At 68.6% G+C, this 57225-nt stretch carries 51 protein-coding genes and 1 pseudogene (1 of these 52 only partly in view); 39 read left to right on the top strand and 13 right to left on the bottom strand.

Going from position 1 to position 57225, the window contains the following annotated elements; translation table 11 throughout:
* On the bottom strand, positions 1–419 hold the 5' portion of the coding sequence (locus DB30_RS18695) for a trypsin-like serine peptidase (protein WP_165703835.1). It extends 517 nt beyond the left edge of the window; the window shows 419 of its 936 coding nt (coding positions 1–419); it begins with the start codon at positions 417–419; the stop codon falls past the left edge of the window.
* A 74-nt stretch (positions 420–493) separates the two neighbouring features.
* Here DB30_RS18695 and DB30_RS18690 point away from each other — a divergent pair, with 74 nt between their 5' ends.
* The 3 genes from DB30_RS18690 to DB30_RS18680 all read left to right on the top strand — a co-directional run bounded on the left by DB30_RS18690 (position 494) and on the right by DB30_RS18680 (position 2891).
* A complete protein-coding gene (locus DB30_RS18690; RefSeq protein WP_052550837.1) occupies positions 494–1789 on the top strand; it encodes a lycopene cyclase family protein in 1296 nt (431 codons plus the stop codon).
* 78 nt (positions 1790–1867) lie between these two features.
* Positions 1868–2200, top strand: coding sequence for a hypothetical protein (locus DB30_RS18685; protein WP_052550834.1), 333 nt, complete (start codon positions 1868–1870; stop codon positions 2198–2200).
* A 34-nt stretch (positions 2201–2234) separates the two neighbouring features.
* Positions 2235–2891 carry a hypothetical protein gene (locus DB30_RS18680; RefSeq protein ID WP_052550832.1) on the top strand — a complete coding sequence of 219 codons (657 nt, stop codon included), beginning with the start codon at positions 2235–2237 and terminating at the stop codon, positions 2889–2891.
* Here DB30_RS18680 and DB30_RS18675 read toward each other — a convergent pair.
* A complete protein-coding gene (locus DB30_RS18675) occupies positions 2877–4043 on the bottom strand; it encodes a ribonuclease D (RefSeq protein WP_165703834.1) in 1167 nt (388 codons plus the stop codon). The two genes, DB30_RS18680 and DB30_RS18675, sit on opposite strands and share 15 nt — an antisense overlap.
* Positions 4044–4191: 148 nt before the next feature.
* On the opposite strand from DB30_RS18675, the gene DB30_RS18670 reads away from it, so the two are divergent.
* The gene (locus tag DB30_RS18670; protein WP_052550827.1) at positions 4192–4755 is read left to right on the top strand and encodes a GNAT family N-acetyltransferase; all 564 of its coding nucleotides are present in this window, start codon (positions 4192–4194) and stop codon (positions 4753–4755) included.
* 7 nt (positions 4756–4762) lie between these two features.
* Here the strand turns inward: DB30_RS18670 and gor are convergent, their stop codons facing one another.
* A complete protein-coding gene (gene gor / locus DB30_RS18665) occupies positions 4763–6124 on the bottom strand; it encodes a glutathione-disulfide reductase (protein WP_052550825.1) in 1362 nt (453 codons plus the stop codon).
* A gap of 62 nt (positions 6125–6186) precedes the next feature.
* On the opposite strand from gor, the gene DB30_RS18660 reads away from it, so the two are divergent.
* The 5 genes and pseudogenes from DB30_RS18660 to DB30_RS18640 all read left to right on the top strand — a co-directional run.
* Positions 6187–6474 (top strand): hypothetical protein, encoded by a 288-nt coding sequence (locus DB30_RS18660; RefSeq protein ID WP_146659534.1) that lies wholly within the window; start codon positions 6187–6189, stop codon positions 6472–6474.
* A gap of 93 nt (positions 6475–6567) precedes the next feature.
* Entirely contained in the window at positions 6568–8247 is a 1680-nt protein-coding gene (locus DB30_RS18655; RefSeq protein WP_146659532.1) for a serine/threonine protein kinase, read from the top strand.
* Complete coding sequence (locus DB30_RS18650; protein WP_052550819.1) at positions 8244–9230, top strand: bestrophin family protein; 987 nt, start codon at positions 8244–8246, stop codon at positions 9228–9230. The genes DB30_RS18655 and DB30_RS18650 overlap by 4 nt, the downstream gene beginning before the upstream one ends.
* Before the next feature lie 2 nt (positions 9231–9232).
* Entirely contained in the window at positions 9233–9505 is a 273-nt protein-coding gene (locus DB30_RS18645) for a redoxin domain-containing protein (RefSeq protein WP_146659530.1), read from the top strand.
* A gap of 12 nt (positions 9506–9517) precedes the next feature.
* Positions 9518–9868 (top strand): annotated as a pseudogene (locus DB30_RS18640) (peroxiredoxin family protein); the annotation flags it as partial.
* Here the strand turns inward: DB30_RS18640 and DB30_RS18635 are convergent.
* Positions 9854–10894: an alpha/beta hydrolase gene (locus tag DB30_RS18635; protein ID WP_052550813.1), complete on the bottom strand. Its 1041-nt coding sequence runs from the start codon at positions 10892–10894 to the stop codon at positions 9854–9856. The pseudogene DB30_RS18640 and the gene DB30_RS18635 sit on opposite strands and share 15 nt — an antisense overlap.
* 180 nt (positions 10895–11074) lie before the next feature.
* Between DB30_RS18635 and DB30_RS18630 the strand changes: the two genes are divergently transcribed.
* On the top strand, positions 11075–12706 hold the full coding sequence (locus DB30_RS18630; RefSeq protein ID WP_165703833.1) for a serine/threonine-protein kinase: 1632 nt from the start codon (positions 11075–11077) through the stop codon (positions 12704–12706).
* A 32-nt stretch (positions 12707–12738) separates the two neighbouring features.
* Here DB30_RS18630 and tsaB read toward each other — a convergent pair whose 3' ends face one another.
* Together tsaB and rseP are read right to left on the bottom strand one after the other, a co-directional pair.
* Entirely contained in the window at positions 12739–13473 is a 735-nt protein-coding gene (gene tsaB / locus DB30_RS18625; RefSeq protein ID WP_052550809.1) for a tRNA (adenosine(37)-N6)-threonylcarbamoyltransferase complex dimerization subunit type 1 TsaB, read from the bottom strand.
* 23 nt (positions 13474–13496) lie between these two features.
* Complete coding sequence (gene rseP / locus DB30_RS18620; protein WP_052550807.1) at positions 13497–15161, bottom strand: RIP metalloprotease RseP; 1665 nt, start codon at positions 15159–15161, stop codon at positions 13497–13499.
* Between the two features lie 223 nt (positions 15162–15384).
* On the opposite strand from rseP, the gene DB30_RS18615 reads away from it, so the two are divergent.
* Complete coding sequence (locus tag DB30_RS18615; RefSeq protein WP_146659520.1) at positions 15385–16137, top strand: MXAN_5187 C-terminal domain-containing protein; 753 nt, start codon at positions 15385–15387, stop codon at positions 16135–16137.
* A gap of 104 nt (positions 16138–16241) precedes the next feature.
* Entirely contained in the window at positions 16242–16958 is a 717-nt protein-coding gene (locus DB30_RS18610) for a PA14 domain-containing protein (RefSeq protein ID WP_165703832.1), read from the top strand.
* On the opposite strand, the gene DB30_RS18605 is transcribed toward DB30_RS18610, so the two are convergent.
* From DB30_RS18605 to DB30_RS18595, 3 genes are read right to left on the bottom strand one after another with little or no spacing between them, the layout of a single operon-like run.
* A complete protein-coding gene (locus DB30_RS18605; RefSeq protein ID WP_052550801.1) occupies positions 16959–18260 on the bottom strand; it encodes a hypothetical protein in 1302 nt (433 codons plus the stop codon).
* Positions 18257–19612: an adenosylmethionine--8-amino-7-oxononanoate transaminase gene (bioA, locus tag DB30_RS18600; RefSeq protein ID WP_052550799.1), complete on the bottom strand. Its 1356-nt coding sequence runs from the start codon at positions 19610–19612 to the stop codon at positions 18257–18259. The genes DB30_RS18605 and bioA overlap by 4 nt, the downstream gene beginning before the upstream one ends.
* Positions 19609–22311, bottom strand: a complete 2703-nt coding sequence (locus tag DB30_RS18595) for a protein kinase domain-containing protein (protein WP_052550797.1) — start codon at positions 22309–22311, stop codon at positions 19609–19611. The genes bioA and DB30_RS18595 overlap by 4 nt, the downstream gene beginning before the upstream one ends.
* Before the next feature lie 228 nt (positions 22312–22539).
* Here DB30_RS18595 and DB30_RS18590 point away from each other — a divergent pair, with 228 nt between their 5' ends.
* From DB30_RS18590 to DB30_RS18540, 11 genes are all read left to right on the top strand, one after another.
* On the top strand, positions 22540–23097 hold the full coding sequence (locus DB30_RS18590) for a hypothetical protein (protein WP_146659516.1): 558 nt from the start codon (positions 22540–22542) through the stop codon (positions 23095–23097).
* Between the two features lie 107 nt (positions 23098–23204).
* Positions 23205–23720 carry a hypothetical protein gene (locus DB30_RS18585; RefSeq protein ID WP_052550793.1) on the top strand — a complete coding sequence of 172 codons (516 nt, stop codon included), beginning with the start codon at positions 23205–23207 and terminating at the stop codon, positions 23718–23720.
* Positions 23721–23882: 162 nt separating this feature from the next.
* The gene (locus DB30_RS18580) at positions 23883–24320 is read left to right on the top strand and encodes a hypothetical protein (RefSeq protein ID WP_146659514.1); all 438 of its coding nucleotides are present in this window, start codon (positions 23883–23885) and stop codon (positions 24318–24320) included.
* 3 nt (positions 24321–24323) lie between these two features.
* Positions 24324–26042: a sigma-54-dependent transcriptional regulator gene (locus DB30_RS18575; protein ID WP_052550790.1), complete on the top strand. Its 1719-nt coding sequence runs from the start codon at positions 24324–24326 to the stop codon at positions 26040–26042.
* Positions 26043–26081: 39 nt separating this feature from the next.
* Positions 26082–29093: a tetratricopeptide repeat protein gene (locus tag DB30_RS18570; RefSeq protein WP_052550788.1), complete on the top strand. Its 3012-nt coding sequence runs from the start codon at positions 26082–26084 to the stop codon at positions 29091–29093.
* Positions 29094–29095: 2 nt separating this feature from the next.
* Positions 29096–29572, top strand: a complete 477-nt coding sequence (locus tag DB30_RS18565; protein WP_052550786.1) for a response regulator — start codon at positions 29096–29098, stop codon at positions 29570–29572.
* A gap of 55 nt (positions 29573–29627) precedes the next feature.
* A complete protein-coding gene (locus DB30_RS18560) occupies positions 29628–30023 on the top strand; it encodes an acyl-CoA thioesterase (RefSeq protein ID WP_052550784.1) in 396 nt (131 codons plus the stop codon).
* 51 nt (positions 30024–30074) lie between these two features.
* Positions 30075–30254, top strand: a complete 180-nt coding sequence (locus tag DB30_RS18555) for a hypothetical protein (RefSeq protein ID WP_052550781.1) — start codon at positions 30075–30077, stop codon at positions 30252–30254.
* 6 nt (positions 30255–30260) lie between these two features.
* Positions 30261–31190, top strand: coding sequence for a hypothetical protein (locus tag DB30_RS18550; RefSeq protein WP_052550779.1), 930 nt, complete (start codon positions 30261–30263; stop codon positions 31188–31190).
* A 900-nt stretch (positions 31191–32090) separates the two neighbouring features.
* Positions 32091–32939, top strand: coding sequence for an acetylglutamate kinase (gene argB, locus DB30_RS18545; protein ID WP_052550777.1), 849 nt, complete (start codon positions 32091–32093; stop codon positions 32937–32939).
* A 184-nt stretch (positions 32940–33123) separates the two neighbouring features.
* On the top strand, positions 33124–34428 hold the full coding sequence (locus DB30_RS18540) for a hemolysin family protein (RefSeq protein WP_052550775.1): 1305 nt from the start codon (positions 33124–33126) through the stop codon (positions 34426–34428).
* Between the two features lie 28 nt (positions 34429–34456).
* Here DB30_RS18540 and DB30_RS18535 read toward each other — a convergent pair whose 3' ends face one another.
* From DB30_RS18535 to DB30_RS18520, 4 genes are all read right to left on the bottom strand, one after another.
* Positions 34457–34840, bottom strand: a complete 384-nt coding sequence (locus DB30_RS18535; protein ID WP_052550773.1) for a hypothetical protein — start codon at positions 34838–34840, stop codon at positions 34457–34459.
* Positions 34841–34916: 76 nt separating this feature from the next.
* A complete protein-coding gene (locus DB30_RS18530) occupies positions 34917–35906 on the bottom strand; it encodes an ammonia-dependent NAD(+) synthetase (protein WP_052550772.1) in 990 nt (329 codons plus the stop codon).
* Positions 35907–36017: 111 nt separating this feature from the next.
* Positions 36018–38063: an ATP-dependent helicase gene (locus tag DB30_RS18525; RefSeq protein WP_052550770.1), complete on the bottom strand. Its 2046-nt coding sequence runs from the start codon at positions 38061–38063 to the stop codon at positions 36018–36020.
* A 125-nt stretch (positions 38064–38188) separates the two neighbouring features.
* Entirely contained in the window at positions 38189–40618 is a 2430-nt protein-coding gene (locus DB30_RS18520; RefSeq protein WP_052550769.1) for a S9 family peptidase, read from the bottom strand.
* A 74-nt stretch (positions 40619–40692) separates the two neighbouring features.
* Here DB30_RS18520 and DB30_RS18515 point away from each other — a divergent pair, with 74 nt between their 5' ends.
* From DB30_RS18515 to DB30_RS18440, 16 genes are all read left to right on the top strand, one after another.
* Positions 40693–41148 (top strand): DUF6918 family protein, encoded by a 456-nt coding sequence (locus tag DB30_RS18515; protein ID WP_052550766.1) that lies wholly within the window; start codon positions 40693–40695, stop codon positions 41146–41148.
* A gap of 696 nt (positions 41149–41844) precedes the next feature.
* Positions 41845–42141, top strand: a complete 297-nt coding sequence (locus DB30_RS18510; RefSeq protein WP_052550764.1) for a phosphopantetheine-binding protein — start codon at positions 41845–41847, stop codon at positions 42139–42141.
* Positions 42138–42422, top strand: a complete 285-nt coding sequence (locus DB30_RS18505) for an acyl carrier protein (protein ID WP_052550763.1) — start codon at positions 42138–42140, stop codon at positions 42420–42422. The genes DB30_RS18510 and DB30_RS18505 overlap by 4 nt, the downstream gene beginning before the upstream one ends.
* A 22-nt stretch (positions 42423–42444) precedes the next feature.
* Complete coding sequence (locus tag DB30_RS18500) at positions 42445–44394, top strand: AMP-binding protein (protein ID WP_052550761.1); 1950 nt, start codon at positions 42445–42447, stop codon at positions 44392–44394.
* Position 44395: 1 nt separating this feature from the next.
* Complete coding sequence (locus DB30_RS18495) at positions 44396–45115, top strand: glycosyltransferase family 2 protein (protein ID WP_052550759.1); 720 nt, start codon at positions 44396–44398, stop codon at positions 45113–45115.
* Entirely contained in the window at positions 45112–47541 is a 2430-nt protein-coding gene (locus DB30_RS18490) for an MMPL family transporter (protein ID WP_052550757.1), read from the top strand. Before DB30_RS18495 ends, DB30_RS18490 begins: the two co-directional genes overlap by 4 nt.
* Entirely contained in the window at positions 47538–48263 is a 726-nt protein-coding gene (locus tag DB30_RS18485; RefSeq protein WP_146659507.1) for a DUF3261 domain-containing protein, read from the top strand. Before DB30_RS18490 ends, DB30_RS18485 begins: the two co-directional genes overlap by 4 nt.
* A gap of 135 nt (positions 48264–48398) precedes the next feature.
* Entirely contained in the window at positions 48399–49190 is a 792-nt protein-coding gene (locus DB30_RS18480) for a sensor histidine kinase (RefSeq protein WP_052550753.1), read from the top strand.
* Between the two features lie 7 nt (positions 49191–49197).
* Complete coding sequence (locus tag DB30_RS18475; protein WP_052550752.1) at positions 49198–49542, top strand: response regulator; 345 nt, start codon at positions 49198–49200, stop codon at positions 49540–49542.
* A gap of 212 nt (positions 49543–49754) precedes the next feature.
* On the top strand, positions 49755–50954 hold the full coding sequence (locus DB30_RS18470) for a beta-ketoacyl-ACP synthase (RefSeq protein ID WP_052550750.1): 1200 nt from the start codon (positions 49755–49757) through the stop codon (positions 50952–50954).
* A complete protein-coding gene (locus tag DB30_RS18465; protein WP_052550748.1) occupies positions 50951–51937 on the top strand; it encodes a beta-ketoacyl synthase chain length factor in 987 nt (328 codons plus the stop codon). The genes DB30_RS18470 and DB30_RS18465 overlap by 4 nt, the downstream gene beginning before the upstream one ends.
* Before the next feature lie 10 nt (positions 51938–51947).
* On the top strand, positions 51948–52451 hold the full coding sequence (locus DB30_RS18460) for a hotdog family protein (protein ID WP_052550746.1): 504 nt from the start codon (positions 51948–51950) through the stop codon (positions 52449–52451).
* Entirely contained in the window at positions 52448–53185 is a 738-nt protein-coding gene (gene fabG, locus DB30_RS18455) for a 3-oxoacyl-ACP reductase FabG (protein WP_052550744.1), read from the top strand. Before DB30_RS18460 ends, fabG begins: the two co-directional genes overlap by 4 nt.
* Positions 53182–54441 (top strand): beta-ketoacyl-ACP synthase, encoded by a 1260-nt coding sequence (locus DB30_RS18450; RefSeq protein ID WP_240480265.1) that lies wholly within the window; start codon positions 53182–53184, stop codon positions 54439–54441. Before fabG ends, DB30_RS18450 begins: the two co-directional genes overlap by 4 nt.
* Positions 54442–54509: 68 nt before the next feature.
* Positions 54510–55730, top strand: coding sequence for a hypothetical protein (locus tag DB30_RS41535; protein WP_052550743.1), 1221 nt, complete (start codon positions 54510–54512; stop codon positions 55728–55730).
* Positions 55731–55741: 11 nt separating this feature from the next.
* The gene (locus DB30_RS18440) at positions 55742–56962 is read left to right on the top strand and encodes an NAD(P)/FAD-dependent oxidoreductase (protein ID WP_146659503.1); all 1221 of its coding nucleotides are present in this window, start codon (positions 55742–55744) and stop codon (positions 56960–56962) included.
* The last annotated feature ends 263 nt before the right edge of the window (positions 56963–57225 follow it).

Below are 57225 nucleotides of genomic sequence, written 5' to 3'. Positions count from 1 at the left end.
CCCGCGGTCACGATCGTGCGGGGCCCGATCAGCCAGCCGGTGCCGATGAACTCGTCGCCCAAGCGCGAGTGGATGGTCAGCTGGCAGATCGGGCGCCACGGGTACTTGTTGGTCTCGTAGATGCGCACGCGCTCGTCGCCGCCGATCGTCGACTCCGGTCGGTAGCCCGAGTGGCCCGCGCCGGGGTGGGTGGCTGCCCAGTTTGGCAGCAGCGAGTCGACCCCGCGCGGGCCTGTGTCTCGGGTGGACTCGCGCGCGTAGGCAGCGGGCGGGGTCCAGCCGGGGACGGTCTCGAGCCCAAGCTGCGCGTGCTCACCGATCGGCCAGTTCGCTCCTTGTCCTGGCGCCGCGTCGACCGTGTCCCGCTCGCCAGCTTCGTCGCTCGAGATCGGGGCGTGGGGGTCGGCGGCCTCGGGCATGGCGCGATGGTACGTGAATTCGTGGGGACCCGGCTTGGCTTGCATGACCCGCGCTACCCGTTCACGCTCGCGAGGTGGTGGTGGTGACGGCCGCGGACACCGACGCGATCCAGCTGTGGATCATCGGCGCCGGGCCAGCGGGTCTGGCGTTGGCCGCCGCATGCGTCGAGCGGGGCGTTCGGGTTGGCTTGCTGGCCCCAGACCCGCGCGCGAGCTGGCACCCCAACTACGCGATGTGGCTCGACGACGCCGTCTCGCTTGGCGTCGAGCCGTACCTTGGGCACCGCTGGATCGGCGCGAGGGCTCGGTTCGCCGCGGGTTCGCGGGACTTGGATCGCGGCTACGGCCTCCTCGATGATCGCCGCTGGCAGCTCGAGTTGCTCGCGCAGGTGGAGGGGGCAGGGGGCTCGATCGTCGCGGGCACGCTCGCCGCGATCGAACATGACGACAACGGCGTGGTGTTGCGCTGCGAGGGCGGCGAGCGACTGCGCGGCCAGCTGGTCGTTGACGCCACGGGACACGGCTCGCGCTTCGTCGAGCTCGAGCAAGGGCCGCGCCCAGCTCACCAGGTCGCGTGGGGGGAGCAGTGGGTGATCGAAGCGGGCCCAGGCGAGCCCGGGCTCGATCTCGACCGGGTCAACTTCATGGACTGGTCGAGCACCGGCGACGCCGAGTCCGACGAGTCGCTGCCGCCGACCTTCTCGTACGCGCTGCCGCTCGCGCGCGACCGCTTGTTCGTAGAGGAGACCGTGCTCGCCGCCCGCCTCGAGCACCCACCCCCGAGCTACTTCCCCGCGCTGCGCGAGCGTCAGCGTCGGCGCCTGGAGCTGCAGGGCGTTCGCTGTGTGGGCGAGCCAGTCGCGGTGGAGCGCTGCGTGATCCCCATGGGCGCCGCGCTGCCCCGCGGGGATCAGCGGACCTTGGCCTACGGCGGCGCCGCCTCCATGGTCCACCCGGCGACCGGGTACTTGCTCACGAACGTGCTGCGTCGGCGCGCTCGAGTCGCCGACGCGATCGCAGCCGAGCTCGAGCGCTGGGTCTCGCCGGGTGGTCCCAGCCGACGGATCTGGCAGGCGATCTGGTCGCCCGCAGAGGTCCGGGCGTGGCGACTATACGGATTTGGGCTCGAGGTCATCTGCGCGCTCGATCGCCCCGGCGTCGATCGCTTCTTCGCCGCGTTCTTCGAGCTGCCCGATCACTGCTGGCGCGGGTTCGTGTCCGGGAGCGCGCCCACGCCCGAGCTGATGGTCACGATGCTGCGCTACTTCGCTGGCGTGCCCGCGCCCATCCGCGCGCGCCTGACCGCGGCCCTGTTTGGGCGCGAGGGGCTGCGGTTGTTGCGGGGCCTCGGCGGGCTGCAGCGGTCGTAATCGCCAATACATGACGGACCGAAGCCCTGCGATGCGTCGCCGCGCCCGCTGGTTCGGGATTCGAGTAGTCTGGGCCCCATGCCCATCGCAGACGAACCGCTGGTGCTCGCGCTCGGCGACCAAGGCCCGAAGGTGTGGCTCGAGGCCATGCCCGCGATCGTGCGCGAGACCGGCTCGGCCATGACCCCGAGCACCCACAGCCAACGGGTGTCCACGGTCGGGACCGCGGCGATCAGTGACGTGGTCAAGGCCGTGGCCAAGCAGCTCGAGGCCGAGCTGCAAGACGCCAACCTCGACAAGGTCAACCTTGGCTTCTCGCTGAGCGTCGACACCAGCGGCCGGGTGTTGATCGGGGCCAGCGGGACGTTTCGGGTCCAGCTCGAGTGGCGCAAGCCCGCGCAGGACGAGTGAAACCGGTCGCCGAGACCCGCCGTTGGGCCCGCCGATGAGCGTCGACAAAGCCCAGATCCAGATCACCAGCCCGTGCCCGATCAGCTTGGATCGGAGCGGGGTGAGCCAAGCGGATCGCAGCATGTTCTGTGGCCACTGCGTCAAAGACGTGCACTTGTTGTCAAAGATGTCGGAACGCGAGGCCCGCGTGTTCATGCGTGAGCACGAGGGCCAGGATATCTGCGTGTCCTATGCGATCCGGGCTGACGGGGGGATCCGCTTCCGTCCAGAGCCCGCTGAAGCCAGCCTCGTCCCGATCGAGCGGCTGGCGCGTAGGCGAGCCCCCCAGCGGCCGCGGCTGGCCCAGGCCGCGTCGATCGGGGCAGCGGCGCTGCTCGCCGCGTGCACGGCCCACTCGGATCCCGAGCCTGCGCCCGACAAGCCGACCGCGCCGCTGGTCCAGCGCGCCGAGCCGGTCGAGCCGGTCGAGCCGACCCCACCCGTCGACCAGCCCTGTGACCCGGCAGATCCCACCGAACCACTCGTCGCCGGGGGCCTGGTAGCGATGCCGATCGACGAAATCGAGCATGACGTCCAAGTAGAAGGCGGGATCAAGGCCGTGCCGGTACCCGAGCCGACCAAGCAGCCGACGCTGGCGCGCGGTGGCATGCGGGCCAAGCGGATCGCCGATCAGCCGCTACCCGCCGACTGAGCCCGCAGCACACAGCGCGCGCAGGGTCTCGCCGTATCGCGCCGCACGCTTGGGGCCGAGCTCTGGGCACTCGTCGAGCCGATCGACGCCCTCGCTGACCAACCATCCCAGCGCACGCGGGGGCAAGATCACGTGGGGAGGCAGCTCGCGACGCTCGGCCTCCTCGCGGCGCCATTGTTTGAGGGCTTTGGCCCGGCTGGCCTCGCGCGAGGACAGGCGGGGTCGACTGGCCCGCCCTGGCACGCGGGGAGGATCGGCCAGCGCCTTGGCGACGACCTCGAGCAGGGCGTCGGCGTGCTCGCGCATGAACGCGCCGCGCAGTCGCATGCGTCGGAGCGCGGCGTGATCCGTGGGCGCGCGGTTGGCCAAGTTGATCAGCGGCTGGTTGGCGATCAGGCGACCCGGCGGGTAGTTGAGCTCACGGCCCATCTGATCGCGCCACTGATACAGCGCCGCCAGCACGGCGTGGCGATCCTTGCGCAGCTCGCCAGCGCCCTTGAGCCGCCACATCCGCTCGGGGTCGAAGCTGTTGTCATGCGCGGCGGCACGGGCGACCGCAGCGTTGGCGAGGCCGAGCTCTTCGTCGAGGTCAGCGGCCTCGATCCGCTCGACCAGCTCCGCGCCGATCTTGGGCAGGTGCACGACGTCGGCGAGCGCGTAGCCGAGCGCGGCCCCGTCGATCGGGCGCCGACCCCAGTCGTGCTGGGTGTGCTCTTTGGCCAGCGCGATCCCGCACAGCTCCTCGACCACCGCCGCGTACCCCGTTCGCCGCCAGCCGAGGAAGCTCGCCGCCTGCTGGGTGTCGAACAGGTTGGCCAGCGTCAGCGAGAAGTCGCGCTTGAGACACGCCACGTCGTACTCGCCGCCGTGCACCCACACGCGCAGCTTGGGATCCGCGAGCGGGGCTGCGAGCGGGGCGAGGGCCTCGGGGCCAGCCTTCGGGGTTGGCCCGTCGCCGGTCAGCGCGAACGGGTCGACGAGCCACAGCTCGCCGCCGACGTTGAGCTGCAGCAGGCAGACCCGCTCATGGTACGCAAACATCGAATTCGACTCGCTGTCGAGCGCGACCCAGGGTGCGTCAGCGAGCGCGGCCGCGAGCTCGAGCAGGGCGCCAGCGTCGCGGACCCAGCGGTGGTCTGGCAGGGTCGTCATCGCGCCAGCGTAGCGAACAGCGAAGAACAGCGACAGCTCGGGTCCGAATTTTCCGTCGCTTCGTTCGAGCGATCGGACGGGACGCCGTCGCTCGTGGCAAAGTGACACGCGCCAGCGCGGCAACCGTGCGTGAACCGAGACCGGACCCGTGAAGATCGACGACGCCCAGCTCTCAAACTTCCGCGTTCGGCTCGCGCAACCGAACGACGTCGCCGCCCTCGCGCGGGTCCACGTGGCCAGCTGGCACCACGCGTACGCGCAGATCATGTCGGCGTCGAGCCTCGCCAACACCAACCTCGCGCGCAGCGTCAGCCGATTTCGCGGATATTTTTGGCACGGCGGCCAGGACGTCTCGCTGTTGCACGTGCTCGAGGGGGACGAGGGCGTGGTCGGGTACGTCAACAGCGGGCTCAGCAACAGCCGCAAGCTGGGCGTGCGCGGCGAGGTCTACGAGCTGTACTTGCACCCCGACGTGCATGGTCGCGGCGGCGGCCGCAAGCTGTTGAGCGCCGGCTTGTGGGCCCTCAGCGGGCGTCGGCTGGTCCCCGCCGTTGTCTGGGTGTTGGCCGACAACCATCCCGCGCGGCGCTTCTACGAGCGCATGCGCGGCCGCAAGATCGCCCACGGCGAAGTCAACGTTGGCGACCAAGTCTTGGCCAAGGTCGCCTACGCGTGGATCGACTATCTACCCTGGCCAGAGTGGATCGACTGAAGCTCGATCACTCGTCGGGGCGAGGGAATCGCATGGTCACGAATTCCTCTGCGGCCGAAGGGTGGATGCCCATCGTCGCGTCGAAGTCACGCTTGGTGGCCCGGCACTTGATAGCGACGGCGAGGCCCTGAATGATCTCGGGCGCGTCGTCACCCACCATGTGGGCGCCCAGCACCACGTTGGTTTGCTTGTCGACCACGAGCTTGACCAAGATTCGCTCCGCGCGGCCCGAGATCGTCGCTTTCATCGGCCGAAACCGGGCGCTGTAGATCTCGATCTCGCCAACCTGCGCCCGCGCCTGCTGCTCGGTCAGGCCCACGGTTGCGACGGGCGGGCGCGAGAACACTGCTGTCGCGACGTCGCGTCGATCGACGACCGTGGGGTTGTTGTTGAACAGCGTCTCGGCGAGCGCGCGTCCTTCTGCGATCGCCACGGGGGTCAGGTTGATGCGGTTGGTGACGTCTCCGACCGCGTAGATGTTGGGCACGCTGGTGCGGTTGCGCTCGTCGACGACCACGCCGCCGTCTGGGTTGCAGGTGATCCCCAGGGCCTCGAGCCCGATGCCGGCGCTGTTGGGTGTGCGCCCGGTCGCGTAGATCAGCGCGTCGGTCTCGTGCATCTCGCCGTGATCGAGCAGCAAGCACAGCGGGCCGCCGTTGTCCCGGGCCACGCTGCGGACCTCGACCTCGGTCTCGATGCTGATCCCGCGCGCGCGCATCTCTTCACCAAGGCGCTCGCGGATCTCGAGATCGAAGCCCCGCAGCACGTTGTCGCCGCGCAGCAGCAGGGTCACCTGGGCTCCCGCGGCGTTGAAGATGCCCGCGAACTCGACCCCGATGTAGCCGCCACCCACGATCGTCACGCGGGCCGGCAGCTGCTCGAGCTCGAGCGCTTCGTTGGAGGTGATCGAGTGCTCGACGCCCGTGATTGGGGGGCGCACCGGCCACCCGCCGGTCGCAATGAGGATGTGCTTGGCGGTGTAGCGCTTGCCCGCGACCTCGACCGTGTGCGCGTCGATCAGCGCGCCGCGGCCGGCGATCAACTCCACCTTCGAGTCCGAGAGCAAGCGCATGTAGATCTGCTCGAGGCGATCGAGCTCGGCCTCCTTCGCGGCCATTAGCCGGGGCCAGTCGAGCTTGGGCGCGCCGACCTCCCAGCCGAACCCCGCCGCGTCCTCGAACTGCTCGGAGAACGAGGCCCCATACATGAGCAACTTCTTGGGCACGCAGCCGCGCATCACACAGGTGCCGCCCACCCGCAGCTCTTCGCAGATCGCTACCTTGGCGCCATACTCGCCGGCGCGGCGGCTCGCAGCGACGCCGCCCGATCCGGCGCCGATCGTGAAAAGGTCGAAGTCGAACTGGGACACCGCGGCACGCTAGCCTCAGCGTAGTCAAAGCTCAACACCGCTGCTAGCGTGTCGGAAGGCTCATGCAGCGCATTGTCGATATCCTGCTACTCGGGTTGCCCGTGATGGTGGTGTTCTTGCTCCTCGGCCTCGGGCTGTGCATCGCCGTGTTGGTCAAGGAAGGCCAAGGGCGCGCGGCCCGGGCCTCGCAGATCGTCGGGCTCATCAACCTTGGCTTGGTCGTGCCACTGTCGGGACTGTCGTGGGCGGCGGACCTCGGTGGGGCGCGCTTGATGTTCATGTTCTCGGCCGGGGCGTTCGCGCTGGTGGGGCTGTTGGGGCTGCGGTTGCCGCTGCGGTTCCGAGACTGAGTAGGGCGAGGGCGTCGGCGAGCAAGGGTAGAAACCTGCACGGTGGCGCCAAACCTGGGCGTAAAATCGGGTACGCTCGGGCTCTGGCACCCGATGAGCCCACCCCCTGCACCCACTGCACCTCCTGAAGACGAGCCGCATCTCACGGTTCCGCAGGACGTCAACCCAATCGTCACACCGGACGCTCCGGATCTGACCGGCGTGGTGCTGCTCGATCGCTACCGGGTCGTCAGCAAGCTCGGCGCCGGGGGCATGGGCACGGTGTACCTCGCCGAGCACAGCACAATCGGCAAGCGCTGCGCGATCAAGGTGCTGAGCAGCCAGTACGCGCACCGGGCTGATCTCGTCCAGCGGTTCCTGACCGAGGCCCGCGCGGCCTCGATGATCCCCCAGCAAAACATCGTCGAGATCACGGACTTTGGCGCGACGCCGGACAACTCCGTGTGCTTCGTGATGGAGTACCTCGAGGGCGAGGATCTCGGCGCGCTGGTCAAGCGCGAGGGGCCACTCCCGTGGGATCGGGTCCGCCATCTGGTGCTGCAGATCTGTCGAGCGCTCGACGCCGCTCACGCTGCCGGGATCATTCACCGGGACATGAAGCCCGAGAATTGCTTTCGGATCCGCCGCGAGAAGGACGAGGACTTCATCAAGGTGCTCGACTTTGGCATCGCCAAGGTCCAGAGCGGCGAGCAGATCGGGCCGGGGCTCACGCAGACCGGGATGATCTTCGGAACCCCGGAGTACATGTCCCCCGAGCAGGCCCAGGGCGAGCACGTCGATCATCGCGTCGACATCTACGCCCTTGGCGTGATCATGTTCGAGCTCTTGGTCGGGCGCGTGCCGTTCACGGGTGGGACCTTCATGGGCATCCTGTCCAAGCAAATGTTCGATGTGCCGCCGCGGCCGTCGGACGTGGCCCCCGACGCAGGGATCCCCGCAGAGGCCGAGGCGATCGTGCTCAAGGCCATGCAAAAGGACGCCGACTATCGGTTCCAGACCATGGCGCAGATGATCGCCGCGATCGAAGCGGTCGGCACCGGCGCGGGCCCGGTCGAGATCGTGCCAGAGTCGGTCGCGCGGCCAACGGGCGGGCCCACCAACTTCGCGGGAGCTACCACCGGCGCGCCAGCCTTGGTGCCGGCGGACACGGAGGATCGCAACCGCAGTGGTTGGCGGGCGGCTGGGGGGCTGCTGCTCGCTGTGCTTGCGATCGTGTATCTGTCGTTGCGTGGTCCTACGCAGTTCGAGGCGGACCCGGACCCAGCGGCAGACCCAGCGGCCGAGCCAGAGGCGGACCCAGCGGACGAGCCCGCCGTAGAGCCCGATCCTCAACTCAATCCAGAGGTCGGGGCCGTCGAGCCGCCCATCCAGCCCGAGCCCGCCGCGACCGTCAGCGTGTTGATTGCGACCAACGTGCCGGCGCAGATCCTCGACGCGCGCGACCGGGCTGTCTACGGCAGCACCGACAGCACCGGCCAGCGCACCGCAGGCATCGAGCTCGAGCGATCTGACGAGCCGCTCCAGCTGATCCTGAGCGCCGAGGGCTACGACGAGCTGGCGATCGAGGTCTTGCCCGACGGTGACTCCAAGAAGTATCAGTACGAGCTCGTGGCGGTCGAGGCCGGGGCAGACGCCAAGCCCACCAAGACCAAGCGGCCGCACTCGCCAACACCCGAACCCAAAGCCGCGTCAGAGCAGCCCAAAGCCAGCAATCACCAGCTGCCAACTAAGGGCGCCAACGATGGCGACGTCAAGAATCCGTTCATCAAGTGATCCTGATCAATCGTCGCTCCTGGCTGCGGCAGCTGTTGCTGATCCGCGGCACCTCGCTTGCTTGGACCTGGAAGCGCGTCTCGCTGGCAACCGGCATCGCCATCGCCGCTACGGTGCTGCATGAGCAGCGCGGCAGCTTCGATCACGATCTGTCCCCGCTGCCGTTCACGCTGATCGGCCTGGCGCTCTCGATCTTCCTCGGGTTCCGCAACAACACCAGCTACGATCGGTTCTGGGAGGGTCGCAAGCTGTGGGGCGCGCTGGTCAACGTCGCGCGCTCGTTCACGCGTCAGCTGCTCACGCTGGTTGGGCCCCGCATGGTCGACGCGACCAGCGATCACCGCGCTGGCGAGGTCGAGCAGGCGGAGCTTCGGGCGCTGCGGCACGCCTTGGTCCACGCGCTGATCGCCTATGTCCACACCTTGCGTCACCATCTGCGCGACGAAGACGGGCTGCAGGACAAAGACGGGATCGCGCAGCTCGAGGCCTTGCTGCCCCCCGAGCTGGTCGCGTCACTCCCCGCCGAGCTCAACCGTCCTGTAGCGATCACCCAGTGGATCGGCGAGCAGCTGCGTGCGCTCTACGATCGGGGCTGGATTCACCCGCATCACCTGAACGTGCTCGAGGGCAGCCTCACCGAGATCACCGCGGTCCAAGGCGCCTGCGAGCGGATCAAGTCCACGCCGATCCCGACCAGCTACACCGTGCTGATGCATCGCATCGTGGCACTCTACTGTATCGGGCTGCCGTTCGGGATCCTCTCGACCGTTGGAACCGCGACGCCGGTCGTAGTGGCGATCGTCGCCTACGCGTTCTATGGCCTCGACGCGGTCGGCACCGAGATCGAAGATCCGTTCGGGCTCGACCCCAACGATCTGCCGCTGACGGCGCTGTCGCGGATGATCGAGATCAACCTGCGCCAGCGACTTGGCGAGCAGGAGCTGCCGGCGCTGCTCGGGCCCGTCGATGGAATACTCCAGTGATCGTGACCACGATCGCTCCGAAGACCCTCCTGGCAGGTCTGTTGGTCGCCGCGCTGAGCAGCGGCTTGGGCTGCGGGTGGAAGCTCGAGACGCGTGACTCACCGGCCAACCCCGAGGCCACCACAGCCGACGCTACCGGTACCGCTACAGCTACCCAGGGCACGCTCGCGCCAGCGTTCTCGCTGCCCAACGATGACGGCAGCTTCGTCAGCCTCGACGATCTACTGGCCGAAGGGCGGCCGGCGGTGCTGGTGTTCTACCGCGGCCACTGGTGACCCTACTGTCGTGACCAGCTCGGGAAGCTGGCAAGGGACAAGCCGCGCTTCGACGAGCTCGGGGTGCGCGTCGTCGGGATCAGCGTGGATCCTGCGGCGGACTCGAGGGTGCTGCGCGAGCGGCTGGGCCTGAACTTTCCGCTGCTGACCGACGAAGGTGTGGCGGTGGCTGCGGCCTACGGCGTCGCGATGAAGGGCCAGGACCTCGCGGTGCCATCGACCTTCGTGGTCATGCCCAGCCGCGAAGTGTTCTGGCGCTACGTTGGTGAGACCCCGGCTGATCGGCCCGGCAAGCTCGCCGTGTTGGAGCACGTGGAGGCGGCGCTGGCCGAGCTCGCCAAGCACCCCTCAGCTGCGCCGTAGCGCGACGGCGAGGTCGTCCCCAAGCTCGAAGATCGCCTCTTTGTTGGCCGGGCTGGCTCCGCCCATGGTCAAGAACCCGTGGATCAGCCGCTCGTGGCAGCGGTAGTCGACGGGGATCCCGGCCGCGCGCAGGGTGTCGGCGTACGCGGCTCCCTCGTCGCGCAGCGGATCAAAGCCAGCGGTGCGGATCAGCGCGGGCGCGAGCGCGTCGAACCGGGCGGACAGCAGCGGCGAGACCAGCGGGCTCGTGGCGTCCTCGGGGTTGCCGAGGTAGTGCCCGTGAAACCAGTCGATCATCTTGGTGGTCAGCAGCGCGCCTTCGCCGAACTGGGTGCGCGACGGGAACGGCGCGTCGCACTGCGTCATTGGGTACATGAGCACCTGCAGCGCCGGCTGGGGCAGGTCCGCGTCGCGCAGGCGGTGGCACAGGCCCGCGCACAAGTTGGCGCCTGCCGAGTCTCCGCCGATCGCCACACGATCCGGATCTCCGCCGAGCTCGGTCGCGTGCGCGTAGGCCCAGCGCACGCTGGCCAGGGCGTCGTCGCTCGAGCATGGGAATTTGTGCTCGGGGCTCTTGCGGTAGTCGACCGCGACGACGATGCAGCCCACGCGGCTGGCCAGACACGCGCACGCGTTGGCGTGAGTGTCGAGCCCGCCGATCACGAAGCCGCCGCCGTGAAACCACAACAGTACTGGCAGCGAGGCGGCCTCGGTGTGGGGGCGATACAGGCGCGCGGGCAAGGATCCGGCGGGGCCGGGGATTGTGAAGTCGCGCCGCTCGGCGAGCGAGGTCGGAGGAAGATCGACCAACGCGCCGTCGCTCTGGTAGTGACGCCGGGCTTTGGCAGGGCTCAGGTGGTGGAGCTCGCCAAGCCGGCCCAAGCGCATGAGCGAGAGCAGCACGTGGGTGTGGAGGTCTTGCTCGATCCCGCGATCGCTGCGTGGCGGGGCCCCAAAGCTGGCCCGAAGCAGCCGCTCGGGGGCGGCGGCCAGACCCCGCACCCCGCCGCGCAGGAGGCGTTTCACGCGGCCTCCTGGCCGGGGATGTCGAGCTTTGGGGCGGGTGGGACAGCCTGCGCGAACACGGGCGCAGGTGTACCACTGGGGCCGACATGGCTGGGCTGATCTTTTGGGCGATCATGGGTTCAACGGTTGCGGCCGCAGCTTCGACCATTGATGTCATGCGCTCGTGTTAAGCTCGGCGAGATGGACCCAGCCAACGCCGACGGTCCGCGCCGGACGATGGCGTGGATCGGTCCAGCCGGGGCCGCACCACAGGCTGCGCCCGACCAGGCGCCCGCGAGATCCATGCGTTGGATGCCCAACCCTGGCGTCGCGCCGACGGCCTCCGATCGCGCCGCGGGGACCCCCGTGGCGACGCCCGCGAAGCGCGGGCCAGCGCACCACCACGGTGAGCTGATCGCAGATCGGTACCGGCTCGATCAACCGTTGCGCGAGGGGCCCCTCACCCAGACCTGGCAGGCGACCGACCTCGAGCGCGCGCGGGCGGTCGCGATCGAATTTGGGCGCGAGCAGATCCTCGACGCCGCGCGAGCGCTCGGGCGGCTGGGTCACCCCCACCTCGTCGGGTGCGGTGACTTCGGCCGCCTGCCAGCGGGCACACCCTACGTCGTCCTGGAGTTGGTGGTTGGTGAGTCGGTCGGGCAGCTGCTGGCGCGGCGCGGCTGCGTCGCGTGGGCCCGGGCGGTGCACATCGTCGAGCAAGTCGGCGCGGCGCTCATGGCCGCCCACGAACAGGGCGTCATCCATGGTGACCTGCACACCGGCAACGTGCTCTTGATTGACGCGGGCGACGCTGGCGAGTCTGGGGGTGAGCTCGTGAAGGTGCTCGACTTTGGCCACGCCCGCGCGGCCGAGGACGCGACGCCAGCGTTCATGAGCCCCGAGCAGTGTCGCGGTGCGCTGCCCGATCCACGCAGCGATGTCTACGCGGTCGGCTGCCTGCTCCACGCGCTGATCACGGGCGACCCACCCTTCACTGGCGACCCCAAGCAGCTACGTTGGCGGCAGATCAACGAGGCGCCCAAGTCACTCGGCGAGCGAGCGCCCCGGCAGTTCATCCCCGCCGAGCTCGAGGCCGTCGCGCTGCGCTGCCTGGACAAGCTCCCGGCGCGACGCTACGCCGATCTGCGCGAGCTCATGGCGGCCCTGTCCGACGTGTCCAACTTCGCCGCGGCCGCAGCTGGTGTCGCCCGCGACGCGCACTCGGGCGCCCGTCCGATGGGCTACGCCGGCCGGAGCGCGCCCCGAGATCCGCGAGAGCTGACCAACGGCTACAAGCCAGTCGCGCAGACGATCATCGACGACGAGCCAGATCCCGATCCTGTGCCGGAGCCGCCAGCCTCCAAGCCGCGCGCTCCGTCGTTCGCGGCGGTGGGGGCGATGGTGCTGGGCAGCGTGCTGGCGATCGGCGGGGTCGGCTTTGGCGGCTGGTGGTTGGTCACGCGGCTGATCGCGGAGCCGCCCACCACCGCCACCGAGCAGGCCGAGCAAGCCAGCATCCCCGATCCACCACCGAGCCCGCGCCCGCGCCCGGCGTCAGCGGAGCCGCCTGTCAGCGCCCCCGCGGCAGCGTTGGATGGACCGGATCCCGCGGAACCGGCCGAGGCCGTCGGGGCCACGCAGGGAACCACTCCGCCGGTTGAAGACGAGCGCGCCACGACGAAGCCGGACAAGGCCGCCCCGGCGGAGCCCAAGCCCAAGCCCAAGCCCAAGCCCGAGCCTGAGCCCGAGGCTGAGCCCAAACCCTCGGTCAAGCCCGACAGCAAGGCCAACGAGGGCATCGCCCACGAAGACCTGCTCGATCCCTGGGACTGAGAGGGCCCGTGCGGGCCCGGCCACCTGCCGGCTCAGACGAAGGGGCTCTTGAACACGGGCCGCTTTGGCTTGTGAATGCCCATCTGTGCGTAGCTCTGGCGTAGGTACGTGACACAGAACGCGTCGGGATCGACGGCCGCCCCGGCTCGCAGGGCGCTGACAGCCGCGCGCCACAGCCCCGCCGCCGTTGGACCTGGGCTCACGATGCTCTGCGCGCGCATGGGCTCCGGCAGCTGGTCCGCGTAGGGTCCACACCCGGGACCGAGCGGGGTCACGTCTGCGCCGCGGTGCGTGGGCGGCAAGCTGGCGATCAGCGCCGCGAGCTCGGTGACGCGTTCTTCGTCGAGCGCTTCGATCCTCGCGCCCACGTTGAACAGCGCCCCGTAGACCTGATCGCGGCGGGCGTCCAACACCGCGAGCACCCGCCCGTTGGTCGCGGCCGAGCCCGCGAGCGAGGCCAGGGTCGAGACCGGCACGACCGGAACACCAAGCCCGATCGCCAAGCCCTTCGCTGTTGCGACCGCGACCCGAGAGCCGGTGAACGTGCCTGGCCCGCGCCCGCACGCGACCACGTCGAGCTGCGCCGCGGTGATGCCCGCGCGCTCGAGCGCCGCCCCAAGCCGCAGATGCAGACGCGCAGAGGTCTGGCTGCCGGGGTCCTCGCTCTCGTCTTCTATGATCAGCTGATCCAGCTGATCCAGATCGGTCGAACCAACCCGCCCAAGCGCCACGCAGGTGCGCGGTGCCGAGGCGTCAAAGCAGAGCATCCATCCCATGCAAGTCCCCCGACTCAGTCCATCCAAAACCGCATCACGTCGTTGCGCAGCGCGATCAGCATCAAGAGCAGGATCACGACCAGCCCGATCGCGCTGGCGATCTCACGGGCGCGCTGGCCAAGCGGCTTGCGGCGGATCGCCTCGATCGTGAAGAACAGCAGGTGACCCCCATCGAGGATCGGGATCGGCAGCAGGTTCACGAACGCCAGGTTCAAGCTGATCAGCGCCATCAGCATCAGGAACTCGGTCGGCCCTTGCTCGGCGGCGGTCCCAGCGAACGCGAAGATCCCGACCACGGAGCTCAGCTCTTCGACGCCGCGCTGCAGCGTGACCATCTGGCGCAGCGCCGTCCACATCATCTCGAGCATGTAGACGGTCTCGCCCCACGAGGCCCGGGTCGCGTAGGTGAAGCGCCCGCGAATTGGCTCGAGGTCCGGTGCCTGGCTGATCCCGTACGGCTCGGCGCCAAGGAACAGGTAGCTGAACTCGGTCTTGTAGATGTCCTTGCGGGTGCGCAGATCCTGCTTGACCGTCAGCTCGCGCGGCTCGCCGCCAAGCGACTGGACCAACAGCTTGACGGGCTTGTCCTGCGCACGATCGAGGATGTTGGCGACCGACTCCCAGCGCGTCACCGGCTGGCCATCGACCTCGATGACGCGGTCGCCAGGCAGCAGCCCCGCGCGGGCAGCCGGCGAGTCATGGTTGACCGCGCGCACGAAGGTGTTGGCCGGCAACACCCCCGTGGGCGAGCTGTCTGGCGCGTTTGGCAGACCCGTGCGCCCGCGGGTCTCTTGGCGGGGCAGCAGCTGGGCGTGGTGGCTCTCGAACCACAGCAGGGTGCCCAGCTGAAACGCGGTCGCGTTGGGCCGCAGGTAGGTGAGTCGGACCAAGGAGTCCGGGGGCGTCGCGACCAGCGCCTGCAGCTCTTCGATCGTGCGGACCGGCTCGCCGTCGATCGACGTGATCACATCACCGGTCCGCAGCCCGCCTTCGTAGGCCGGCGACGTGGGGTCGACGATGCCGATCTGCGGCGCGTAGAAGTGCCCGTAGACGCCCAGGACACCGCGCGGCTCGGGGACCCCGAGCGGGTTCTCTACGAAGGTGCGGCGCGGGGTCACGAAGCGCTCGACTCGCTTGCCCTGCTTCTCGATCTCGATCCGCAGCTCGAGGTCGGGCGAGGCGGCGACCTTGGTCTGCATCTCTTTCCACGAGCGCACGTCGTCGCCGTCGATCTCGACGATCCGATCCCCCGGCTCGAGGCCCGCGAGCGCGGCGGCCGAGCCGTCGAGGACCGTGCCGATCACCGGCGGCGGCTGCAGGGCGTGGGTCAGAAAGAAGAAGAAATAGAGCAGGATCGGGACGATCAGATTGGCGATCGGACCGGCCGCCAGCACCAGATAGCGAGCCCACAGCGGCTTGTTCGACAGCGCGCGATCGCGGTCTTGCTCGGGCACCTCGTCGTAGGGGTTTTGCCCGAGCAAGGTCACGTACCCACCCAGTGGGATCGGTGCCAAGCAGTACTCGGTCTCGCCGATCGTCCGGCGTAGCAGCGGTGGTCCGAACCCGATCGAGAACCGCCCCACCTTGACGTCGACGAGCTTGGCGGCCAACAGGTGACCAAGCTCGTGGATGAAGATCAGGGGCCCGATCAGAAGAATGAAGGCGAGGATCTTGGTCATCGCGCAGCTGCGAATTCTGCGCATGTCGATCGGTACGCCGACACGGCCAGGCCTTCATAGTCGAAGCGAGCAAGCAGGGCCACGCCGTTGGGGGCATCTCCACCAACATGGGGCGCTTTGCCTCACGCTTTGCCGCAGGTGAGAGGTCGCGGATCCCGCGTGCGCGGTCCAGCGCCGCTCAGACAATTAGCGCGTCCCCGGTAGCACAGGTAGCATCACGCCGTTGGCGCGAGCGGAGAAAGCTGAAGCGGCGCGGCTCACGATGGACATCCTCGACGACCTCGAGGCGGAGATCGAGATGCTGAAGGTGGCGTACGAGCGCTACTTCAACGGCGTCGATCGGATCCCGCCGCGAAGGGAGCACGACGCTGTCAAGCTGCACCTGCGAAACATCGAACGGATGCGCGGAGGGGTGACGGCGCTGCGGTTTCGAACCCAGACCCTCAAGGCGCGGGTCGTCACCTACGAGCACTACTGGACCCGGATCCTTCGGCAGATCGAGCAGGGAACCTTCAAGCGGCTGCTGGCCGTGTCCGCGCGGCGGGAGTATGAAGCCCAGCGACGCCGGGCCGAAGAAGACGGGAGCGCCGCTGCACAAAGTGGGGTGCGGACCATCGTCGATCCGGCACAGAGCGGGGTTCGACCCAAGGTCGAGCGTGACGCGAGCAAGAGTGGCGTTCGGCCCAAGGTCGATCGCGGCGCGGCCACGGCTCGCGGCGCGGCGAGTCGGCACTTGCCTGACGGGGTCGATGCCCGCGAGGCTCGGGATCTGTTCAAGCAGTTTGTCGCCGCCAAGAAGGCCGCAGGCGAGTCGGTCTCCGGCCTGACCTACGGCCGCCTGATCGACAAGCTGGCTCGAGAGGTGCCCAAATTGCAAAAGAAGCACGGGGACGAGATCCGCTTCGAGGTCGACACCTCTGGCGGCAAGGTCCGGTTGCGCGCTCGCAAGCGCCGATCTGACCAAAAGGCCTCATGACTCACTCCAGCCGCGTGGACGGGGCGCTGAATCCCTCCTATCGTTCCGCGTCTGAGCCCCCCGACAAGAAGAGGTACATGATGCGAACCTACTTTTCATTGGCCATGGTCTCTGTCCTTGCGCTCGCCGGTTGTGCGAAGAAGCAAGTCGACGAGACCCAAAATCCCGACGCTGCCACCGACGCTGACGGCTCGGGCGACTCCGACTCCGCAACAACGGGCTCTAGCCGCGCGCGAGGATCCACGGCGACCCGCAGCGGCGGGCGCAACACCAAGGCCCGCAAGGTCACCGCCAAGAAGCCGCCGCGCGTCGTCCCCGACGAGGGTAGTGGCGAAGAGGAAGGACCCAACGGGCTGTTCGCCGAGGGCTTCGCCGTCGCTGCCGTCTCCGCCGTTCCAGACTTCAGCAGCCTTGGCGAGCCCAGCAGCAGCTTCGTGGTCCCCAACCTCGACTTTGACGAGGACGACGCGGCCAACGGCTTTCCGGGCGCGTCTGAGCTGACCTCCAACTACGGCATCCGGTTCTCCGGTTCAATCAACATCACCGAAGAGGCCGAGTACGAGCTGTGCCTGCACAGTGACGACGGCTCGCAGCTGCTGCTCGAGGACACCTTGCTCGTCGACAACGACGGCGTCCACGAAGAAGCCGTCGAGGCCTGCGAGCTGCTGTACCTCGCGCCCGGTGAGTACAGGCTCGAGATCCGCTACATCCAAGCGGACGGCCCGCTCATGACGATGCACTTCGCGTGGGCGATGAACGGCGGCGACAAGGTCATCGTCCCGACCGAGGTGCTGTTCAAACCCGACGCCACCGGCGCGTAGTCACTCCAAGCACGCAAGGTGCACGACCTGCGGCGGGGCTTGCTCGCGTCGCAACAACAACTGCCCGACCCCAGCGACTTCAAAGTCGAGGAGGTCGGGTAGCTCAATTAGATCGTAGGTCGTCCACAGCGGCCAGCTGCCGACGTCGATCAGCGGCACGCCTTGCAGCACGCCGTCGTGGACATCGAGGATCACGCCCTGGTCGGCGAGCTGGACCAACCGGCCCCGTCCATCGAGCGGTAGGGGATGCCGCAGCGGGATGTAGACATCGTCGATCGTGTCGAACCGCAGCAGCAGCGCGTCGTCTTCGAGGAGATCGTTGCGCACGTGCAGCTGGATCGAATAGGGGTCCTGCGTGACGGCGACCGGGCCAAGCGAGACCGGGAAGGTGTGGACCCACAGTGAGCGCAGCGTGACCAGCCGCGCCGTTGGGCCGCCCGGGGTGACCCGCATGTCGAGCAGGGCCACGTCGGAGACCGGCGCCAAATCCTGGTTGGGTGGTGCGTTGGGCAGCGGGTCTGCCAGCGCGCGCTGCTGCGTGAAGCCGATCGGGACCCGCGACGTGCCAGGGAGCAGCGCCGAGCCGCCCGCGCCGATCACCGGGAGCCAGTACGAGAGCGCGAGCGCGCAGCCGGCTGCCTCTGCGTGGGCGCAGGGATCAAAGGTCAACGCCCAGCTGGTCCCAAACTCGAGGGTCTCGCGTTCGAGCGCGAGCAGGCCAAGCGAGAGCGTGGGGTCGGTGCTGCAGTTTGGGATCGCCAGCAGGTAGGGCCGACCTTCCGCCACCAACAAGCTGCGCGAGTAGTCCGTGGGGCAGCTGCCGTTGTGCTCGTCAACGGGGAAGTTGCTGAGATCGCTGTTGCTCGCGGTCACGCCCAGCTCCGGCTGGAGCCGCCGCAGCACGGTCGCGTTGCCAGCTTCGCTGAGCACCCACGCCTCGCCTGGGTCGGCCCCAGCGCGCATCTCGACGTGCTTGGGGCTGGGCGTGAAGACACCAAGCTCGAGGATCGGGGTAGGGGCCTCGCTCGGGCTGGCCGGGACCCGCACGATTGCGAGCTCCTCGAACTGGGCGTCGTTGATGAACGTTGTCAGCGCCCACCCGCCAGCCGAGCCAGGGGCGTCGCTGATGAAGCGATGCACCGGTCCGTCGAGCTCGAGGCTCTCGTGCACAACGGTCACGCACTCGCCGGCCGGGGTGACGATCGCGTCGAGGTCGATCGGCCCGCGGGGATCCTCGCAGCCTGCTGCGACCACCAGCGCGATCAGACCGAGCCCCAGCGCCCGACCGCGAGCGCGGCTCATCGCGGCAGCACCTCGTCGATGATCTCACCCGTGACTTCGGCGAGGCGCGCGAGCGCGGCCGGGTCGACGTTGAGGGCAGGCATCCAGTAGATCGTGTCATGCAGCGGCCGCAGCAGCACCTGCCGGTCCATCGCCGCGGCCCGAAGCGCCAGGCCCAAGCGACCATCGGCGGGGCCGCGCGTGCGGTCGAGGGTCAGCGCGCCCACCAGCCCGGCCTGGCGGCTCTCGATCACCTGCGGGTGTCGATCCGCGAGCTCACGCCGCAGCGTCGCCATCTGTGCGATGCGCTCGGGCAGGTTTGCGAGGGTGCGCTCGGCCTCGAACACCTCGAGGCTGGCGAGCCCGGCCGCGCAGGTGATCGGGTTGCCCGTGAAGGTGTGGCTGTGGGCGAAGCTGCGGGCGGGGTCGCCCTTGAACGCGTCTTCGAAGCCGGCCCGGATCAGCGTGGCCGCGAGCGGCAACACCCCGCCCGACAGGCCCTTGCTGAGGCACAGCAGATCCGGGGCGCGCCCGGCCCACTCGCTGGCGAACAGCTTGCCCGTCCGCCCAAACGCGACGGCGATCTCATCCGCGATCACGTGGATGTCCAGCCGCCGGCAGGTGTCGACGAGGCGCCGATAAAAGCCGACGCCGGGCATGTTCATCTTACTCGCGCACTGGATCAGCGGCTCGACGACGAACGCGGTCAGCTCGTGGGCGTGGGCCTCGAGCAGCGCGACCGCCCGATCGGCCTCGGGGGTGTCCGCGCCCAGGCCCGCGCCCTCGCCCGGATCGAGGTCTTCGTGCTCGTGGGCGGCAAAGCTGGGAACCGGCAGGTACAGGGCGTCGTGGAGCAGGGCCGAGAACGGCTCGCGCCAGGCCTCGCTGCCGCAGACCGACAGCGCGCCCAGGGTCTCGCCGTGATAGCTGCGCTGCAACGCCGCGAATCGTCGCCGACCCGTCTGGCCGGTGAGGACGCGTGATTGATAGCTGAGCTTGAGCGCGACCTCGACCGAGGCCGAGCCGCAGTCGCTGTAGAACACCTTGCCGTAGTGGACCTGCTCATCGCGTGGCGCGAGCGCGAGCAGCCGCTCCGCGAGCTCGATCGCCGGCGTGTGGGTGAACCCCGCGAACATCACGTGGTCGAGCTGCGCGACCTGACGCTGGATCGCCGCGACGATGTGTGGGTGGCCGTGGCCGTGGATCGACGTCCACCACGAGCCGATCCCATCGAGGATCTGGCGCCCATCTTCGTCGGTCAGCCAGACCCCGCGGGCCGAGCGGATCGGCAGCGGGGGCGTGCGCTCGAGATCGCCGAAGTGGGTCGCGGGGTGCCAGAGCACGGCCTGATCCCGGCGACTGAGCTCACTCATTCGGCCTCGCCCGCATCGTCGGTCTCGTCCGCGTGATCTGGCTCGCCGGCGCCAACGGGGGTCATCAGGGTTGGCTCGCTGCTGCCGGGCTCCCGATCTGGCTGAGGGTCTAGCTCAGAGTCGGGCTCGGACGCGTCGGTCGGGTCGGTCGGGTCGGTCGGCGCTGGCTCGCCGACCAGCTTGCGGAGCGTTCGCACCAACGGGAGGTCGGCGTCAGCTTGCCGCCAGCGCTCGAGCACCTCGCGGCGCTTGTTGGTGGCGGTGGCCGAGGCGAGCAGCGCGTCGTCGACCTGCGCGTCGACCAGCAGCGCCCACGGATCTCCCGGCGCGACGCTGACGAGATCGTCGGCCAGCCGGCGCGCGAGCTTGGGGTTGGGCCGCGCGTCGCCGCCGTTGAAGCAGAGCGCTGCGTAGATGTCGAGCTGGCGCAGGTAGGTCTCGAACGGCGGCACGGTGTGGGTGACGACGCTGGCCTGGATGCCCCGCGCCCAGCACTCGCGGCGATCGATCGAGACCTGCGCGCTCGCGATCTCGCGCTCGATCGTGCTCATCGCCCGCTGGTCGGCGCCATCGAGGCGCCCCGCGATCCACATGTTGTGCACGAGCCCCGGGCCCACGGCGCCGCAGCGCTCGGGGGCCGTGTCGAGCTCGAAGCGGTAGGCGTAGCCGCACCAACTGTCGAGCATCCATTGTTGCAGCGGGTGCGGGCCCGGGCCGGTTGCGTAGCGATCCATGATCACCGTCGCGTCGTTCAGCCGGCCAGCGTCGAGCAGCAGCCGCATGGTTGGGCGCGGATCGTAGTCCTCCACTCGCTTGGCCCACTCGTTGGCGCGGTCGATCTCGCCGCTGAGCGCGTAGAATTGGGCGGCCCTCGCCAACACGATCGGCGCCTCGGGGTGGCCCGTCAGCAGATCGTCGAGGAGGTTGCGAGCTTCGTCGAAGCGGCCAAGCGCCACGTGCAGCTCGAAGCGCGCGAGCTGCCAGTGGATCGCCAGCGGCGGGCCGTCTTCCAGATCGGGCGCTTCATCGAGGCGCTGCAGCACGTCCTGCGCTTCTTGGCGCAAGGTTGGCCCGAGATCGCGGGCAGCCTCGATGCGCGGGACCAAGGACTCGTTGACCGCCAGAGGCAGCCACGCGTCGGGGAGGTTGCTGGACTTGCTCGGGTCGAGCAGCGCCCTCAGCTCCGACGAGAGACTGTACGAGGCCGAGCACGCGCCCATCGCCAGCTCGCGCCAGTCCGCGCTGCCGCGCCACTGCTCGCCGGCCCCGTCGGGTGTGTAGCCGGCCGCCTGACAGCGATCCCAGCGGCGCGGCTCGTTGCCCAGCGCGTGCTCGAGAGTCGCCCGCCAATACACCACGGCCGCCGAGTCGGGGGCGCGGACCTCGAGACGCTCGATCTGTCGGACCGCGCTGGCATGGTCGCCAACATCGAAGCTGCGCACGAACGCGTCGAGATCCGCGGCCGCGATCGCGTCGGGCAGGCCCATGTCGAGGTAGCGCCGTTCCTCCGCGCTGCGCAGCCCGAGGCTGATCAACCCGAGCGTGATCGCCAGCACACCCGCGGCGATGATCCATCGCCAGCGCTTGGCCAGCGGCGACACCAGGTTGGCCGCTGCGTTGGCCGAGATGGGGCGCTGCTCGGGATCCGACGACATGCACCTCGACACCAACAGCGCCAAATTCCACGGCGTGTCCTTGCGAAGCTGCCGGATCGGCGGCGGCTTCTCTTCCTTGAGCTTGATCAGGAACACCTTGGCGTTGGGCGCCTCGATCGGCAGGCGACCGCTCAACATCTGGTAGAGCATCACGCCAAACGAATACAGATCACTCTGGACCGTCGCGGGCGCGCCCTCCCACAGCTCGGGAGCCATGTATGCAGGGCTGCCAAAGATCGTCCCGGCCTCGGTGCGGACCAGCGAGCGGGCCTCGGCGGGGTTGGGGCGGACACCGGGGGTCGGGGAGTCGAAGCCCGCGACCCCAAAGTCCATGACGATCGCCCCGCGGTGGGTGAGCATCACGTTGGCGGGCTTGAGATCGCGGTGGACGATACCGGCCGCGTGCGCAGCCGCGAGCCCCGAGAGGATCTCGTAGCTGATCTCTCGGATCTCACGCAGCGTCATGGGCGGATCACCCAGCTCACCACCGTCGACCTCGCGGGCGCGCACGCCGGTCGGTTGACCCGTTGCCTGGGCTGGCCCGCTACCGCTGTCATCGGCGTCGCCGTTGTTGCCACGGCCGCCGCGGCTCACCCGGCTCACATCAATTAGCTGCTCGAGGGTCTGCCCCTGCAAGTGCTCCATCGAGAAATACGGCAGCCCGTCGGTCTCGCCCGTGTCGTAGATGCGGACGACGTTGGGGTGAGTCACCGAGTGCGCCAGCGCGACCTCCCGCAAGAACCGACGCACGGTCGCGCGGCTCTTGGCCATGTCACCGCGAAGCACCTTGAGCGCGACGTGCTTCTTGAGCAGCCGATCGCTGGCGAGGAACACCTCGCCCATCGAGCCGCTGCCGAGCCGCCGCTCGAGCGTGTAGCGATCGTTGATGATCGCGCCCTCTTCCCACACACCAACCTTGGTCGGGGCGCGGTGCTGGCTGCGGCCATCCGCGATCGAGTCGGCGGCGGCGGCGGCGACGTCTGCGCGAGCTGGCTTGCGGCCTGCCGGCGTACTCAGCTCGGCGGTCTGATCGGGCGGGAACACGCGTCTCAGGATGTTAGCCGATACCCCGAAATTGCTACGATTTCCAACCCTGCGTGCGGCTCGCAGGCGGGCAGCCGGAAAATGGCGCCAGGCGAGACTACTGATCGCCCGGCCGGGCTGGTGCCAAGTAGGTGCTGGCGGGGGATCACCTGTCGCCCGGTCGCGGGTTGTCACCCAAGTCAAGCGCGCTCAGAACCGGTATCGTTGCTCGCGCCCCTTGGAGGTCCCATGTCTGCTTCAAACTTCCGTATCGAGTCGCCTCCCTGCCCACGGCCCGCGTCCGCTCGGAGGGGACTGGTTCAGGGTCTGGGTCATGTCCTGCGCGTCTGTCTCGTCGCGGTCGGGTTCTCGACCGCCGCGGGGCTCGGCTGCGTGCTCGTCGTAGAGGACACCGAGTGCGGGCCGTTCGCGTACGACTACCGCGGGGCCTGCTACTGCGAGGACGGCTTCGACGGCGATGATCCCTACGGCGCCGGCTGCTCGCCGCTGATGACCTTCCGCGTGACCGACGACTGCGACGACGGATCGCACGTGAGCTGGAAGTTGTTCTCGGATGCGCGCGACTGGACGTGGCCCTCTGGGTCCGCGGAGTACAGGACGCCGGGTCTGGGCTACGACGGACTCGAGACCATCTTGTGTGATGTCGACGAGTGGATCTGTTTCGGCGCGCAGACCGACAGCGGCCTGAGCTACGGGGTCGGCATCGACTTCTCCGAAGACTGCGACGACTGCTGTTATCCATGCGAGAGCCGCGAGGTCGATCTCGGCTACCTCACCTGCAACTGACGCGCAGGCGGACCAAGTTCCGGGCGCTTGGCAGTTGCCCGATCTGGTGGCATAGTCCGCCCACGTTTCGGCCGCCGTCTACGCACGCGCGGGGATATGAAGACAAAATGTTGGAGATCGCTCGACTACTCGAGAACGCGTTGGCGAACAATCGCTCGGGCTTGCGCAAAGCTGCCAAGCAGACGCTAGCCAAGGCACCCCTCATCACCACGATCCGCGAGCTGCTCGCTAGCGAGGCCGGTGACGCCATGCGCGAGCTGACCTTGTCCGACCTCGAGGATGCCCTGATCGCCGCCGGCGCCGGTGCGAAGCGTGGGACCAGCGGCGAGTCCAGCGTAGCGAGCCCCGCTAGCAATGGCGGGCGTCAGGCTGATGTCGACACCAAGCCCGCGACCTCGGCCGACAGCCAGAGCCGCGAGGAATTCATGTACCGGCGCATCCTCGAGGTGCTCACCGACACCCCGTCACTGACGATCGGGCAGCTCGCCAAGCGCATCGAGGTCGACACCATCGAGCTGCGTGGCTACCTGTCGTGGATGCGGCGCGTCGGCAAGGTCTCGAGCATCGGACGGGCTCGGGCCACCCGCTACTCGCTGCCCGACGGCGTCGTCGCGGCCGGCTGAGCGTGCTGTCAGCTCGGGCGTGGGCGTCTCGCCCGCTCGCGGGTGACATGGCGACACGGGTGACATGGGCGACGTGCGCGGACGGGGTCACCGTGGGCAGCATCGTGTCCGCAGCTCCGGCGCGCCGCTTGCTCGGTTCCGGCGCTTGCGGGATGCTCTCGCGTGACAGTGACCACCGGGGACGCACACACGCCAACCGGTGACCTGCTCGAGCAGGTCGCCGCGCTCAAACACGATCTTGGAAAGTACGTCGCGTGGACGTCGGCCAACCTCGACGAGGCGGTGTGGGATGGCCCCGTCGCCGAGGAATTGCTGACCGCGCTGCGTGCTGATCTGCTCGAGACCCGCAAGCACGGCGACCGCCGCGAGGCCGCGTGGGAGATCTGGCAGGCCCACGTTGGCGCGCTGCCGCGTCCGCTCGAGCCCGAGCTCGAGGCCGTCGGCAGCGCCGTCGCCAGGCTCGAGCGGGTCGGCGCGGCGCTGGCCAACGATGACCGCGAGACGCTCGCGCGCGAGCGGGCCAACATCCGGGCGGCCCAGCAGGACATCCGTCTACAGCTGCGAAACCTCCACCGACGGCTGCTGCGGGACCGCGACTAGCAGATGTCGTCGATCCTGATCATCGACGACGAGGACAAGTACCTCGAGCTGTGCCGGCGCTTCATGCCCGAGCACGAGTTCGTCGGACCCGCGCGCAACCACCAACAGGCGATGCAGATCCTGGCGCGTTCGCGCCGGAGCATCGATCTGGTCCTGCTCGACGTTCACTTCGACATCCCCAACGAGGATCTGCTCCCCGAGGACAAGTCCGCGTTGCTGGCAAAGGGTGACGCGGAGCGCGTGCACGAGCGGCTGCGTCGCTCACAGGGCCTGCAGATCCTCGATCGTCTGCGTCGTCGCTACCCGGATCTGCCGGTCATCGTGATGACCGCGCTCGACGATCTTCCGCTCGAGGCCGACGCCGAGCGGCTCCACGCCGAGGACTACACCTATCTGCTCGACGACGAGTACCTCGACGCGCGCGCGCTCAAGGTCCAGGTCGAGGGCATCCTCGCTCGCGACCAGCGCAGCTCGGCCGACGATGAGGGGCCATTTTACTGGGGCACGGCGCCGGCGATGGCAGATCTGCGCCGCCGGCTGGCGATCCTCGCGCGCGGGCAGCTGCCGGTCATCATTCAGGGCGAGACCGGAACCGGCAAGAGCCTGCTGGCGCGCGAGTACATTCATCCGCACTCGCAGCGCACGGGGCCGTTCATGGCCGTGGATCTGAGCACGATCCCGTCGGAGCTGATGGCCGCGCAGCTGTTTGGCGTGGTCAAGGGCGCCTACACCGGCGCCAGCAGCTCGCGCGAGGGTGTGTTGGCGCGGGCCCACGGTGGCACGTTGTTCCTCGATGAGATCGGCAACCTCGCGCTCGAGCTGCAAAAATCGCTGCTCTTGGTCCTGCAAGAGGGCGGCTATCGACCGGTCGGATCGGTTGAAGAGCGCACGGCGGACATCAAGCTGGTCGTCGCAACCAACGAAAATTTGGCGCAGATGGTCCGCAGCGGGCGGTTCCGCGAGGATCTGTTCATGCGCTTGAACCCGTCGACGGCGGTGACCCTGCCCAGCCTTCGCCAGCGCCGCGACGACTTTCAACACTTGCTCGAGTTCTTCCTCGAGCGCGTGTGCCAAGGCGGCTACAACCGGGACTTGCTCATGCAGTACGCCGAGCAGCGCGGGCTGTGGGCGCCAGCCGAGCAAGAGCGACTGCGGGTCACCGTGGGCCGCAAGGTCCCGATCAAGCCAGATCCACGCCGGATCCACCTGTTGCTGCACCAAAACAGCTACAACCTGCTGCAGGACTTCGACTGGCCCGGCAACTTTCGCCAGTTCGAGATGGTGCTCTCGAACCTGGTGACCTTCACGCTCGTCGAGCTCGTCGATCGGGTCGATCAGATCGAGCCGGTCGAGTCGGAAGATGGCGAGCTCGAGGCCCGGCCCGATGTCATCGTGATCCAGCCCCGCACGATCCGTGATCTGCTGCGGCCCTTCGCCGAGGCGGGGCTCGGCGAGCCGGTCGCCGAGCTCGGTGACGACCTCATCGAAGACAGCGAGGGCCTGCGCCTGCGGGTCCGCGTGTCCCCAGCAGAGTCACTCAACGCCGTCAGCTGCGAGGTCGAGCGGCAGTACCTCGAGCGCCTGTATCACCACTTCGCGGGGGACTTGTCGCGGGTCGCGGAGTTCTTGCTCGCCGATCCCGAGTCGGGTCGCAAGGTCCAGCTGCGCATGAACCAGCTGGGCATCAAGCTGCGCGAGCTCAAGCGCTCGCGGGCGGGGTGAGGCCGGAATATGTGGACACGGCGACGCGCTTGGTCGGGGATGGCGGCCATCTCCGTTCGCGCCGCGCTCCTGGGTGGGCTTGGGGTGCTGCTCGCGCTGTGGGTGTTGGTGCTGCCAACGGCGGTGTCGGCCGCGCCCCCGCGTGACCCGCTGCCCGGGCCAGAGACAACCGGCGGCGAGCTGCCGGGCGTCGACGACGGCGAGGGGGGCGAGGGCGTGCTCGATCCGCTCACGATCGAGCAGCAGCGCGAGATCGCGTTCGCCGACCACCTTGGCCGGGCCAAGCGGGCGATGCAGCAGCGCCGCTGGCAAGAGGCGATCAACGAGTACACGGCTGCGCTGGACATCCACGACGGTGACCCCGAGTCGCTGCGCGGCCGCGCCCACGTGCACAAGCGGGCGACGCTCCAGGGCCGCTGCCCGCGACTGGCGATCGAGGATCTGACCCTGCTCGAGGTCTACGACCCCCGCGGCTTGTGGCTGTCGGAGCGCGAGAACGCGGTCGCGTGGATGGGCGAGTGCGCCGACGTCTACGCCAAGGAGCGACTCGACATCGCGGAAGAGCTCGCCGCGCTCGAGGTCGGTGAGGTCGGGCGGCCCGAAGACATCCGCTTGGTCGCCGCCGAGCTGCGCGCCGCCGAGGCCGAGCTCGCGCCGCTCGAGCAGCAGCAACATCGTCACCTCGAGGCCGCGGTCGCGCACCTGGACGCCTACCGCCGCGAGTGCCGGGCCCGTGAGGCCATACCCAAGCTCGCGGCGCTCGAGCTCGAGGGGGAGCTGCATCGGCGGCTCGACCAGCCGCAGCAGGCCGTCGCCGCCTACGAGCGGATCTTGGCGATGCACCCCGACGACCTCGAAGCCGTGCGCCAGGCCAAGAAGTGGATCGACGAGCTGCAGATCCAGCTGGCGGTCGCGGAGATCCAGGAGCTGCAGGGCGGCAAGCCAACGCCCGAGGCCGAGGCCGCCTACAACCGCGGGCTCGAGGCGCTGCGTCGGCGGGATCTGAGGACCGCGCTGGCCGAGCTCGAGTTCGCCGTTGATGACTCACCTTGGTACCCGCGGGCCCACTACTACTTGGGTGAGGTCTACGCCCGCAACGAGAACCTGCCCGCGGCGATCGAGTCGTTCAAGCGGGCGATCGCAATGGAGCGCTACGACTACGCCACCCACATGGCGTTGGGGCTGCTCTACAAGAAGGAGTTCTCGGGCGCCGAAGACGAGCAAGCGCGCACGCACCTCGACATGGCGCTGCGCCTGCGGCCCGATCTGCACGTGCTGCACTTTCACTTGGGCGAGCTCTACACCCGCTCGGACAAGCAAAAGGCGATCGAGCACTTTCGCGACTACCTCGAGTACGGCGATCCCGATGATCCCCAGCGCGACGCCGCCCGCGAGGCGATCGCCGCGCTCGAGCGCGAGGTCGAGGAGCACGTCGCGTTCGTTCCGCCCCCGTTGCCGTCCAACGTTGGGCGCCTCGATCCCGAGCTGCACCGCCTGATCAGCGAGGCCTACGTGCTCGGGGCCGAGCACGGCGAGTGGGATCGGGCCGAGACCTTGCTGCTCAAGGCCCGCGAAAAATTTCCGCAGGAGACGGCGCTGCTCAACATGCTCGCGCAGGTCGTGTACGTGCAAGAGGGCCGGCAAGGCCAGGCGCGGGTCTACTGGGACGAGAGCCTTGGCGTCGATCCCGATCAAATGGAGGTCCACGAGCGGCTGGGCTTGATGCTGGCGGACTCGGCCAAGGGCCGCTCGCACCTGCGCCGCGCCGCGGATCTTGGCTCGGTGATCGCCCGCTACCGCGTCGCAAAATTGCTGTGGGACAACCTCGAGCTGTGGGCAGCCAGTGAGCAGCTCGACATCTACCTGCGCGAGGCCGGCCCCTATGACGTGTACTGGGACTCGGCGCAGGAGCTGCGGGCCCACATGGACTCGGTGTTCCTCAAGGTCTACCTGGCGATCGCGCTGGGCTCGCTGGTGTTGCTGTCGATCCCGTTGGCGTTGATCTGGCGGCGCGTGCGGGGGTCTTCGCTGCCGCAGCTGCTCGAGCGCTCACCCAGCTGCTTTCCCGAGGTCGCGCGGATCTTGAGCCTGATCCGTCACGAGATCCTCAAGCACAACACCGCTTTCTTGTCGGATGTTGGGCGCGCGCTCGAGCTCGATGAGCCCGACGCCGAGGCGCGCGCCACCTTGCTCGCCCGGCGCCTGTTTGGGGACGACGACGCCAGCAGCGACAACGATCCGCACCGCGGCGAGCGGCGCGGGATCTATGGGCGGTTCTTGAACTACGTGGCGGAGCTCGAGCACGTCGCGCGGGCCCACGACGTCACGCTCAACCTGCGCCGCAAGGATCCCACCTTCAAGGCCATGCTCAAGGCGTTTGATGACGTCGCTGGCATGGCCAAGTGGCTGCGCCACCCCGGCGGCCTCAAGCCAACGAAAAAGCTCGAGCTCGCCAAGGTGTTGCTGCGCGCGGGCGATGTGCTTGGGCGACGGGCCTTCGATCGGCTCAGCGATGTGATCCGCAGCCTGTGTATCGCCCGCGTCGACCCCGAGTTCATCGCGCTGGTGTACGAAGAGGTCGCGACCGAAGACAAGTTCGACGCGATCCCGATCTCGCCGCTGACGATCGAAGGGGAGGGCGAGCAGGTCCGGATCTTCCCCACGGATCTGCACGACATCCTGGCCAACGTGCTGCGCAACTCGTTGATGTCGTCGGCGATGTACGCCCAGCCGCCGCTCGGTCTTGGCGTCGAGCTGGCGACCGAGATCGACGACATCACAGGGCTCTCGACCCTGGCGATCCGCATCAAGGATCGCTCGCCCGAGCGGCTCACCAACGAGATGTTGCGCGGTCGCTACGTCGAGCGCGGGATGGGGATCACCGCCGACTTGCTCTCGCGCTACGATGGCTCGATCGCCGTCGAGCCAGAGGCCGGGTGGGAGAAGGCCGTTGTCTTGCGCTTCTTCGCCCTCGACGAGGAGCCGGACGCCGCCAGCGAGACCCCGGCGCCAGCGTCCGCCTCGGCGATCCCAACAGCAGCGACACCATGACCATGGACAGCGATCAACAACGTCGAATTCGAGTGCTCGTGGTCGAGGACGGCGACGAGTACATCACCAACCTCACGACCTTCGTGGCCGAGGGCATCGACTACCGCCAGGCCAAGAGCGGCGGGCGAGCCTGCGAGATGATCGTGGGCGAGCAGCCAGACGTGGTGTTCCTCGACATGCGCTTTGACAGGACCCCCGTCGAAGAGCTGCTCGGCGACATGGTCCAGCTCACCGGTCGGTTCAACGGCGACATCGGCCGCGCCCGGCACTTTCAGCAGGACAACCAGGGCTTGTTCATCCTCCGAGCGCTGCGCGACGCTGGCTACCAGCGGCCGGTCATCCTGTCGTACGACTTTGGCGCTGAGGAGAAGCGATTTCGGGCGCTGTCCAGCAAGGATCCAGGGCTGCACTACTGTCCCGACTACGCCGACGCGAGCACGATCCGCCGGACGATCCTCGGCGCCGTAGGAGCCGGCTGAGGGAGAGTCCAAGGTCCATGTGGGGGTCAAAGACTTCCCTGCTAAGGTGCGGGGAATGACGACGATCCCCGACGATCCCCACCCCGCGATCCGGGTGTGCATGATGCCCGCGGACACCAACGCTCACGGCACGATCTTCGGCGGCAAGATCCTCAGCCTGATCGATCAGGCCGGGGCGATCGCAGCGCATCGACTTGGCGTGGGGCGGGTCGTCACGGTCGCCATGCGCGAGGTCGTGTTCTCGCACCCGGTGCGGGTCGGCGACATCGTCAGCTGCTACGCAGAGGTGCTGCGCGTCGGTCGGACCTCGATCACGGTCTGCGTCCGCGTGGTCGCCCATCGGCCGACCGACACCAAGCGGAGCGTGGAGGTGACCACGGCCGAGGCGGTCTACGTGTCCATTGACGAGACCGGCCGAGCGGTCCCGATCGACGCTGGCGCGAGCCTGTGAGCCGCTTGACCCAACCCAGCGCTTCGTCCAGGGTGGTCTAGGAGAACCGTCATGTCCAAGCTCTCGTGTCTCGTGCTCGCCGTGTCCATGATGTCGTTCAGCGTGTTCAGCGTTGGTTGCGCCGAGCAAAAGGGCCGCAAGAAGGGCGACAAGAAGACGGACAAGCAGGCGGACAAGCACAAGAACGACAGCAAGAAGCCGGTCCAGCGGGCGCCCGCGAAGAAGGACTGACCGCGCGTGCGGCTGCCGCTGCGCCACCGGCCGCCACAGCGTGACGCGCCGCTTCGCCGCTGTCGCCACCTCGAGCTGCTCGCCGAGGCCGCGCGGGGGCTGCCGCTTGGCCCGGCCGCCGAAGCGCTGGCCGCCGCCCGTGGTCGCGGACGCCACGGCAACGCCCTGCAGTGGCACCTGGGTCTGGATGTCCATGACAGCGTGCCCACGCCCGACTGGGAGGACCGCATCGAGATCAAGCTCATCAGCGTGTGGCAGCGCGCCGATGGTCGGCTCAAGTGCGATCGCATCAAGGTCTGCGAGGCGAGCGTGAACCCGTGGCGCAAGCTGGGCAACACGCTGTTCGTGTTCGCGGATCGGCTGAGTCGAGTCGTGCTTGGCCATCGCTTCTTTCACCTGGCCGGTCAGCGCCGGGTCCGGCTCGAGCGCGCGTGGGATCAAGATCCGCACTTCGATCGCCCGCCGCTGATGATCGAGTCGCGCGATGGTCCCGATGGCATGGCGCCGGCCTACTACCTAGCGGCGTGGTGGCTCACGCAAGAGGGCCTGTTGCCGGACCAGCCGGTCGAGCTTGGCTATCGCTTTGACGCGAGCTGGTGGCGATCGATCCGCGCCGAGTTCAGCGGACGTGATCCGCTGGTGACCCTCGCGCGGACCGACGACGGCGCGCTGACGATCTGCCCGCGATGTCGCGGCCAGCTTCGTACGGATCTCGCCGAGGTGTTCGAGAAGGGCTGGGCGCCTGCGATCCACACGATGCCGCTGGGGGGCATGTGCGCCCTGCGGGGGCACGTCGTGTTGGATCCGCGGCGGCTCCCCAAGTCGAGCTGTGCGACCGACGAAGAGCTGTTCGAAGGGGTCGAGGCGCGCGTGCCCCCGGATCGACTGTGGCGCCTCGCGGATCGAGTGCCCGAGCCCGCAGACCATGAACACTAGCGCCACAGACACGGACATGATCCACGTGTCGCTGCCGAACGGCTGGGGCTGAGCTACCCTCGCGATCGCTTCGTCGGCTCGCCCTGGCACGAGTTCGTGGCCGGGAGGTCGAGCGGCTCCAAAAGCAACGCCCCTCAGCGCGGGGGCACTGGGGGGCGTGAAGGCTAAACACGGAGCCCAGGACGGGGACCAAACCGTCCTGGGCAAAGAATCAGCACCGACCTAATGGAAATTCGAGGCGCGACTAGCGCGAGAAGAAACAAGGAAGCCAGAAACGAAGCAAAGACAAGGAACGAAGAGTCAGGCAGGTGTCTCGAGCACGAAGTCGAAGCGGTAAGTGGAAGCCAAGGAGCTAAGAAGTAAGGAGCTAAGAAGCCAAGAAAAGTCGTTGAAGAGAGCAGCCCAAGTTCGAAGTAAGTCAGGGCAGTCAGGTCAAGTCAGGCGAAGTCAGGTCAGTTCAAGTCAAGTCAGGCGAAGTCAGGACAGTAAGTCAGTAAGTCATGCTGTGCCTTCGAGACGCCCGACCCCTTGTGCACGTTGTGAGCCATCGCTGTAAGTCATTGATAATATTTGGTTGATGTTGGTTTTGGCGATCGAACGACCAATTCTCTTGGCCTAGGTATGACGCGGATGTCCGACAAACCGGCGTACGTGCCCGGCGCACGATGACATCGATGTCGCGGTTGGGAGCTGAGCGTATGCCGCGTGCCTCGAAGGTGTCCCACTTTTACCCAGTAGAATGGTGTTGGATTCTCCAAACGATGTGAGTACGATGTTCTCATGGGTTCTGGCCGGGTCTGGGCCTAGCGTATGCTCACAGATGCGCAGAGATCCGGTTGGTTCGGAGACCGCGACAGTTCGCCCGATGGCGGCAATTACTGCGTAAAGTCCTGCGCACTCATGCCCGAGCAGACTCCAGAGACCCGCGTCGTGTCAGGTGCCAAGATCATCGCCGTCCTCAAATTTGGCGGCGAGGTCGTTGCTGCGAAGCACGAGCTCTCGACGGTGCTGAAGGAAGTCGCGCAGCTCGTCGACCATGGCTGGCGCTTCGTCGTGTGCCACGGCGGCGGTCCCCAGACGAACGAGCTCAGTCAGCGACTTGGACTCGAGCCCAACAAGGTCGCGGGCCAACGCGTGACCGACCCGGCGACGCTGCGTGTGGCCTGTCAGGCGATCGCAGGCGAGGTCGGCTGCACCGTGGTCGCCGCAGCCTGGGGTGCCGGTCTGCGTGCGGTCGGGATCTCGGCCGGGGTCGTTCACGCCCAGCGGCGGCCGCCCGTCGCCGTCGCCAGCGAGGCGGGTCGGATCATCGACTATGGCTTGGTCGGGGACATCACCAGCATCGAGCTGGGCATGATTCACGCGTGCTGGTCTGCGGGACTGACCCCCGTGCTCAACGCGATCGGCGTGGGGGCGGCCGGTGGTGAGCTGTTCAACATCAACGCTGACACCGTCGCCGCTGCGCTAGCGAGCGAGCTGAAAGCCGATCACCTGTTCTCGATCACGAGCGTGGCGGGGGTCCTGGCAGATCGGCATGATCCGGCTAGCCGGATCCCGCGCCTGAGCAGCTCCGAGGCTCGAGCGGCGATCGCCAACGGTACGATCAACGGCGGGATGATCCCGAAGGTCGAAGAGGCCCTCGCGGCGCTCGCGGGGGCGCGCGCCGTGCATGTTTTGGCGGCGGAGCCCGGAGCGCTGGGCGAGGAAGCCAGGCGGCCGGGCAGCCGCGGGACCGTACTCACCCCCTGACCTGCCCAGAGCTAGGAAGGGCGTGGTAGAGTGTTTGGCCCAGTGCCAGGAGACCCCCTTCATCTGCCGCTCGGCGAGGCATGTTCTGTTTGCTCCGCGGCAGCCAGCGAGCTCCTGCAGACGGTCCGTGGTGTGGTGCTCAGACGGTTGCGTGGCCGAAGGCGTCGCGCGTGGGTGACCCGCGATGTCTGACGCCGACAAGCTCTCGATCCTCGTGTTCGTGCTGTGTCTCGTCGGCAGCATGTTCTTCTCCGGCAGCGAGACAGCGATCACCAGCTACGGTGATCGTCGGGCGCGGCGGGCCAAAGAAGAGGGCGGCCGCGAGGGCGAGGTGCTGGGCTGGTGGGTCGATCAGCCCGTGCGGGTGCTGTCCACGATCCTGCTCGGCAACAACATCACCAACACCTTGATGGGCGCGACCGCGACCGCGATGGCGATCCGTCACCTCGAGGGCACCTCGGCGGCCGCGTGGGCGGTGCCGGTCGCCGTGGTCGTGACGACGGGGCTGTTGCTGGTGTTTGGCGAGATCGTGCCGAAGGCGCTCGGCAAGCTCTACAGCCGCCGGCTCGCGGTCCAGGTGCTGACCTTGCTGCACTTCCTGAGCCGCCTGACCTTCCCTGTCGTGTGGCCGCTGGCGTGGGTCACCAAGCTGGTGATCGGTCGTGCGTCAGACTCGGACGAGGGCGCGGCGCGGGTGACCTCGGGTGAGCTGGGCTACCTCGTGCGGGTCGCCGAGCGTGAAGGCACGATCCCCGCCGAGCAGGCCGAGCTCCTGCAGCAGGTGTTTCGCTTCGAAGACCGGATCGTCCGCGACATCATGGTCCCGCTCGATCGGGTGGTTGGCGTCGACCTCAACTGGGAGGTCGAGAAGATCAAGCGCGTCGCCCACTCGACCGGTCACAGCCGGCTGCCCGTGTACGACGGGGATCTCGACAGCATTCGGGGGATCCTTCACATCAAGCAGATCGTGGGTCTCGAGCTCGACGTCCACAGCAGCGAGAGCAGCAAGTACCAGGTGTTCGAGAAGCTGCTGCGCCCGCCGTTCTTCGTGAGCGAGAGCCTGCTGGTCCACGATCTGCTGCGGCGCTTCAAGGAGCAGCGCGTGCACTTGGCGATCGTCGTGGATGACGCGGGTGACACCGTGGGTGTCGTGACCCTCGAGGACGTGATCGAGCAGCTCGTTGGGCAGATCTTCGACGAGTCCGATCGCGCGCCGCTGTTCGCCCCGCTCGACAGCGGCGTCAAGTACGTCGACGGGCAGGCCAGCCTGCACACGATCGAACAGGCGTTCAACGCCGACTTCGAGGAGATCGACGGGGTGGATAGCGTTGGCGACCTGCTCACGCGCTTGGCGGGGCAGATGCCGATCACGGGGTCGGTGTTTGTCTGGCAGAACGTCCGGTTCAAGATCCTGGCCGCGGACGCGACCCGGATCATTCGCGTCAGCGCCGAGCGGGTCGACCTCGAAGACGACGACGAAGAGGACTAGCGACCCAGACCCAGCGCGCTCAAGGTCTTCAATCGCGGCGACGAGTCAGGGCCACGCCGGACAACAGCAGCGCAAGCAGGCTGAGGTCCAACACCCCATGCTCGGGACCCTCACCGACCGAGCAGCTCCCGGACTTGGTCTCGGCCTTCTCGCTGGCGGTCGCGTCGGTCTTGGGGTCGGTCTTGGTCTCGACCGGCGCAGGCGCGGCTTGGGCCTCGACCGGCGCAGGCTCGGTCTTGGTTTCGGGCTCGCTCGGGGGCTCCGCGGGAGGAGTCATCGGCGGCGGGCGGTGAGGCTCTACCGTGGTCTTGCGCCGCTCTCGGGGCGGGACGTCGGCCAGCGCTGGTGTCGTGAGTCCAAGCACGAGCGCGGCCAGGGGCACCTGTGCGATCCAAGTTCCGAATCGGTTCATCGCATGACTCTACCCGAGCAGGCCCAGGTGCGGCGCCAAGTCTCGGGCGTTGCCATGTCGGACCCCCGATGGGGGACTACGGCAGCTCGTTGGTCAAGATGCCAGCGGCGAGGAGGTCGTCGCGGTTGCCAAGCGCCGGACAATTTGGGTTGGCCTTGTGCCGGGTGACCCGCTCGAGCTTGCGGGCGGAGGCGAGGAAGGTGAGGGCCTCGTCGGGGGTCCGGGAGAAGCTTGGCGCGGCGCGTTGGGCCAGGGCGACCAGCTGCGTGGTGGGCAGCTCGTCCGCGCGGAACAGCTCGGGGTGCTGATCCACGAAGCGCGAGAGGATCTCGATCGTACCGACCCGGTTGTACGCGCCGGTGTCCCAGTCGATCCGGCTGTAGGTCCAGTCGACGCCGCTGATCGCACGCAGCTCGGCCTCGTCGTTGTGGGCGTCGCCGACTCCGTGCAGATCCGGAGATGGCGTGGCCTCGATGATCGAGCGCGGGACCTCGAGGGCGCGGGCGAGCTGGTAGATCTCGCCCTTGGCGAGCATCGCCACGGGGTTGCTGTCGACCTCGCCGTCGCCGCCCTTTTGGTAGAAGCGCAGCCAGCGATCTTCGCACTCGTTGCCGGTGCCGTGGCGAAGGCCGCCGCCGGTCAGACGGTTGAAGCCGCGCCCGATCGGGGCGCGGATGCACGAGCGGATCGAGCCGAGGATCGTGGGGTCCTGCTGGATGCGGGCGTCGAGCGCGTCGGCGTCGTGGCCGGCGGCGACCAACGCGGCGCGCATGTCACTGATCAGCTCGTCGAAGATCTTGCTCAGATCCAGCTCGACCAGCGGCACCGCGAACGCGCGGGCGACCTCGCGGGCCCGGTCGCGCGAGCCGGTCGACGAGTGGATCGAGGAGTAGACGGTGACGACCTTGTCGGGCCCGAGCGCGCGCGCGAGCAACCCAAGCATCACGGCCGAGTCGACGCCGCCGCTGAGATCGAGCTCGGCGCGGTCGGTGCCTGCGCGTTCGTGGAAGCGGCGGATGGCGGTCACGCGCTCTTCGATGAGCGCCTTTGGATTCAGGACGGGCATGGTGATCTCGCTTGCTGGTCGATCGGGTTGGGCGCCTTGGCGGCTGTGCCCACGGGCGCGGCGGGCTCCGCATGATACCCGCTCGGACTGGCGAACGCGGCGCGCTGGCGCTCAGCTGTCGCGCGGGACTTCTTCGATGTCCCAGCGCTCGAGCACGGCGGGCGCGTGCTCGAGCTCGGCGACGAACCGGCTCGGACGCATGATCTTGCTGGGACCGTCGCGCCCCTCCTCGATCGTGGGATACAGCAGGTACAGCTCGTCGGCCGCGCGGGTGGTCGCAACATAGAACAGCCGCCGCTCCTCTTCGAGCTCGGTCGCCGTGCGCAGCGACTGCGCGGTCGGGAAGCGGCCCTCGGCCAGCCACAGCACGAACACGATCGGCCACTCGAGGCCCTTGGCCTGATGGATCGTGGACAGCACCAGCTTGTCGTCTGGCTCGTCACCGACGACGACGTTCTCGGCAGCCATGCCTTGGATCAGCGCGAGCTCGCTCAAGAAGTCGCTGGCGTCGGGCCAGCGCTCGGCGAAGCTGGCGAGGTTGTCGAGGTCCTCTTTGCGGGCGTCGGCGTTGGTGAAGGTGCGGTCGGCGTAGTCGCGGTAGTGATCGCTCACGACCAGCCGGATCGCGGCGCCGGGGGTCCGGCCGGGGCCGTCGAGCAGCTGCTCGAACAGCTGGCCGAGCTTGGTCAGCGCGTCCTTGGCCCGACCGCGGGCATGCTCGGCCTCACGCGCGAGCAGCTCGGGCACGCTCGCGGTCGGCAAGGTGGGGTGCTCGCGCCGCTCGCCGTGCTCGTCGAGCTCGCCCGAGAGCATGCCCGACACACGCTCGGCGGTGCGGTTGCCAACGCCCGGCCACAGCCGCAGCAACCGCAGCCACGCGAGGGCGTCGCGGGGGTTCTCGCGGGCGCGCAGGTACGCGACGACGTCCTTGATGTGGGCCTGCTCGAAGAAGCGCATGCCCGAGCGCACGGCGAAGGGGATCCCGCGTCGGGTCAGCTCGACCTGCAGCTCGAGCGAGTGGGCGTGGTTGCGGTACAGCGCCGCCATCTTGCGCAGCGGCAGGTTCTGCTCGTGGTGCAGCTCGAGCACGCGCTGGGCGACGAGCTCGGCTTGCTGCATGGTGTCGCGCAGGGGGATCAGCGCTGGCAACATGCCCTGCGCCCGCACCGCCTGCAGCTGCTTGGGATGCTGCAGCCGGTTGACCGCGATCGAGCGGTTGGCGAGGGCGAGGATCTCGGGGGTCGAGCGATAGTTGATCGTCAGCGGCAGCACGGTCGCGTCGCGGTGGCGCACGCGAAAGTCGTGGATCTGGGCGAAGTCGGCCCCGCGGAACGAGTAGATGGATTGGGCGTCATCGCCGACGCAGGTCAGGCTGCCGTGGACCGCGGCCATCTCGTCGATCAGCGCGCCCTGCAGCGCGTTGATGTCTTGGTACTCGTCGACGAGCAGGTGGGTCCAGCTGCTGCGCAGGCGCTCGGCGACCTCGCGGTGCTTGGGGTCGCGCAGCAGCTCGAGCCACGCGGCCAGCAGATCGTCGAAGTCGACGCAGTTGAGCCGACGCTTGCGCTCGTGGAATTGTTGGACGACACGCTCGATCGGATCGAGCAGGTCGAGGAACTTCAGGTAGCGGCGCTCGACGACCTGGCCCACGGTGCCGAGCATGCCGGTCGCCTGTGAGGCGATCTTGGTCAGGATCTTGGCGTTGGGGAACCGCTTGGTGGTCAGCACCGGCATCCCGAGATCGTGGATGACGGAGGTCATCAGATCGCGGGCGTCCTCGGGATCGAGGATCCCAAAGTCGCTGCCAAGCCCGAGCGCCTCGCCGTGCCGCCGCAAGATCCGATTGCCGACGTGGTGAAAGGTCCCCGCCGCGCTGCGGCGCATGTCGAGCCCAAGCAGCTCTTCGACGCGGCTGACCATCTCGCGGGCGGCGCGGTTGGTGAAGGTCACCAGCATGATCCGCTCGGCCGGGCAGCCGCCCGCGATCAGCCGCGCGACCCGGTAGGTGAGCGTGCGGGTCTTGCCGGTCCCGGCCCCCGCGAGCACGAGGATCTTGCCCGGATCAGCCTCGACGACCGCGCGCTGCTGCGGGTTGAGCTCCGCGGCGAGGTCGAACTTCGGCTTCGGCGGCGAAGCGCTCTTGAGGACGTACTTCACGCTGCAGGCTTTCTATACCCCAGTCAGCCCGGACTCGCACCGTGCTCGGCTTCGCCTCCGCGCGCTACGACACACTCGCTGCGCTCGCGCCCAAGGTCCGGGCCGAGTGGGGAACGCTGCGCTTTTTACTCGAGGTGGGTGGTCAGGAAATCGAAGATGCGCCGCTCCATGTACACGCGGTCTTCGAGCTTGCGCGGCATGTGGCGCTCGTCGGGGTAGAGCTGGAGCTCGTAGCGCTTGCCGGCGGCGATCATGGCGTTGATCAGGCGGGCGGTGTGACGAAAGTGAACGTTCTCGTCGATCAGGCCGTGGACCAGCAGCAGGCTCCCGCTGAGATCGGCGACGTGGGCCATCACGCTCGAGCGCGCGTAGCCCTCGGCGTTCTCTTGCGGCAGGCCCATGTAGCGCTCGGTGTAGTGGGTGTCGTAGCCGTCCCAGTGGGTGACGGGGGCGCCGGCGATGCCAACTTGGAAAGTCTGCGGCGCGCGGGCCAGGGCCATGGCGGCCATGTAGCCGCCGTAGCTCCACCCGTAGATCGCCACCCGCTTGGGATCGCACAAGTCTTGGGCGACCAGCCACTCCACGCCTGCGACCTGGTCTTGGATCTCGACGTTGCCCATGTCGTGACGCAGGGCGCCCTCGAACGCGAGGCCGCGGCGAGACGAGCCGCGGTTGTCGAGCTTGAACACCAAGTAGCCGTGGTCGCGCAGGTACTGGGCGCGCAGATCGACGGTCATGCCCCACGAGCGGTTGACCCGCTGAGCGTGCGGGCCGCCATAGACGCTGACGACGGTGGGGTAGGGGCCGGGCCCGTGCACGCTTGGATCGGGCTGGTAGATCGCGCCGTAGAGCGTGGTCTGGCCGTCGGCTGCGCCGAGCTCGACGAAGCGCGGCGGCTCGAGCTCGAGCTTGGCGACGCGGGCGTCGGTGTCGGCGGGGGTGGCTGGGTGCAAGGTTCGCAGCAGCTCGCCGTCGGCGAGCTGGTGGAGCGTGACGGTGGGCGGGGCGGCCTCGCTCGAGTGCACGTCGACGTAGTAGCGGTGCTCGGGATCGATCACGAGCCCGTGCATGCCCGGCGCCTCGGTCAGCTTGCGCAGGCCCTGACCGTTGAGGCCGACCTCGAAGTAGTGGCGCTCGCGCGGGTCGTCCTTGGTCGCCGAGAACCACAGCTTTTGGTTGGCCTCGTCGATCTCGCTGATGCCCTCGACCATCCACTCGCCGGAGGTCAACTGCGCGAGCTCGCGGCCGTCGGCGGCATACAGATAGAGGTGACGAAAGCCCGAGCGCTCCGAGGCCCAGATGAACGCGCCGACCTGCTCGGGGTGCGCGGCCGCGGTGGCCTCGTCGAGCTCGAGCGGCTCGAACATGTCGTGGAGGTTGATCCACACGTCGGAGCGCTCACTCAACACGGTCGTGGCCGGACCCTTGGCCCCCGCGTAGCACAGCAGGCGTAGCTCCTGCTGGCGGCGATCTTGGACCTGCACGCACAGCGAGCCAGCCGGGGTCCAGTCGACCCGGGCCAAGTAGAAGTCTTGGCCGGCGTCGCGGGTCCACGCGCCGCCGCGCTCGGCCCAGTCGGCTTGATCCAGATCGAGCCAGCGGACCGGCCCGCCCTTGCTGGCAACGACCCCGAGTCGCACCCGCGCGTTGTCGGTGCCAGCGAAGGGGTAGCCGTGATCTTCTTGGGCGACGTCGCCGACTTGGTCTTTGCCTTGGTGGACGATCCGGTAGGCCGGGATGTGGGTCTCGTCGACCTCGACGAACGCGATCGAGCCGCCGTCGGGCGCCCACCAGTAGCCGGCGTGGCGGCCCATCTCTTCGGCGGCGATGTACTCGGCGAGCCCGCGGGTCTTGCCCGCTTCGATCCCCGAGGTCACCTGCTTGGGTGGCGCGCTGCCGTCGGCGGGGACGACCCACAGCTCGTTTCCGCGGACGAACGCGACCTGCTCGCCGTTGGGCGACAAGCCAGGGTTGAGGGCCGGGCGCGGATCGGCCTCGGACTTGCCCACGAGCTTGCGCAGCGGCGCGTCGACGCCGTCTTGCACCCAGATCTCGCCGGTCATGGGGACGAGCAGGCGGTTGGCGTGGCGCGCCCACGCGTAGTGCGTGACGCCGAGCGCTCGCACGCGCATGCGCTCGCGGGCGAGCTTCTCTTCGGGCGAGAGCTTGTCTTCGCTCACACCACCATCGGGCGGCTCGATCACGCGGCGCAGATCGCCCGTCGCCGCGTCCGCGAGCTCGAGGGCGAACAGCTCGCGGCTGAGGCTGTCGTCGGCGCTGTCGAGCCACGTCAGCCACCGACCGTCGGGTGAGAAGCGCAGCGAGCCTGGGGACGCGGTGCCAGGGTGCGGATAGGTAGCGATGTCCTCGAGGGTGATCGGGCTGCTGGCGGCCATGGTGGTGGAGCTATCTGCGGGCGGTGGCGTGAGCTCGGGTGCGGCCGTGTCCCCGCTCGCCCGCTCGCCCGCGGGATCAGCGGGTGGGCGCTGCGCGTCGCAGCTGCAGGCCAGCGCCAGCGTGACGGCGAGCACGGGCAGGAGTCGGCGGCCAAGCATGGCGAGGATGGTCGCAACCGCGGTGCTGGCCGTCCAGCTTGCAGGCGGCGGCGCGCGCAGGTACAGCGCCTGCGATGACCAGCCTGTCCGAGCGGCTCATGCGTCCCGAGGTCAAGCCCCGCGTGATCGAGGACTGCTGCGCGCTGATCGAGCGCGAGGTCGGGGCCAAGCGAGGCTTCGGCGGCGCGGCGGTCAAGGCGGGGTTTGCGGTCGTCACCCGGGTCAAGCCAGGCTTCATCCGCGACGTGGTGACCAAGCTGCTGCCCGAGTTCGCCGATTCGCTCCAGCCCTTCTACGACCAGAGCGCCGCGGAGGCAGGCGAGGCCGCCGCCGCCGACGCGTTCGTGCGCCACGTCTCCACCGAGCGCACACAGGCAGCCGAGGCCCTGCTCGGCGTGACGGATCGCAAGATCGGCGACGCCCGCCCCTCGGTGCGCCGCGCCTACGAGAAGCTGCGCCCAAACGCGCGCGACAACGTCGAAGCCGCGCTCCCCGGCCTGGCCAGCACCATCCGAGATCACCTGCTTTAGACCCTACTTTAGACCCCCACATGCACCTTAGACTTCGCAGGTCACTCGCTTCGCTCGCTCCCGACGGGCCGTTTGTTCGCTGCCGCATGTGTGGCCCCCTAGAAGGGGGCTCTAGGAGTCCGTGGTGCAATGCATCGCGTCGCCTCGCGCCGGGATTTTCGTCGAGATTGAGGAGCCGAAACGCACCTGTACCGGGCGTACTGGAAGTTTCGGCGACGAAGAGCTCGGCGGAAAGACCAAGCGAGGCGGCGTGAGGCGTTGCACCACGGGCTCCTAGGGCTCCACATACATGTTCGACTTCGCAGACCACGTGTGTGGCTCCTAGAACCGGCTCTCACGTACGTTGGAGGACTGCTGTGCGACGACGTGGAGAATGTGTGCGTGGATTTGAATAAAAAACTGTGAGTTTCTCCAGCTGCGCGGAGCCCCCTTTAGGGGGCCACACATGCGGCAGCGAACAAACGGCCCGTCGGGAGCGAGCGAAGCGAGTGACCTGCGCAGTCCAAGGTGCATGTGGGGGTCTAAAAACAGCCCCCTTCTAGGGGGCCACACATGCGGCAGCGAACAAACGGCCCGTCGGGAGCGAGCGAAGCGAGTGACCTGCGAAGTCTAAGGTGCATGTGGGGGTCTAAAGTAGCCCGCGAAGTCCGAGGTGCATGTGGGGGTCTAAAAAAACAGCTACCATCTGCGGCAGTCATGCCCGGAGAAGCGGCCGCCAGCGCCTCACAGACCAAGCTCGAGCGCGAGCTCAAGCAGTTGATCGTCGACGCCTTGAAGCTCGAGGACACAGCCCCTGAAGACATCGACAGCGATGAGCCGTTGGTCGGCGACGGGCTCGGGCTCGACTCGATCGACATCCTCGAGCTAGCGATGGCCGTGCACCGTCGCTTCGGGGTCAAGACCGGATCCGACGACAGCCAAAATCGCGAGGTCTACGGGAGCGTGCGCAGCTTGGCGGCCTTCATCAGCACCCACGAGGCCAAGCCCGAATGACGCCCGAGCAGATCCTCGCGTACCTGCGCCAGACGATCGCCGAGCTGTTCGAGCTCGACGCGGAGCAGGTTCACGCGGAGTCGACGGTGTTCGACGAGCTCGATCTCGACAGCATCGACGCGATGGATCTGGTCGCGAAGCTGCAGCAGTTCACGGGGCAGCGCATCGAGGAAGACGCGATGCGAGGGGTTCGGACCGTCGGGGACATCGCCGCGCTGCTGGCCGCCCAGCTGGCAGGTGGGCGGTCCCCAGGGGTGCCGGACGCGTCCGCCACGAGTTGATATCGATCGCCGGAATCCCTGAATGACTGATCGCTACCCTGCAGTGGGCCTCGCCAACAGGTCGTTGACCGTCGCTGGCCTCGCGCCGATCGTGGCGCCGAGCTTGGCCCGTAGTCCCACGCTCTCGCCGATCCTGGCCCATCACGAGCCCGAGTCGCTCGTCGCGTTTGGTTTGGAGGCTAGGTCGGGTGCGGAGCGAACGGCCGAGCGGCTGCGCAGCGACATCGCGCGCGTGGTCGCGGTGCTGCCCGAGTGTGCCCCCGACGATCCCCGCGAGATCCTGTGTGTGGCCAGCGACCGCTACCACTTTGCGGTCGCGTTGCTGGCAGCGTGGCAGCGTGGGCATCGGGTCGCGCTCCCGCCCAACGCCCAGCCCGAGCTGCTGCGCGCGGTCGCGGATGATCGTTCGATCTCGCTGGTGATCCACGACACCGACGAGATGAGCGGCTTGGATCTGCGCCCGCTGCTCGCCGAAGAGATCCGCGCGACGCCTGCCGAGCCGCTCGCGCTCGCGCCGTTGCCCGCGCTGCGCAAGCTGGTCACGGTGTGGACCTCGGGGAGCACCGGGGAGCACCAGCGCCACTCCAAGACGGCCGGTCAGCTGTTCGCCGAGGCGCTGACCTTGGCCGAGCACTTTGGCCTGGCGGTCGGCTCCGACGGTGAGCGTGCGCGCGTGGTCGCGACGGTGCCCTCGCATCACATCTACGGGCTGCTGTTCTCGGTGCTGGTCCCGCTGGTCAGCGGCGGCGCGTTCTCGCGGGAGACACCGCTGCACGCGGTGGTCGTGCGCGCGACCTTGATGGCGACCCACGCCAACGTGCTCGTCAGCGTACCGGCCCACCTTCGGGCCCTGCGGATCTTGGATCCTGGCCAGCTGCCGGCGCTCTCCCGGGTGTTTTCTTCGGGCGCACCGCTGCCGCCCGAGACCGCAAAGATGCTGCGCGCGCGGTTTGACCTCGCGGTCACGGAGGTCCTGGGCTCAACAGAGACCGGCGGGATCGCGTGGCGGGTCAGCGAGCCCGCGCTCACCACCGCGAGCGGCGGCGGGGAGGTTGAAGAGGGGGGGCAAGCGGTCAGCGAGCGCGACGCGGCCGCGCACTGGACTCCGCTGCCGCACGTGCAGATCAGCGCGGTCGAGGGCCGCCTCCTGGTCGACTCGCCGTTCTTGCCGCCCGATGGACCGCGGCCGTGGCCAACCGCGGATCGGATCGAGTTTGCCACCCAAGAGCACACACGCCCCGGCAGCGCTCGGCACCAGCTTCGCCACCAGTTCCGCCACCTCGGCCGCGTCGATGGGGTCGTCAAGATCGGGGCCAAGCGAGTGGCGATCGCCGAGATCGAGCGGCGGCTGCTGGAGATCGCGGGCGTCGAGGACGCCGCCGTGGCGGTCATCGAGGTCGGTGGCGCCCGCGGGCACGAGCCGGTCGCGCTGGTCGTCGGGCCGGGGCTGTCGCCCGAACACCTGCGCGCGGAGCTGCGACGGTGGCTCGATCCAGTCGTGATCCCCCGCCGGATGCGCTTGGTCGACGCGCTCCCGCGCGAGCCCAACGGCAAGCTGACGCGGCGGGCGATCCTCGCGGAGATCGAGCAGCCGAAGCCGCGGGTGCTCGAGCTCGACTGTCGTTCGGCGCCCAGCGCCGAAGCGAGCGACCCGACCCGGGCCGCGTTCGAGGTCTACGTGCCGCGGGATCTCTACAGCTTGCGCGGGCATTTTCGCGGCGCCCCGATCGTGCCGGGCGTCGTCCAACTCGAGCTCGCGCGGGCCCAGGCGCTCGCGCGCTGGCCAGAGCTCGGCGCGCTGCGCTGGGTTCGTCGCCTCAAGTTCTTGCGTCCGCTGGGTCCGGGTGAGCACCTGCGGTTGATCCTCGATCGTCGGGCCCCCGATCGCGTCGAGTTTTCGTTCGTGTGCGCGGACGAGCGGGTCAGCGTGGGCAGCCTGAGCTTCTCGGCCACGCCCGCGCCACAGGAGTGAGATGCAGCATCCGGCGTTCTCGCCTTGCGCGTTGATCCCCACCTACGACAACCCCGACACCGTCCGTGACGTGGTCGAGCGGGTTGGCGCCTACCTGCCCGTGATCGTCGTCGATGACGGGAGCGCCGGGCCAGGGCGCGCGGCGGTTCAGGCGATCGGGGCGGACGGGCTGGCCCACGTTCACCACCGTGAGCGCAACGGCGGAAAGGGGGCCGCCGTCACGACTGGGTTCGAGCTCGCGCGCGCGCACGGCTACACCCACGCGCTGCAGGTCGACGCCGACGGGCAGCACGCGCTCGACGACATCCCAGCGTTTGTCGCGGCGGCGCGCGAGGATCCAAGCGCGCTGGTGCTCGGCGCCCCGATCTACGACGAGACCGCGCCCAAGGGCCGGTTGATCGGCCGGCAGATCACCCGGTTCTGGACCAACATCGAGACCTACGGCCGGGTCATCGAAGATCCGATGTGCGGGTTTCGGGTCTACCCGGTCGCGGCGGCCTGCGAGGTCGCGCCGCGCTGTGGCCAGCGCATGGACTTTGACATCGAGGTCGCGGTGCGCCTGGTGTGGGCCGGACTGCCCGTGCTCAACCTGCCAACCAAGGTCCGCTACGACGCGCAGGGTGTGTCTCACTTTCACTTGGTTCGGGACAACGCACGGATCTCTTGGATGCACAGCAAGCTGGTGGTGTCGAGCTGGCTGCGCTTGCTGAGGCGCCGATGAACGCAGACGCGCGCGCACGTTGGCTGCCCGTGGGGATCGGCGCGCTGTTGCTCGCGCTGATGGGTCTGTTCGTCTGGCAGAAGCTCGAGGTGACGTCGGAGATCACCCACTTCCTCGCGGCCGGTGACGACGCCCGGCTGGCCAAGCTCAGCCGCCAGCTCGCGGAGTCGGAGCTGACCAAGACGACGATCTTGGTGGTCGACAGCGACGCGGGCGACACCCAAGCCGCGATCGCGGCGGTCGACGAGCTCGCGGACACGCTGCGCGAGCTCGAAGAGGTCGCCTGGGTGCGCGTGGGCTGGACCGAGGATCAGAGCGACGCCGTCCACGATCTCTATTTTCCGCGGCGCATGTACTTCACGGCTGGCAGCGAGCAGGCGCTGGCCCAGGCGCTGGCGCCGGCCGGTCTCGAGGCGTCGGCCCAAGAGCTGCAACGACAGCTGCGCTTGCCAACGGCGGCGCTGATCAAACAGATCGCGCCGCAGGATCCCTTGCTGCGCTACCCGGCCACCCTCGAGCGCCTGGCCGAGGCGCGGGCGGGCTCGCTCGAGCTCGTCGATGGCCACTTCGTCACGCGAGAGGGTGGGGCGGTGCTGTTGTTCGCGTCGGTCCACTCGCCGTTTCGGGCCGAGCACCAGGGGCCGCTGCAAGCGGTGATCGACGCCCGCTTCGCAGAGCTAAACCAGGCCGGCGACGGCGGCGAGCTCGGACTGAGCCTGCGCCAGAGCGGCGTCGGTCGGTTCGCCCTGCGGGCCGAGGCGCAGATCCGCGGCGACATCACGCGGATCTCGGTGATCTCCACGCTGGGCGTGATCGCGCTGTTCTTGCTGCTGTTCCGGGGCCCGCGCTTGGTGTTGCTCTCGCTGGTGCCGCTGGCCGCGGGGGTGCTGACGGCGACAACGGTGAGCTTGCTGGTGTTCGGCCGCATCCACGGGCTGACGCTGGCGTTCGGTGCCTCGTTGATCGGCGTGTGCATCGACTATCCGGTCCACCTGTTCAACCACCACGTGCTCGATCCGGCGCCCGATGGGGCGGTCGGGTCGATGAAGCGGATTCGCCCCGGCCTGGTGTTGGGTGCGTTGACGACGGTCGCGGGCTTTGTCGGGCTGGGCTGGGCGTCGTTTCCGGGGGTCCGCGAGATCGCAGTGTTCGCGGCGGTCGGGGTGCTGGGCGCGCTGCTTTCCACCTTGTACCTGCTGCCGCCGCTGATGGCCGACAAGCCCAAGCCGGTCGCGCTGCAGCGCCAGCTCGCCGAGCTCGCGGGGCGCTTGGTCGTGGCGATGCAAGCCCGGCGTCGGGTGCTGCTGGTGCTGCCGCTCGCGGCGTTGTCGTTGCTGGCGATCGCGCTGCCGCGGCTCGAATTTGTCGATGATGTCTCGGCCCTGACCCAGACCCAGGCCGATCTGCTCAGCGAGGACGAAGCGGTACGCGCCTTGGTGTCGCGGATGGACGCGGGCCGGATGATCGTGGCGATCGGCGACGATGAAGAGCAGGCGCTGCGCAAGAACGACGAGGTCCACGCCCGGCTGCTCGCGGCCCGCGAGGCGGGCGAGCTCGAGGCGTTCCAATCGCTGCACGAGCTGCTGTGGTCCACGCAGCTTCAGCAGCGCAACCTCGCGGCCTACGGCGAGCCTGCGGCGTTCGCCGAGCGCCTCGACGCGGCGTTCGTGGCCAACGGGTTTCGTGCTGGGGTGTTCGCGCCCTTCATCGAGGCGCTGACGCTGGCCCGCGAGGGATCCGCCGACGGGCCCGCGCCGCTGGACTACCCCACGCTGGCCGCGTCCACGCTCGGCCAGGCGGCCAGCTCGATGCGGGTCGATCTCGACGGCCAAGTTGGGATCTTGAGCCTGGTCCGCGGCGTGGACGATCCCGAGGCCCTGCGCGCGCGCGTGGCTGACCTCGACGACGTCCACCTGTTCGATCAGCGCGCGCTGATGGCCGAGATCTACGCGAGCCACCGGGTCTCGACCATGCAGCTGGTTGGGGTTGGGCTGCTGGCCGTGTTCGTGCTGATCTTCGCGCGCTACCGTCGGCTTGGGCCCGCGATCGCGGCCTTCGTGCCCGCGCTGCTGGCGGCGGGGACCACCGTGGCGGTGCTGGTGCTGGCCGGCTACGCGTTGAACCTGATGCACATCGTCTCGCTGCTCTTGGTGCTGAGCATGGGCGTCGACTACGGGGTGTTCTTGGCCGAGTCGCGGGACCGCCCGGCCGAGGTCGCGGCGACGGTCTCGAGCCTGTTGGCGTGCTGCGTGTCAACCGTGTTGGCGTTCGGCCTGCTCGCGATGTCGAGCAACCCGGCGATGCAGGCGATCGGTCTGACCACGGGGATCGGGGTGTTCGCGAGCTTGGTGCTGGCGCCGACGGCTCTGATCTTGTTTGCTGGGGGTCCGCCAGGCGCTCCTCACCCGCGCGGAGAACAGTCATGACCACCCAACGAGACAGGCTCAGGCTCCGCAGGATCACGGTGAGCGCATGGATCGGCGTCGCAGCGATGTCGCTCGCCTGCCACCGCAACCCCGCCGGGCAGGGTCCGCACAGCGCGTCTTCGTCGGGTTCGGGTGTGGCGGGGGGCGGCGCCTCGAGCGGCGCGGACCTCGGCCCCGGCTACCCCGGCGAGCTGATCCCCACCCAAGAGATGGGGCCAGACTTCCTCGCCCGACAGAAGCTCGAGGGCACCTTTGGCGAGCGCGAGTTCGCGTTCGAGGCGGTCCTGCAGCTGCGCGACGGCACGCTGACCGTGCTCGGGCTGACCCCGTTCGGGACCAAGGCGTTCGTGCTGACCCAGACCGGGACCGAGGTCGCGTTCGAGCTGCTGATCGATCGCGAGCTGCCCTTTCCCCCGGAGTACATGCTGCAAGACATCCACCGGGCCTGGTTGTGGCAAGCAAGGCTACCCTGGGGCGCGGGCCCGCCGTCGGACGAAGCGCCCACGACCGAGGTGGCTGGCGAGCGGATCAGCGAGCAGTGGACCGCCAACGGCCTGGTGAGGCGCAGCTTCGAGCGGCTCGACGGTGCGCCCGCTGGCGTGATTCGGGTCGACTACGTGGGCGGACATCAAAGCGGTCAGCCGGCCAAGCAGGTGGTGCTGGACAACGGCTGGTTTGGCTATCGGCTCGAGATCGAGACCATCGACTGGCGCATGCTCTGAGCGCAGCGGGTACCGGCGTCTTTTTTGCGTTTGTCCGACCGGTAGCGGTCGTGCAGTCTAGAAAGCTGATTTCTGGCTGTCTCCTGGCTCCGAGCCTGGGCCTCGCTGGAGCAGCTGGTTTGTGCGCGGTACTGCATGAGTTCTCCGATCACACAACCCCGGTCCGAAGGTGGCCGTGACGGTCTCCCTGCCGTTGGGGTCCTCGGGGTTGGAGACGGCGCAGGCCCGCGCGCTTCGCTGGGGCAGCTAGCAGCAGAGGTCGGCCACGAGATCAGTCGCCCACTTCAGATCATCGCGTTCGCGGTCGATGATCTTCGGGACGCGCTGTTCAACGACGACCGGGAGACCGCGGAGCGCTGCATCGACGCGATCGAGGGACAGATCCAGCGCAGCGCAGGCTTCGCGGGGCGGCTGCTCGCGTTCGACAACCCCGAGGCGCGTGCGTTGCAGCCCGCCGATCTCAACGAAGTCGTCGGCTACGCGCTGGCCGAGCTCCACAACCCGTTGGCGGCAGCGGGCATCTGCGTGCAGACCGAGTTGAGCGAGGGGCTGGGGTCGATCAACTGTTGCCCGTCCGAGCTCGTGCAGGCGATCATCAATGTGGTCCTGAACGCAGCGGACGCCGTCGATGGGCGCGCGCAGGCTCGGATCGCGGTGCGGACCTTCGCGCAGCAGGACCAGGTCTGCGTAGAGATCCTCGACAACGGTCCCGGCATCGCCGCGGAGCACCTCACGCGAATCTTCGATCCTTTCTTCACCACCAAGCCGCGTGGCCAGGACACCGGCTTGGGTCTCTCGATCACGCGCGGGATCACGCGTCGCCACGGCGGCAGCCTCGAGGCCAGCAGTAAAATTGGCGAGGGTGCGTGCGTGCGACTGAGCTTGCCAAGCTCGCGCTCGATCTCGGATGTCGCTCTCGCCCACTAAGCCAGCCATGAAGGTCCTCGTCGTCGATGATGAAATCGGGATCGCCAAGTCCTTGGCGTGGATGCTCGATCACCACGGCCACGACCCCACGATCGCCGGCGACGGGCTGGAGGCTTGGGAGCTGTTCATGGCCGAGCCCGACTCCTGGGGGATGTTGATCACCGACATCCGCATGCCGGGTCTCGATGGCATCAACCTCGTGCGTCGGGTCCGCGCGCACGGCAGTGGTGTGCGCGTCGTGCTGATCAGCGGTCATGGCGACGCGCCCGACGTGCGCGAATTTTCGCCCGCCGCGTTCTTGGCCAAGCCGTTCAGGCGCGCCGAGTTGCTCGCGGTGATGCAGGGCGCCTGATCGCGTCTTGGCAATGGCGGCTCATCCAAGCTGTCGACAGTGAGTTGTCCCGGATCACAGCGTGCATCCACTCTGGCGTTTTGGGGTGAATGCGCGGCAACTCACGCGGTCCCACGCTCCCACGCGTGAGGCTTGCGATCTTGGTTGATCCAGCCTGACCAGCCCCGCGCTGTTCAACCTACAACCCCGCTGCTATTTTCGCGCGTCGATCCATGCCCCCAGGCATCCCCATCACCGCGTACTCGGCTTGCAACGGCCTGGGCCAGACAACCGCGGAGGTCCTCGATGGACTGTTCGCTGGCCGCCGCGGCCTGACGCTCGCGGATCCATCCCTTGGCGTGCCGACGTGGGTCGGCGCGGTCCCGGGTGAACTGCCGGCGCTAGACGCTTCGCTGCGCGCCTACGAGTCTCGCCAAGCCCGGATCTGTGCGCTGGTCACCACTCCGCTGATCCCCGCGATCGAGCGGGCCAAGCGACGCTGGGGGGCTGGGCGCGTGGGGTTGATCGTGGGCACCAGCACCGCCGGCATCGCCGAGAGCGAGCGGGCCTGGGCGCACCATCGAGATCATGGCCGGCTCCCCGAGGGCTTCACGCTCGAGCGGCAGCACGCGCTGTACGCCACAGTCGAGATCATCCGGCGGCTGACGGGCCTGCGCGGTCCCGGCTACGTGGTGTCCACGGCCTGCTCGTCGAGCGGAAAGGTGTTCGCGTCGGCGCGGCGCCTGCTGGCCGCGGGGATCGTCGACGCGGTGGTCGTTGGCGGGGTCGACAGTCTGTGCAAGCTGACCGTGCGCGGGTTTGCGAGCCTCGAGGTGCTGTCGCCCGATCCCTGTCGGCCGTTCTCGAGCGAGCGCCGGGGCATCAATATTGGCGAGGGGGCGGCGCTCATGCTGCTCGAGCGCCGCGGTCCCGGGGTCGAGGGAACCGGCGTCGAGCTGCTTGGAGTCGGCGAGAGCTCGGACGCCCACCACATGACGGCGCCGCACCCAGAGGGGCTTGGCGCGCGGGTGGCGATGGAGCGGGCCCTGCAGGGCGCGGGCGTGGCCGCGGAAGAGGTCGATCAGATCAACGTCCACGGCACCGGCACGACCAAGAACGACGAGACCGAGAGCCTGGCGATCCGCCAGCTGTTCGGCGAGCAGCCGGCGGATCGCTCGGGTCTGAGCGTGGTCGCAACCAAGGGCTACACGGGGCACATGCTTGGGGCAGCCGGGGCGACCGAGGCGGTGTTCGTCGCGGCCACGATCGAGCGCGGCGAGCTGCCAGCGAGCGTGGGCGCGGGGCCCCTGGATCCCACGCTTGGCCTCGACGTCGAGCTCGAGCGGCGCGCGCGGGCCACCCGCCGGGTGTTGAGCAACTCGTTGGCGTTCGGCGGGTCCAACGTCAGCGTGCTATTGGGGGCCAGCGAATGAGCGCGAGCCTCACCGATCCGCTGAGCGGTCCACGTGGCGCGGGTCGCAGCGCCACGGTCACCCTGGTCCCGCGCGAGGGCAGCGTCGAGCTGCGCGCCCGGTTGCGCGGGGTCGGGATGTGGACGCCTGCCTACGCCAACTTTGACGCGTGGGTGGCTGCTGGCGCGCCGGATCAGCTGGGCGTGACGAGCGAGCGCGAGCGCGATGCCGATGCCGATGCCGATGCCGATGCCGATCCGCGGCCGCCGGCCAAGCTCCTGCACTCGCGGCTGCGCCGTCGAACCAGCACGCTGACCCGGGCGGCCGTGACCGCGCTCGAGGCCGCGATCGAGCAAGGCGGGGCGTCGCTCGACCGGGTGCGCTTCGTGCTGGTCTCGAGCTTTGGCGAGATCGAGACCACCGTGGAGCTGCTCGAGCAGCTCGCAGAGCCAGGCGGGCCGGTCTCGCCCACAAAATTTCACAACTCGGTTCACAACACGGCGACCGGCTACATGTCGATCGCCAGCGGCAACCACCGTGAGGCCACCGCGATCGCGGGCGGTCCTCACAACCTCGATGTCGGCCTGCTCGAGGCGCTCGCCGGGCTCGCGGAGGTCGGCGGTGACGTCGTGCTGATGTTCGCTGAAGAGCTGCTGCCGGCCCCGTTCGAGCGCGCCGACGCGGATCCAACCTTCGCCGTGGCGCTGTTGCTGTCGGCCGATCCGTCGCAGCCGTCACAGCCGTCGCAGGGCCTGAACCTCGAGCTGCGCCTGACCAACGGCGACGTACCTGCGGAGCGCAAGGTGGGAGACGCGGCCGGGGTCGGGGGGATCGGTCTGCCAACCATGATCGGCCCGCTGGTCGACCTGCTGCGCCAGATCGCCAGCGCGCGTGACGGAGATGGGTCGGCGGCGAGCCAGCCGCTCGCGCTCATGGCGGGCGACGATCCTGGGGTCGAGTCCGCGTGGACGGTCACGCTTCACTCGCGCGAGCACAGCGGCTGAGGTTGTGAGCATGGCGGCGAGCACCACGGAACTACCAGCGGAGCAGGAGCAGGAGCAGGAGCGACCGCCAGTCGGCGAGCTGCTGCCGCACGAGCCACCGATGCTCCTGATCGACGAGCTCGTCGAGTACTCGCCCACGCGGGCGCTGGTCCGCGCTCGCGTTCGCCCGGGCGGAGCCTTCGTGGTCGCCGGGCACGTGCCCGCCACGATCTTGCTCGAGTACATGGCCCAAGCGATCGCGGCGGCCGAGGGCATGCACGCGCGGAACACTCCACCCAGCCCGGGCCGCCGTCGCGGTGAGCGGTCCCCCGGTCTGTTGTTGGGGACCCGCGAGCTCGAGCTTGGCACGCAGACGCTCGCGGTCGGGGACACCCTGGAGATCCACGTAGTGCAGAGCTTCAGCGATCCCGACTCCGGCCTGGCCTGCTACGACTGTGAGGTCCAGCGCGACGGCCAGCGGGTGGCTGCGGCGCTCGTCAACGTGATGCTCGCCCCTGACCTGGGAGCTCGATGACCGTGACCGACAGCATGAACTGGGCGCTTGTCACCGGGGCCAGCCGAGGGATCGGGGCCGCGATCGCCGAGCAGCTCGCGCAAGCCGGGCTCGGTGTCTTGCTCAACTACCGCAGCAATCACGCGGCCGCCGAGCAGGTGCGCGGGCGGATCCTCGCCGCTGGCGGGGTCGCGGAGCTGCTGCCCTTCGACGTCGCCGATGCTGACGCCGCCGCCGCTGCGATCGCCGAGGTGATCGCGTCCGAGCGGCCGGTCTCGGTGCTGGTCAACAACGCTGGCGTGACGGCCGACGCCGCGTTTCCGGCGCTCGAGCGCGAGGCGTGGGACGCTGTCCTGCGCCCCACCCTGGACGGCTTTTACAACGTCACGCGCCCCCTGGTGATGCCGATGGTCCGCCGGCGCCACGGTCGGATCATCAATATCAGCTCGATCTCGGGCTTGGTCGGCAACCGGGGGCAGGTCAACTACTCCGCGGCCAAGGCCGGGATCATTGGCGCGACCAAGGCCCTCGCCCGCGAGCTGGCCAAGCGCAAGATCACCGTCAACGCGGTGGCGCCCGGGTTAATCGAGACCGAGATGGCCGCCCACGCGCCGGCCGCCGAGATGGTCAAGATGATCCCCATGCGCCGGATGGGCACCGCCCTCGAGGTCGCCAAGCTGGTCCGGTTTCTGGCCAGCGACGACGCGGCCTACGTGACCGGGCAGGTGATCACGATCGACGGGGGCCTGACGTGAGCGGCGGCGGTGCGGCCCCGCCGGATCGACATCGCGTCGTGGTCACGGGGATGGGGTTGTGCTCGCCGATCGGCAACGAGCTCGACGTTGTCAGTGAGGCGCTCGCGCTCGGGCGCGGTGGGATCGTCGCGGTCCCCGAGTGGCCGGCGCGCTTCAAGATGAACACCGGCGTCGCGGGCCTGGTCGAGGGCGTGACGGCCAAGCAGTACCCGCGCCGCAAGGTTCGAACCATGGGGCGCGTCGCGTTGCTGTCTGCGTACGCGAGCGAGCGAGCGATCGCCCACGCCGGGCTGGATCGTGAGCGGCTCGGCGACGGCAGCGTCGGTCTGGCCTATGGCTCGACCCACGGATCTTCGGCCGAGACCGAAGCCTACTGCCGCGAGGTGTTCCGCACCGACAGCCTGCAGGGGATCGCGGGCAGCCAGTTCCTCAAGTTCATGAGCCACACCTGCGCGGCCAACCTCGCGGAGTTCTTTGGCATCCGCGGCCGCGTGCAGCCAACTTGCTCGGCCTGCACCAGCGCGAGCCAGGCGATCGGCACCGGCTACGAGTACATCCGCGAGGGCCACGCGCAGATCATGATCGTCGGTGGGGCCGAAGAGGCGCACTTCATCCCGGCCGGCATCTTCGACGTGATGTTCGCGGCCTCGAGCAAATTCAACGACGCGCCCGGTCACACGCCGCGGCCCTTCGATGCCCAGCGCGACGGCGTGGTGATCGGCGAGGGCGCGGGGACCTTGGTGCTCGAGCGCTACGATCTCGCCCGCGCGCGCGGGGCCACGATCCACGCCGAGATCACCGGCTACGCGACCACCTGCGATGGCATCCACCTGACCAAGCCCTCGTGGGAGGGCATGGCCCGGTGCATGTCGCTGGGCCTCGCTGCAGCGGGCGTCGAGCCGGACGAGGTCGACTACGTCAACGCCCACGGGACCGCGACCGAGCTCGGCGACATCGCGGAGTCCAAGGCCACCGCCCACGTGCTCGGATCCAAGGTCCCGGTGTCGACGCAAAAGAGCTACACCGGCCACACGCTTGGCGCTTGTGGGGCGCTCGAGAGCGTGTTCTCGCTGCTGATGATGCGCGACGGGTTCATCGCCGCCAACCGCAACCTCGACCAGGTTGACGAGCGCTGCGCGGCGCTCGACTACGTGCGTGGGTCCGCCCGCCAAGCCCAACTGAACGTGGTGCTCAACACCAACTTCGCGTTTGGGGGGATCAACACCGCGCTCGTGTTTCGTCGGCTGCGGGACTGAGCGCAGGGCCGGTACTCACCCGCGGACCGTGTTGATCGCGCGCGCCCCGTGTTACCGTTCGCGACATCATGACGACGACTCGCTTGCTCTGCGCTTTGCTTCCCTGTGCGCTGTTGGTCCCCGCGTGTTTTCAAGACAGCCTGGACAAGGGATTCGGCGAGACCGCTGGCGACGGTGACGGCGATCCTGGTGACGGCGACGGCGATCCCGGCGATGGCGACGGCGATCCGGGGGATGGCGACGGAGATCCCGGAGATGGCGACGGTGATCCCGGCGACGGCGACGGAGATCCCGGCCCGAGCTGCACCCCAGAGGAGACCGACTGCAGCGGTGAGTGTGTGGTCCTTGGCGAAGATCCCGAGCACTGCGGCGCGTGCGGCCACGACTGCCTGGGCGGCACCTGCGACGCTGGCACCTGCGCGCCCGTCGAGCTCGCGTCCGGCAAGGGGCGGCTGTTCATGGCCCTCGTCGATCAGACCCACGTCTACTACGGTGGCGACGGCGTCGCGGTCGGCCGGATCGGCAAGGACGGCAGCGACGACGTCGTCTTGGCGCCGGCCGGACCGATGCTCACCGACAAGGAGTGGTGCTACGAGTCGGCGTTCACTGGCGACGCGGTCGTGTGGGGCAACGACTGGGTGCAACCGGGCGTGCGTGGCTGCACCGTGCCGGACTGCGCGGGCGGGGTTCAGACCTTCATGCCGGGCATGAACATGTTCACCATGACCTACGACGCGACCAACAGCCGGCTGTACTGGAACCAGGGTGCCGACCTGGTCAGCGCGGCGTGGCCAGGCGGCAACAGCACGGTGTTCTTGGCCGGGCAAAACCCGCGCGATCTAGCGACCGACGGGGACTACGTGTACTGGGTCGCGCGCCTCGCGGTCGAGGACTACCACGTTCGCAAGCGCGCGGTCGGGGGCGGCAACATGGTCGAGCTCGCGCTCAATCGCCCCGAGGCGATTGGGTTCGCTGTCGGCGGCTCGAAGCTGTTTTGGGGCGAGTCGGTCGGCATCGTTCAGGCCCCGCTGCCCAACGGGATCGGCGGCGCGGATCCACAGGTGTTCGCCAACGTCACCGGGATCCGCAAGATCGTGGCCGACAGCTCCCACCTGTATTGGACCTCTCAACAAGATGGCGTCGGCACGGTGGGTCGGTGCCCGCTCGCAGGCTGCGATGGCCCGCCCGAGATCCTCGCCCAGGTCGAGGATCCGTGGGGGATTACCTTCGATCCCGCCGCGATCTACTTCGTCACCGAGACTGGCTCGATCTACAAGGTCGCCAAGTAAAAGGGCTCCGCATGAGTCGATCTTCGTACGATGTGATCGTCGTTGGCGGCGGGCCGGCAGGCTCGTGCGTCTCCAATCTCCTGGCTCAGGCGGGCGCTTCGGTCGTGGTGTTGGAGCGCGAGCGTTTCCCTCGGTTTCACATTGGAGAGTCGCTGTTGCCAACCGAGCTCGCGGTGCTCGACCGGCTCGGGGTCAGCCTCGACGCGCTCGGCTGCGTGCGCAAGCGCGGGGCCGTGTTCATCGACGAGCGCGCGGGTCGTCGCTCGTGCTTTTCGTTCGACGAAGGCCTGCCGGGGACGCCCGACCACGCCCACCACGTCGAGCGGGCCACCTTTGATCATGCGCTGCTGAAGGCCGCGGCCAAGGCGGGGGCCGAGATCCGCGAGCTCCACGAGGTCGTCGACGTCGAGCTGGGCGACGCCAGCGGCGTCGAGGTCTGCGTGCGCGAGCTCGATGACGCCCGCAACGAAGTCGCACGCCACGAGCTGCGAGGTCGCTACCTGATCGACGCGACCGGCCAGCAGGCCATGCTCGCGCGGCGGGGCAAGACCGTCGAGCCGTACCGCGAATTTGGCCGCGCCGCCGTGTTTCGTGCGTACGCGGGCCTCGCGCCCGAGATCAACGCCGAGCTGCGCGAGCGCGGCGACATCCTGATCTTCATCGTGGACGACGGGTGGATGTGGGGGATCCCGCTGCCCTCGGGCGATCTGAGCGTGGGGATCGTCAAGACCAAGGGCAAGGCCGAGCCTGCGGTGCTCGATCAGGCGGTCGCCGACTCGCCGCTGCTCACCCGCCTCACCGCGGGGGCCAAGCTGGGGCCGGTCCGCGTCATCGGAAATTTTTCGTATCGCAACACCGCGCCATACGGCCCGCGCTATGCCTGCATTGGCGACGCGGCGTGCTTCTTGGATCCGGTGTTCTCGTCTGGGGTCGCGCTGGCTTTCGCCGGCGCCGAGAAGCTCGCCGAGCTGCTCGCGCCGGCGCTGCACGAGGGCCGGGAGCACGACGCCGCGCTGATGCAGCCGCTCTCCGAGCACATGCGGCCGGCCTACGAAGCGTTCGAGCGCTTCATCCATCGCTACTATCACACCCGGTTGATCGACAACGTGCTGCTGGCCGAGCACGACCACAGCCACAACTTGCGCAGTGGTGTGATCTCGGTGCTGGCCGCTGACGTGTGGCGGGATGACAACCCGTTCCAGAACATGCTGATGCGTGCCCGACGGCAGTGATTGTTTATTACCCCCACAGGCGGTTTCGCACCTCGCGGTCACTCGCTTCGCTCGCTCCCAATGGGCTGGCTGTACGCGACCGTATGTGTGGCCCCCTAGGAGGGGGCTTCTTTCTTTACCCCCACAGGCGGTTTCGCACCTCGCGGTCACTCGCTTCGCTCGCTCCCAATGGGCTGGCTGTTCGCTACCGCATGTGTGGCCCCCTAGGAGGGGGCTCTTGTCTGGGTACCTACAGCCACCGGGTATCGCTCCACTCACGTGTT

Source organism: Enhygromyxa salina (genome assembly GCF_000737335.2).
GTDB classification, from domain to species: domain Bacteria; phylum Myxococcota_A; class Polyangia; order Nannocystales; family Nannocystaceae; genus Plesiocystis; species Plesiocystis salina_C.
Note: the sequence above shows the minus strand (reverse complement) of the source record. Positions and strands in the feature narration are given on the sequence as shown.

What these genes read in the sequence shown, in the direction of transcription:
- DB30_RS18505 (WP_052550763.1), top strand. Translation starts at nt 42,138, where the DNA reads ATGACGCCCGAGCAGATCCTCGCGTACCTGCGCCAGACGATCGCCGAG.
- DB30_RS18660 (WP_146659534.1), top strand. Translation starts at nt 6,187, where the DNA reads ATGCAGCGCATTGTCGATATCCTGCTACTCGGGTTGCCCGTGATGGTG.
- rseP (WP_052550807.1), bottom strand. Translation starts at nt 15,161, where the DNA reads ATGACCAAGATCCTCGCCTTCATTCTTCTGATCGGGCCCCTGATCTTC.
- DB30_RS18630 (WP_165703833.1), top strand. Translation starts at nt 11,075, where the DNA reads ATGGACCCAGCCAACGCCGACGGTCCGCGCCGGACGATGGCGTGGATC.
- DB30_RS41535 (WP_052550743.1), top strand. Translation starts at nt 54,510, where the DNA reads ATGACGACGACTCGCTTGCTCTGCGCTTTGCTTCCCTGTGCGCTGTTG.
- DB30_RS18585 (WP_052550793.1), top strand. Translation starts at nt 23,205, where the DNA reads ATGTTGGAGATCGCTCGACTACTCGAGAACGCGTTGGCGAACAATCGC.
- DB30_RS18515 (WP_052550766.1), top strand. Translation starts at nt 40,693, where the DNA reads ATGACCAGCCTGTCCGAGCGGCTCATGCGTCCCGAGGTCAAGCCCCGC.
- tsaB (WP_052550809.1), bottom strand. Translation starts at nt 13,473, where the DNA reads ATGCTCTGCTTTGACGCCTCGGCACCGCGCACCTGCGTGGCGCTTGGG.
- DB30_RS18590 (WP_146659516.1), top strand. Translation starts at nt 22,540, where the DNA reads ATGTCTGCTTCAAACTTCCGTATCGAGTCGCCTCCCTGCCCACGGCCC.
- DB30_RS18530 (WP_052550772.1), bottom strand. Translation starts at nt 35,906, where the DNA reads ATGCCCGTCCTGAATCCAAAGGCGCTCATCGAAGAGCGCGTGACCGCC.
- DB30_RS18490 (WP_052550757.1), top strand. Translation starts at nt 45,112, where the DNA reads ATGAACGCAGACGCGCGCGCACGTTGGCTGCCCGTGGGGATCGGCGCG.
- DB30_RS18605 (WP_052550801.1), bottom strand. Translation starts at nt 18,260, where the DNA reads ATGAGCCGCGCTCGCGGTCGGGCGCTGGGGCTCGGTCTGATCGCGCTG.
- DB30_RS18480 (WP_052550753.1), top strand. Translation starts at nt 48,399, where the DNA reads ATGAGTTCTCCGATCACACAACCCCGGTCCGAAGGTGGCCGTGACGGT.
- DB30_RS18440 (WP_146659503.1), top strand. Translation starts at nt 55,742, where the DNA reads ATGAGTCGATCTTCGTACGATGTGATCGTCGTTGGCGGCGGGCCGGCA.
- DB30_RS18460 (WP_052550746.1), top strand. Translation starts at nt 51,948, where the DNA reads ATGGCGGCGAGCACCACGGAACTACCAGCGGAGCAGGAGCAGGAGCAG.
- DB30_RS18465 (WP_052550748.1), top strand. Translation starts at nt 50,951, where the DNA reads ATGAGCGCGAGCCTCACCGATCCGCTGAGCGGTCCACGTGGCGCGGGT.
- DB30_RS18510 (WP_052550764.1), top strand. Translation starts at nt 41,845, where the DNA reads ATGCCCGGAGAAGCGGCCGCCAGCGCCTCACAGACCAAGCTCGAGCGC.
- DB30_RS18485 (WP_146659507.1), top strand. Translation starts at nt 47,538, where the DNA reads ATGACCACCCAACGAGACAGGCTCAGGCTCCGCAGGATCACGGTGAGC.
- DB30_RS18680 (WP_052550832.1), top strand. Translation starts at nt 2,235, where the DNA reads ATGAGCGTCGACAAAGCCCAGATCCAGATCACCAGCCCGTGCCCGATC.
- DB30_RS18520 (WP_052550769.1), bottom strand. Translation starts at nt 40,618, where the DNA reads ATGCTTGGCCGCCGACTCCTGCCCGTGCTCGCCGTCACGCTGGCGCTG.
- DB30_RS18540 (WP_052550775.1), top strand. Translation starts at nt 33,124, where the DNA reads ATGTCTGACGCCGACAAGCTCTCGATCCTCGTGTTCGTGCTGTGTCTC.
- DB30_RS18655 (WP_146659532.1), top strand. Translation starts at nt 6,568, where the DNA reads ATGAGCCCACCCCCTGCACCCACTGCACCTCCTGAAGACGAGCCGCAT.
- DB30_RS18560 (WP_052550784.1), top strand. Translation starts at nt 29,628, where the DNA reads ATGACGACGATCCCCGACGATCCCCACCCCGCGATCCGGGTGTGCATG.
- DB30_RS18495 (WP_052550759.1), top strand. Translation starts at nt 44,396, where the DNA reads ATGCAGCATCCGGCGTTCTCGCCTTGCGCGTTGATCCCCACCTACGAC.
- DB30_RS18535 (WP_052550773.1), bottom strand. Translation starts at nt 34,840, where the DNA reads ATGAACCGATTCGGAACTTGGATCGCACAGGTGCCCCTGGCCGCGCTC.
- DB30_RS18685 (WP_052550834.1), top strand. Translation starts at nt 1,868, where the DNA reads ATGCCCATCGCAGACGAACCGCTGGTGCTCGCGCTCGGCGACCAAGGC.
- DB30_RS18475 (WP_052550752.1), top strand. Translation starts at nt 49,198, where the DNA reads ATGAAGGTCCTCGTCGTCGATGATGAAATCGGGATCGCCAAGTCCTTG.
- DB30_RS18565 (WP_052550786.1), top strand. Translation starts at nt 29,096, where the DNA reads ATGGACAGCGATCAACAACGTCGAATTCGAGTGCTCGTGGTCGAGGAC.
- bioA (WP_052550799.1), bottom strand. Translation starts at nt 19,612, where the DNA reads ATGAGTGAGCTCAGTCGCCGGGATCAGGCCGTGCTCTGGCACCCCGCG.
- DB30_RS18570 (WP_052550788.1), top strand. Translation starts at nt 26,082, where the DNA reads ATGGCGGCCATCTCCGTTCGCGCCGCGCTCCTGGGTGGGCTTGGGGTG.
- DB30_RS18555 (WP_052550781.1), top strand. Translation starts at nt 30,075, where the DNA reads ATGTCCAAGCTCTCGTGTCTCGTGCTCGCCGTGTCCATGATGTCGTTC.
- DB30_RS18500 (WP_052550761.1), top strand. Translation starts at nt 42,445, where the DNA reads ATGACTGATCGCTACCCTGCAGTGGGCCTCGCCAACAGGTCGTTGACC.
- DB30_RS18610 (WP_165703832.1), top strand. Translation starts at nt 16,242, where the DNA reads ATGGTCTCTGTCCTTGCGCTCGCCGGTTGTGCGAAGAAGCAAGTCGAC.
- fabG (WP_052550744.1), top strand. Translation starts at nt 52,448, where the DNA reads ATGACCGTGACCGACAGCATGAACTGGGCGCTTGTCACCGGGGCCAGC.
- DB30_RS18575 (WP_052550790.1), top strand. Translation starts at nt 24,324, where the DNA reads ATGTCGTCGATCCTGATCATCGACGACGAGGACAAGTACCTCGAGCTG.
- DB30_RS18470 (WP_052550750.1), top strand. Translation starts at nt 49,755, where the DNA reads ATGCCCCCAGGCATCCCCATCACCGCGTACTCGGCTTGCAACGGCCTG.
- argB (WP_052550777.1), top strand. Translation starts at nt 32,091, where the DNA reads ATGCCCGAGCAGACTCCAGAGACCCGCGTCGTGTCAGGTGCCAAGATC.
- DB30_RS18675 (WP_165703834.1), bottom strand. Translation starts at nt 4,043, where the DNA reads ATGACGACCCTGCCAGACCACCGCTGGGTCCGCGACGCTGGCGCCCTG.